We start from the raw sequence: 57,671 nt of genomic DNA, 5'->3' as shown, positions 1-57,671 counted from the left end.
CAGTCCCTTTTGGTAATCAATGCCTAATATCTATATTTATTCGTTCTACAATCGTTTTTTGAGTTGGAGTAGCAGGATCACAAAAATAAAGATTAGAATTAGTTATTTTTTCTATTTCTTTTCACTCACTAAATTCTTTACCTTGATCAGTTATAATACCTTTAATGCATTTTTTAAGTAATCGATTTTTAAATATTGATTTTAAAGTATCTATAACTTCTGTTGCTGTTTGCTCTTTTAATTTTTTACAAATCGTAAATTTAGTAGCTTCTTCTGTTAATGTTAAACAAGCTGATTTATGATCTGCTCCCACAATACAATCCATTTGAAATCAACCAAAAATATTTTTTTGATGTTTAGATTCTGCAATAGTTTTATAATTACTAATCTTACCACGATTATCTAATGACTTTTTTATTTTTCTTCTTTTACCATGAAAATATAGATTTTTTTATTAAGATTAAATAATCCTAAATAAATATAGTTATATAATGTTTTAAAGCACATTGGGAATTTATTGTAAAATTCAATTTTATATAGTTTACAAATTATTTCGGGTGTATAATGTAAATGGTTAAAATTTTGATTTAATCATTTAATTTGATCAACAGTAAGAACTATATGTTTTTTACAATTTCTACGATTTATTAGGTATCGCTCATAGGCTTTTTTAGGGTGATATCTTTTTATATGTTTATAAAATTTAAGTTCATAGCTAATAGTATTTTTACTACGATCCATAAATATAGCAATTTTTGATAAATTAATTGATCCATTATTTTTTCTTAAATTTTGGTGATTCTAATAATTCTTTTAAAATTATTCTTTCATTAATACTTAAATGCTTAAACTTTTTCATGTCAATAATTCCTTTCGTATTTTTATTTATACAATAAAATTAAAAAAATAGAAATTATTGACATTTAATTTGATAATGTTAAAATGGTGGTGTAATTCTATGCAATTATGGATTTTCCAGACTCCCATACTTGTTTTAGAAATTTACGAAATAGAAGACTTGAAAAAGTATTTTTTTATTTTTGTAAAGATGATGGTATGATGGTGACGAAAAAAGGAGTATAAAAAATGAAAGAATTTAATCCAAAAAAGGCAAGTTTAAGTACAATTTATAAAAAAATTGATGAATTTTGAGAAAATAAGAACCAAATGAATTTATATACTTTGAATGATTTATTCAATAAATTAAACCCTTCAGCAAGATGAAGACATGATTCTTATAAGAATGAAAAGATAGTTCCATTAATTGAAAAGCAAGTTGATAAAATTGAGTCTGAATTAATTAAAGCTATGGTTAAAACACATGATGGAGTTAAAACTTATTGAAATAAAACTTTTAATGTTAAATATGCAAAACAAGAACAAGAGCAAAATATTAATAATCAAACAACCAATTATTATTAATTTACAAAATGATATTAAAGAGGAATTGTGTAAAATGAAATGCAACAAACCTTAGTTAGTCAAATAATACAATAAAAATCATAAAAAATAAATTATAAATTTTTAAAAATCAAAATATTTATAGTTTTTATTTTATTTTAAGGAAAATTAAGCACACTAAAAAATAATTTATTAAATTACTTCAAATAAACTTATCTAAAATTCTCTAAAAATACCTCTTTTGCTGTTCTTAATTGAAGAACAGGCCTTAATTTTTCATTTATAACATTAAATACTCAATTTATTTTTTGTTGACTAACATTATTAAAATCAGTTCCTTAGGATATCATTCTCTAAGTCAGAATTCATATATTCAATTAATGGTTTTTGTTTGTGGTTTACCAGGGTCACAATAATAAATATTAGAACCAGTAATCTTTTCCATTTCTTCAAACTTACTAAATTCTTTTCCTCTATCTGTTATTATTCCTTTAATTTTTCCAACTAAACCATTAATTCTAACTATATGTTCAAGTTTTTCTAAAACTTCACTTGAATTATTTTTTTCTAATTTCATTGCAAAATAATTTTTACTATTTTGTTCAACTAATACTAAAACAGCAGATTGATGGTCTTTTCCAACAACCGTATCCATTTCAAATCAATTAACATTAGATTCTTTATTTTTAATATCTCATATTGACTTAAATTTATCATCTAATTTACCACGATTATCAAATTTTCCTTTTGTTTTATATTTTTTACCACGATGACGTAAATTCTGTTTTAAAAAACCATAAAAACCCAAACGAATTCATTTATACAATGTTTTAACACAAACAGGAAATTTAATACCAAACTTTAGAAAATAACGATGAATAAGTTGTGATGGAGAATCACGATAAACATTAAATATTATATTAATAAAATTTAATTGTTCTTTTGTAAACTTATATCTTTTATTATTCTTTTTTCTTTTTTCATAATACATTTTATCTGACTTATAAGCACTATATTCATTGATGGTTTTAAAACGATTAATTTCTCGCAAAATAGTACTACAATGTCTGTTTAAACATTTAGCAATATGTGCAATATTTATTTCACCATTATTTTTTAAGAATAATTTTGATAATATTAATTTTTCCAATTTAACCTTATCAATAAAACTTAAATGACCATACATAACATTTATATACCTTTCATTAATTTATAAATTTAATATTAAAATTATTTAATACATGATTAATATATGATAAAATTAATTATATCATTCAAATAATTTTAATAAAGGAAGGAATAAGCTGAAATGAAAAAATGACTAAGTATATTAGGAGTAATCGGATTAAGTACAACAAGTTTAATAGCTTGTACTAATGATAATAAGTAAGATAATAGTAAACCAAAACCCAATAAACCTCAGCAACCACCAGAAAATAGCAAATGATCTAATATTCCTAGAACACAAGCACCTAATAAGAAATTTTTAACAGCAACTAATAAATGATATTTTTATATAAATAAATATGAAAATAATTATATAACAACAAAATTTTATTTTAATGATGATTTTATTAAAAATGAAAACACTTGATGACAACATTTAAAAAATGATTCAGATTTTATTTGAAATTATAATTTAGTATATCGTTGAGATGGAAATGGTGAACCTCAAATACCTGATGTTGATAAAAGTACTGGTAAAATTACAAATTGAAAAGAATAAAAGGGACTAACAAGTCCTTTTTTAAATTAATCGCACAAATTTCATAAAATAATTAATAAAAATATATTTGTTATTGTGCTATATAATGCTGGGCTAAATTTTCAAACTTCAAATGTCTGATCAAAAAAACTATATATTGTTTGAAAAATTTTACCAACTCCACTTGCTAATTCATTGACTTTTTTTACACCAGGTATATTATTCACAACTCAAATTGCCGCATTTCGTATATGACATGCTAAATTATATCAACTACAACTTTCATATTGTGCTTGTCATATTGCCCCATCAGGAAATAATCCACCGTTATTTATTTCTTGTCAATTATAAATACCAAAATTGAAATCATAATAACGATACATATCATTTTCTTTTTGGGCTTGTAATTCAAAACATTATAACCGATTTTTTGTTCTTCAATTTTTTTGTATTTTAAACCGTATTTATCTTTTAAAGCACCTTCAAAAACATAACCCTCATTTTGACTAATATTATAATCATTTGCAACTGAAAAATCATAATTAAATACATTACCATAATTGGTGTTATAAAACCGATTTTTAAATGCTGAATATAATTTAATATCTAACTGATTGTATTTATCAGAAAAATAAAAGTAACGGGGATAAATTTTAAAACCATTATTTGCTAATAAACCATATTTTTTATTATATCCTTGTACATAAGTATCATTTTATAAATCAAAAATAGTACGTAAATAATCTTTATGAAAGTTTTGGGAAACCGTAAACATACTATTTAATAGTTTTTCAAATTGATTTTCATTAGTTTTATTTTCATCAACTAAAACATCTCTAAAATTAGCTAATTTTAAACCAAAAAAATTAATTAAAACAGTATCATATTGTAAATTATCAATATAACCACTTTCAATAAAATTACTACGATTTTGGAATACTGGAACTAAAGCGTATGCAAAAAAAGCTTTTAAAAATTTATTAATATCAATTTGTCCTTTCATTTGTTCAAATATACTTTTACCAGTATTGGGAGTATTACCCGGGTAATAATTATATGTTTCGGCACTAAAATTAAATGTAGTTTCTTTTTCTTTCATAAAAGAAAATAAAAAAGCTAAATCATCAGTATACCGATAATTATTATAATTAGTACCATTTCAATATTGTTTGAGATGTGTTAACTCTAAACTACCTGCAACAATATTTTTCTTTTCATCAATTGTTAAAATCATTCGATAAATTGATTTTTTAGTTAAAATAGTACCAGTACTAGATTTATCTAAATTATTAATAATTTCAAAATCAAATATTATTCTTTGACTACCTAAATTTGGGTCATCATAATTTGGATTACCACCTTGCTGAACTCGAATATTTTATTGTACAATAATATCAATATATTTAAGCAAAAAAGAACGAACATTTTCTTAGTATTCTGAAAAATATTTTAATTTGCCATTATTATCAACATCAGGTATTTGAGGTTAACCATTTCCATCTCAACGATATACTAAATTATAATTTAAAATAAAATCTGAATCATTTTTTAAATGTTGTCATAATAAATTTTCATTTTTAATAAAATCATCATTAAAATAAAATTTTGTAAGTATATATTTATTATTTCTTTTTTCTCCATAAAAATATCATTTATTAGTTGCTGTTAAAAATTCCTTATTAGGTGCTTGTGTTCTAGGAATTTGTATTCAAAATTCATTAAACATTGTAATTAACTGTAAATTATTTATACTTTTTTCTAATTTATTGATAACTTCAACAATATTAAAATACTTTGCAAAAGAATAAGAAAAATTAGTTAATTCTTTTAAAAATTGTTTTTTATCTACATCATAAAATTTATCAATGTTATATTGTTTAGCATAAGTATCTCAATTTTTATATAAATCCATAAACTCATCACTAGGCTTATCAAATGAAATTCCCGTTGAATAACTATCCTTTAAAAAGTCTAAATATCATTTATCATTATAAGTTAATGTTTGTGATGTTTTTAGAGTTGGATTAATAAAGTAATTTTTTTCTGACCAATTTTCAAAGAAACTACTGCGTAAAAACATTGTATTAATAAAATCAGTTTCATTCATTCCTGTTGTTTTTTGATTAACAGTATAATTTTGCTGATGTAATGGTTTAAATGCTGTTAAAGTAATAAAAGGAATAATTAAACCTAAAATACCTAAAATAGATATGGCAAATAAAGTTAATGACTTACGCATTATGCTCTACCACCTTATCTTTTTTATTTTCTTTTATTAATTTGATAATTTGATTAAATAAATAACCATAAATTGTATTGTGTAAATTCAAGTAGCAAAGTCTGTTTCTTGTTAATCTTATAATAACATCATTTAAAATAAATGCAACTATTTTTTTAAAAAAATTAAATTATTTGTAAATTTAATCTATTTTAAGCATATTTAAACACACTGAAAAATAATTTATTAAATTTTTCAAATAAATTTATCTAAAATTCTCTAAAAATACTTCTTTAGCTGTTCTTCAATTCAAACAAGGTCTTAATTTTTCATTCATAACATTAACTACTCAATCTATTTCTTGTTGCGTAACATTATTAAAATCTGTTCCTTTAATATATCGTTTTCTAAATTCACGATTCATTCTTTCAATTAATGGTTTTTGTTTTGGTGAACCTGGATCACAAAAATAAATATTAGAACCAGTAATATTTTCCATTTCTTTAAATTTACTAAATTCTTTTCCTCTATCAGTTATTATTCCTTTAATTTTTCCAACTAAACCATTAATTCTAACTATATGTTCAAGTTTTTCTAAAACTTCATTAGCAGTATGTTCTTCTAATTTCATAGCAAAGTATTTTTTACTTGATTTTTCTGCCAAAACCAAACAACTAGATTGATGGTCTTTGCCAACTACCGCATCCATTTCAAATCAACCAACATTAGATTGTTTATTTTCAATATCTCAAATTGACCCAAATCTTTCATCTAATTTTCCACGATTATCAGATCTTTTCTTTGTTCTATTTCTTCTGCCACCATTTAATAAATTTTTCTTTAACAAACCCAAAAGACCTAAATAAATTCATTTATAAAATGTTTTAAGACAAGCAGGAAATTTGACACCAAACTTTATTAAAAATCGTTGAATAATTTCTGCTGGTGAATCGTAAAGAATATTAAATCGTAAATTTAAAAATTCTTGTTGTTCGTCTGTAAATGTGGGCAGTTTTTTAATACATTTTTTTCTTTTTTGTTTATAATTGTATATTGTAAACCAAATGCAACACCTTATTATTTAGATTAAAACTCCTTATTTTTAAACTTATTTTTATAATAAATCTTTAAAAATTTAAAAAGCTTGATTTTACACAGTTCATAAAATGTTGCATTTGCATTTACAATATACAATTATAAACAAAAAAGAAAATAATATTAAAAATAGAGAACAATTTAAAAAAGAAAATTATCTAAATACTAATTGACAACCTTTAAATAGTAGTTGACTTGATAGTGGTATGTTTAATATAACAAATAAATTAACTTTAACAGGTAATTTAACTATTTTAATATATACAAAAACAGCAAAACATCCTAAGTTTTATGGGCCTTATGTTTATCCTAGTGTTCCAGTTGAAGTTTGAAAATTATTAAGTAATGCAGTATCTAATGCTGGAACATTGTTTTGGCGTTATTGATTAAGAAAATGATTACCTAGTCATTTAAGAGATTATATTAAAAAAAGATTACCACAAGCATTAAAAGAAAAATATCCAAAAGGAAATATTAAATTAACATTACCAACAGTTCAAAAACTACAACAAATTAAAAATTTTATTAACAATTTAAAGATTGGACATTTTAATTTTAATTTTGCTGGTGAAATTAATAATAAAAAATGATATAAAGAGCGAATTGCTGATGTTAAAAATATTAAGAATTTATATAAAACACCAGTTAAAAATAAATTTTATCAGGTTAATAAATATATTAAAGCAATTAATAAAATCAAAAGAAAGGTTAATAGTTATAAACCAAATAATTTAAAAAATAAATATCGTAATCAATTAAGAGGTGTTTTATATGGAAAATAATTTAAGTAATTTGTTATTTATAACAGTTGAAGATGTTAAAGAAAGTAAACTTTGACAACCCATTAATGATCGTAAACAATCTGCTTATAATGATAATTTAATTTACAATGCTATTTTAAAAACTAGTTTATGAATGGATCGATTATCGGGTGGAACAATATCTGATAAAATTAATAAAAAAGATTTATTTCCCTGAGTAAAAAAAGATAATACTGGTTTAATTGAATATGATAAATGATTAAGTTATATTCAATCTGCTTGTTTATTAGCAGTTATGAATTGATATTTACCAAAAGGAGTTAATGATTTAACTGGTAGTGCTTCATTTTCACAAGGTGGAGTTGCTTATTCACAAACTAATGACCCTGAAGCAAATGAGAATATTACTCTTGATGTTAAAAATGCTTTAAAATTAGCAGGTGAAATAATTGATATTATATCTAGTAAAACAGTATCTAGACCTTATAATTATGGTTTAGATAATTATACTCATTCATGAGAAGAAGAATATAAACATATTAGTAAAAAAACTTTTTATCCAACATTATTATTTTGATTAAAAGAACGATTACAAACAGATAACTCTATAAATGTAAGTTATCCCACTATTAACGACTTTTCTAAAATTGATTATACTGAGTATATTAAAATTAATATAAATGATTGAGAAATTGTTGATACTAGTGATTTAGATAATACAAGGTTTGATTATGAAATACAAAATTGAGACAAAGAAAATTATAAATACAATATTTGAATTAAAACAAGTAATCAAAATCATTATTATTTATCAACATACAAAAATTTTAAGGGAAAAATAACTGTTGGGTCATTTGATTTAGAAAATGCTTTTTCTCATCGTGTAGAATTAGACGATGAAGGAATTATTGATATACGCACAGGCGGGACAGATGGAACAATTACTGGTTTACACATTGAAAGAAAAAAAGTAAGTTAGAAAGGAGTTTTAATTAATGAAACAAGATAAAACAACTTGATTTAAAGGTGCCTTACCTTGAAATTGATTTAAAAAAGATCCTATTCCAACTTATAATTGAACTCATAAAGATATTAGAGAATGAGAAAGAAAATATAAAATTCGTAGTTTGGTTGTTGGTTTTTATACATTAATATTTTTAGCATTAAATTCTTGATTAGAATATGGCATGATTGATGCAATTAAAGGTGATATTGATTGATATAATTATGGTCAATATTGAGGTAATGGCATTGCAATATTATTAACACCATTATTTACGCATGGAATTCAAGGCATATTTGTTGCTAGTAGTAAACCAAAAGTAGATATGAAAATTGATATTCCACGATTAAAAATTTCTAAAGTAGGATTAGTATTTACAATATTACCTTTAATTACTTTAATAATTTCTTTAATTATTATTTGAATTGATAAATCAAAATGAAAAAAAGACCATTTAAGACATTGTTTGGATTGTCGGATTAATCCGCGAGTTATTCAGCCAAGAATAGCAAAACAATGAAATAATTTAGATGGTATAACAGAAGAGATATTTAAAAATATGCAAGATGAATATACTAAAAAACAAGAAGAAAAATTAAAAAATATACAAAATGAAAATAACAAAGAATTAAATCTAAAATAGACTATATATAGGGGGGGTTGATATTTTTGGGTGGTTATATAGTTTAATTTAATAAATTATTTTGTTCTGAAAAAATGGATGGCCACTGTTTGAGTAAGAATAAGAAAGGAATTAAAACAATGTTTAATGATACATTAATGATTACTTTACTTGTGTTAGCGGGTGCAGGTGGAATGGGTAGTCTTGGTATTCTAGGATTATCTGCTAAAAAAATTAAAAAATATAAAGCAGAAATTAGAGAATTAAGAACTGCTGTTATTGCCCACGAAAAACATTTACGAGGGCCTGAATATGCAACAGAATTAGCATTAAAAACAGGTCAAATTAAAAATGTTAAAAAACAAGTTAAAGTAAATGACAAAAAACAAGCACAAAAAGATGCTATTCAAAAACTAACAAATAGTATTTAAAAAAATAACCTTAATTGGTTATTTTTTATTTTTCTTTATTGTGTGTTATATAAAAGTTGATAAGATGTTCTATTCGTTGTGAATAAGTATTAAATTTTAATTCATTTCAAGCTTGTTCTTCACTTTTATTTAAGTAAATATTAACATTTCGAATTTTTCAAGAATAATATTTTCCTGTTTTTTGATTATATGCTTCTTTCATAAATTAACTCTCATAATTAGCAATAATAATCGCATCTCGTAAATGATTACTTATTTTTTTGTTATTATATTTTCAACCTTTACCATATTGATAAGTTAAATTAATATCTTTATCAAATTTTCATACGCAACTATCATTATACTTGCTCAAATTTTCCATATTTTTAACAACTGATTTAGTATGTTTTGGTGATACTCAATTAATATTGTTTACTTTTTTTATATTGTATTTAACTGCTCCAATTACTTTTAATAAATCATCCCTATCCTTACTAGCGTTAGCAGATGTATATAAACAATCTTCAATGTTAATAATTGTATCTTGTTTTAACTCATATAAAATATTATCCGTTTGTTTAATTCAATCATAATGTTTATACTCCATTTTATCTATTAGTTTATTATTTGAATACAAAACAATAGCAGTAGTACCAGTTCCTGATGGATCAATCCCTATTCTTATCAAGCGGTTCATTCTTCATTATTATTAACTATTGATACTACATTTGATATGTCTTCTTCTTTTACTACATTATTATCTGTCACTTCTTCACTTGGTTCGGATAAATTATTATTTGATATATTTTCATTACTAATTTGGCCCTTATTTATGCTTATATTACTATCATTATCAATATAAATCTTTTCATCATTAGTTGTAATAACTGCTTGGTCTGATTTATAAGCTTGTTGTAATTCGACTGACATAATACCTCATTTTCGCAATAAACTAGTTAATACCGTTTTAAGAGCCATTTCATCAAAACTAGCAATATAAAATGATTTATTTTTAGCATAAGTTTTAGAATATTTCATAAAATGATTTTCCATTTGTTCTTTGGTCATATATAATGTTTTTTCAAAACCATTAACCATTTTAAAATAAGATACATAACCTATAATTGGTAATTTTTCTCTTTCATCTTCATCTTGTATTCAATTAAAAGTAGTACCTTTTAATCTATCATAATTTACTAATTAACCAGTTCTAACATCTGATACTGAAATATCTAAATATTGACAGCTTCTTTGTGCTAATTGAATATAACCTTTATAACCCATTTGAAATTGAGCTTGATTAATTCATTCTTGCACTTCACGACCATTAATAATTCTTGTTATTTTAGTATTATATGGAACGACATAAGCATAACCGAATTGTTTTTCCATTGGTAAATTTAATAAAACCCCTTGATAACAAGCGGTCATAATAGTTTTTGGGTCTGCTTTTTGTAATAATTCATTACTATTTGATATTGCAACTATATTACTTTTAAATCTTGCAATTTCATTTTCATTTGAAAATTTACTTTTTATTCATTCTGTTGCTTTATCTGTTCTTAAAAATTCAACAATATTTGCCATATTATTTTTCTCCTTTATTTATTTTAAAATTAATACCTTTAATACCAATTAAATTAATATCTTTATTACTATCTCATTGTTCTTTAATTTCATTTTTAACAATTTGTTCATCAACAATTAAATAGTTTTTAATAAGATTAATAAGCTCTAATTTATCAGCATTTTGTAAAAAATCATCATTAATACCAATAACTTCAATATTTTTAATTAATAATTTATCTTTACGAAAATTACTAGTAATAATTTTTAATTCTTGTTCTTGTTTTGCTACACTTTTAATTTCTAAAAATTGTTCTTTTTTATGAGTTTCAATAATTTCATTTTGTTTTTGAAATTGAATATTAATGACACTATTTTTTAAAGAATCATGATTATTCTTAATATTATTTTCTAAATTCAAAATATCTTTTCTAATAAAATTTAATTCATCTTTAAAATTTTTTATTAATTCTAATGGTTCTCTAAAAATATAATCAATTTTTTAAACTACTAGTTTTAAATCTTTTAGTGATTGTGATTTATATTCTCCATTTATTAATCAAGCTTGTTGTCGATATATAAATTCTGCTAATTCTTGCCCATTTTCATCAATTCATTTTTTAATTGTTAATGCTTTTAAACTTAATTCTTTAAAATCATTTCCTTTTAAATAAAAGGGATAAGTAATATTTTTAACTTCATTATTTAATTTTAAGTCTTTCATAATTAAATTTCCTCTAATTCCATTTCATTAATTAAATTATCAATATACTCATAAGCACTGTCTTCTCTGAGTGACGTTCTTCTAATGCAATATTAAATAAATCTTCTTCGGTATAAACTTTGCCATTTTCATCTTTTCACATATTATTCAACTCCTTTTCATTTAATATTTTCATTTTCTAAATTAATAATTGTAGTTTTACAATAATTTAAATTTTCAGAATAAATTCTTGCCTCATCAAATGTATAAAAATATGTAGTATTTAAACTATATTTATCTTTTGTTACTAATAAGTATCTTTTATTCATAATTTATCACCTCGTAATCCGCTTCTTCATCTTCTAAATAATCACTAATTAAACCTTTAACTTTATCAATTTCATATCATTTGCAATTTAAATTAAAATCTATTGGTAATTCAATATTACCTACGTGTCATTCTTCATTACCAAATTTAAGATATAAATTTAACTCTCAATTACCTAAATAATCACGATTAATTTGTGCATAAATAATATCTTTATTTGTAATTTTTAATGCTTTATTACATATCATTTTTAATTCCTCCTATTTTTAAACTCGTTGGTACTCACTCCCGAGTGAAAGTGCCAAGCGAGAATTAGTTATATATAAATTAAGTTATTTATTTACTACGCCACTCGCTTAACTGCGGGTGTGCGGTGGCGGTATATTGTTTGTTTAATAATCGACAGTTGTTTTTATGAGGTAATGCCAGAGAGTTTTCTCTCTCTTCATCCGCACCATTTCAGGTCAAAACGTTCAGTTTTTAAAATAAATTCACTCGCACCTTGAAGAGCCTAATGCTGACTTTGTGGTTTTTATTAAACCGCTGTCACTTCTAAGAAGTAATATCTATCGCAAATTTATTTATAAAGTGTTCATCTCAATTTTTATTGTCGTTTGATGTTGACCCTGCACTTATCACGACTATCGCTTAGTTATAAAACCAGCGCCGATTTACTTTTTTCCTCATACACTATTTCAGTACTTGCCTCGGCTGGCTGTGGGAATGAGTTAATACTCATGTTCTTATGGAAGCACTTAGTTATTTAAAATAACTGTCCCACTCTACATTAAGTTGTTTTATAAAATCAAAATTTTAAAGAACCAGTTTTATCATCAAAGATAATTTTTGAATTTTCTAAGCGTTTATAAAACCTCTTTTGTTTTTTATCTTTTATGCGATTTAATAAATCTTTATGATTTTCACAAGTTCATAAAACTTTATTTGATACAAATTCTTCGGTAATGAATGATATTGCTTTATAGCAGTTATCAATATCGCAAATTTGTTCTTGCTTATTATTTTTCATTACTCATTCCTTTCTTTGATATTATTTTTTTATTTATTAGCCAAATTAATTAATTAATTGAAACAGAGAAAGGGCAACACCTTAAATAAGGGGAGAAAAAACAGGTACACTTTGTAAAGATTTCTAAGATATTTAATAAATGTATAAAAAACTTAAAGAGAATATCAAAAAGTTGTAATAAAAAGTTTCTATTTTAAGAATTTAAGATGCTGTCCTTTCTCTGAATCAATTAATAATTATGGGTTTACAAATAAAAAAACAACCCTTTTTATTTAACAAGAGTTGTTTTTTGCCGCTTCATCGTACATTATACAAATTATTAAGATATACCATAATATATCAAATCATAAACCATAAATTATATAACCATTTATACCGGCATATTTCTCTTTTAATTCATCAATAGTTGAAACTGTATCTAATACACATATAAGGGTTAATGAAAAACTTATAACAAGATACAAAATTAAATCAACCCAAGAAATAAATAAACCATTTTCTTTTTGTTTCTTTTCATTTTTATTATCCATAAACTAAACTCCTAACTATACAATGTTTTTGAAACAATAAACCCAACAATATATAAACTTGATATTGTTAACATTAACGGATGACTAAATAAAATTACCATTTTACTAAATAAAGAAAGTAAAAAAGTATCTGAGTTATATAAATCCATAATAATATTTTTTGCTGATGTTAATTTATTAATAATTACATTAATAAAACCAGTACAAAAAATAGCGATTGCTGCAACTAATAAAACTAATCCAATCATTAATCTGTTTCCTTTTATTGACCATTTTTATTTGCATTATGAGCTTTTTTAACACCACGAGCTGTTGAAGAATATATTTTGCTGTACTATTTTTAACAGTTGAACCTAATTCATTATATTGCGTTCTTGTGCCATGAATAGCATAAATTGATAATTTAATAACCATAAAAAAGATTATAAAATAAGCAATCGTTGTATTTGTCATTGACAATTTAGTATTTCAAATCACATCAAAAATAAATAAAAATATATCAAAAATAAAACTAAAAATTTTGTCTCAATTACTATTATTTTCAGTTAATAAATTAATCATCTTTACCACTTCCTTTTTCTTTTTTAGGTTTTAAATTTTTCCATATTTTTGCATCATAACTAATAAATCTAAACGTTCTTTTATTGTTAAATATTTAAGTTGAGTCCAATAGTACTCTTTAGTAACTGGAACATCATCATTTTTTAAATCACGAACAAATGATAATCATTTACTTTCATACTTTTGAGCGATTTCTAATGGAATAATTATTTTAAAAAACTGGATTCCTAATCCAACATCAGATCTATGTTTTGCACATTTACCTTCCGCTGTACGTTTGACAGACTCGGTTTTTCAAATTTCATAATCAGTAATATCTTGGAAAATGCCAATTCTCATAATAAAGAAACGATTAAAAAAATTTAATCCTTTTTTAGCAGTAGGTTTTTTAAGGGAAATAGGAATAATAATAATACCACTTGCTAATTGGCGAATATTGTTTCAAAGCATACCTTCGCGTTGAGATGTAAATAAAGCACGATGTCCAAAATGTCTGGCCAAGACTATTCAAGGAATTTTTTCCCTATGAGTTATTTTTTCATCGTGAGGTCTAGTTCCGTCAATATATAAAAAATTTTCATCAAACAAAATTAAACTGTCATCAGGGGGAACTGGTTTTGTTCGATCAGTAAAATCTAAATTTTTAAATGTTAAAACTTTAACTTTATCATATTATAACGGATAATTACTATAAATTTTATTTGTTAATAATTTCATAGCTTGTGACAAATAAGTTAAAAGTAATGTTTTACCTGTTCCTAATTTACCAATAATAACTGATAACGGATTATCTCAAACAAAATTTACTAACTGAAAAGCATTTAACTGATAAAAAATATTTTTTCATAATCACCAAATAAAATAAACACACTGCAAAGCAAATAATAATCAAAAAACTAAGCCAGTATAATTTAAAGAAATAATTCAAAATAACAAATCAATTAAACTAAACAAAATCATTGAACCACTAATATAACAATAATTTTTTAAGAAAAATATAAACTTCTTCATTTTACCTCCAATAGTTATTTATAATTAAACTAGTATTATTATGGTTTTCTCTCCCCACAAATCAGAAAGGAGAGTGATAAAAATACTTAGTATTTTTTTATCAATACTACGGACATTCACACCAATAATGCTCTATATATTATTATTTTTAGGTTTTAATCCTTTTGGAAAAGAATTATTCATATTAGATAAAATAATATGATTATTCAATGCAATAGAAATTAATAACCTATCATTTATTTGATTTATCATTATTTCAGTTTTAATAGGAACAGGAATAATAATAATCAAAAGAATAATATCAATATTTATATAAAAATTTGTTGGGATAGAAAACCATAATAATAACAAAATGTAATTATTTAAAACAACTAACTATTTTAAAAACCATTCACAATAAAAACCATGTTAAAAATAAAATCACAATTCAAATACCAATCATGAGAGTTAAATATTCATTTTGAGTAAAATTCCAAGTTGTAATACTTTCAACGTTAGATTTGTCAATAAACAAAAATACATGAATAAAAAACTCTTTTAATTTTTCTCAATCTTTTGCCATAATTTAAAAGCTTCACATTTTTTGAATAATTTTAAAAAACATACCAAAAAATAAGACTATAAATAATACAAACTATATAACATATAAAAATTCGGGAGCATTTGAACCAACTATGTAACTGACAAATTGAACTCAATAATCATATAAACTCATTAATTTAAGTCCTTCAAGTCATTAATTAATTTATCTACTTTTTCATCACTTCAATTTGTTAAATTATTGTTAGTTGTTTTTACTTTTTGAGGTTCACCGGAAAATATTGCTTTTTTCATTTGTGTAAAATAATTTTGTTTATATTGATTATACAAATTAATTAGTTCTGTTCCAGTCAAATACTTTCACACATAACGTTTTAAATTTTCATCATATTTTACAATAGGATAAGAATTATCATAAATCAAACCAATAGCTACTTGATCAGAATGTTTTTCACTAAAGTAAATAAACTTATTGCTTAATCAAAAACCAATATGGCGATTATGATTAGGTAAATTTATAAAACTTGCTTTATCAGTTTGAAAAACTATAAATTCTCTTCGAATAAAATAATTTTCTACATTAATATTTTTCTTATAAAAACTCATAAAAACACCCCACTTTCACACATATAACTCATTTTTTCTAGTATCAATACCGGCAAAGAATTCACTTTCAATTATTTTTCGAAAAGATTGAAAACCTTTATAACCAATAAATCATTCTATATCAATAACTTTTATAATATTATATTTACACAATGCCGGATTAGGGCCACTTTTATAACTTGGTTTCTGATACATTACTCAAATCAACTCGCTTTCTATTACACTTCATTGAACAAACATTTAATTTAAAATACAAAGTACCAATAAATTTTTTATTTAAAATAGAATGACAAATTTGACATTTACGTTTAATAAAAAATATTCAAATTCCTAACATTATTTTCCCTCCTTAACTAATTCTAAAAAAATATATTTTAGTACGTTAGGAACTATTGAGTTACCTAATTGTTTTTTAATTTGAAATTTACTATTAACACTCAACATTTTTTCTAAATCTTTTAATGTATAACCCATTAATAAAGTCATTTCATCAGTTGTTAAATACCTGTATTTATCATTTAATAAAACCTTAGTTATATCAGCTTTTGTAGTTAAAGTAGGGTATAACTTTTCATCAGCCTTAGGACAATAATTTCAACTATTGTTTGTGCCTTTTAATCGAATAAAACCATTATGGAAAGTTGTTCGTTTTGGAATTTCTTTATTGCCCGGAATATTTCAATTTACAATATATTTAAATTGATATTCTAATGGTTTTTGAGTTGGTTATGGAAATTTTCACATTCAATTTTCATTTAACTTGCTTATAATAAATACTCTTTTGCGTTTTTGTGGTATTCCATAATCTTTTGCATTTAAAACATTTCCTACATTTTCATTAATAATTCATTTTGGTTTATAAAATTCAATAATTTTTAAACTATATCATAATAAACTTGACCTAGTACCACTATCTTTATCTATTCCTTTTCTTTTTCCAACTAGCGAAATGTCTTGGCAAGGTCAACCGCCAATAATTAAATCAATTTCTTCTTTTTGTAAATTATTAACATCTATTTTAGTAATATCACCTAAATTAGGGGTTTCATAATCATTGTAAATTTCTCTATAACTTTTTTCAGCATATTTATCAAGTTCACAAAATCAAACTACTTTATGATCTATATTTGCTAATTGTAATACCCATCTTGGTGCACCTATTCCTGCAAATAATTCAATTATTTTAAGCGTAATTAATCACACTCCTTAAAAATTTCATAAACTATTTAGTAAGTTTGCTTTCTAATTCTTCTGCAATATGCTGATAAAAACTCATTTCTTTTCGAATAATGTTTAATAGATTCATGATGAATTTCATATTCATTCAATTGAATTAAAGTATCTTGCATAGTTCTAATTTTCATTTTAATTTCATCTAATAAGTCTTGCATAAATTATTGTTTCCTTACTGTAATAAACATTGTTATACTAATGTAACTTAATTCTTGTTAAATAAACATTGGTAATAACAATGTTAAATATATAAAATCAAAAATTAAGGCACACTGAAAATAACTACTTAGTTTCAACTAATAGCTATTAAAATATAAAATTAGTAAATCAAATAACAAAGCTAGTGTGCCACAGCTAAAATATATGATCGATTGTAATAAATATTAAATCCTTTAACCATAACACGGAAAAAGTTTAATATCTTAAGAATAACAAAAATACCAAATGGAATTAAAATAATTCACGCATCACCTAAAAAAGTCATTAATTGTGGTAATACAGCATAAATTGCTTCTTTAACTTTCATCATTGCTTGTCCCAATCCACTTCAAATAGAACCCATTCCATCTGAAATAGTAGGAGTATTACTATCTGCTAAAAAATTAATTGCTGTTGTTAAATACATCCCTAGCATTATTTTTTATCCTCCTTACTTTCAATTTCTTTTTTATCTTTTTTCTTTCCTCGAATTTGACGAATTTTTTGATAAATCAATAAACCAATTCAAGCAAAAATACCCAATATAATAACAACACTAAATATTGTCGTTAATCAACCCGGCATAATATAACTCCTTTCAATAAATTAAAAAATTGAAATTTGCAAACTCGCTACGCTCGTTGTCGCTTTGCTCCATTAAAAACATTATTGAATAAATTATCCGCTAATAAATTACGCGGAATAATTTATTCTTTTACTTTTTAATTTCAATATCTTTTGCAATCTTATTGACAGTATTAATAACATTATCTTTACCATACTTTTTCACTAACGACCGCAAAATAAAATATTGCTTTGTTTGCATAATTTCAACCTCCTATAATTAACTTAAAAAAGTTAACTATTAATTTAGTTAACTTTTTATCGTTTAGCATTTACAATTTACAATTAAATTTTTTAATAACTGTTACGACTTTACAACAATAACTAATAATTTAATGCAAGTTTACTAAAAACACGATATAATATATATAATTTAAGGTAGATGAAAAGATGAAGCGAAGAAAGTATCGACAGAACCCAAAAATTAAACGAATGTTTCGTATTAAGGGGGAGTACGAAGCAACAAAATTGGCACAAAATTTTGTTCGTTATATGACTAACCCCTTTCAAGATAAACGAATCCGAAATGAATTAATTGATACTGAAAACGAAATATATATGACTGATATTAGCAACGATGTTAACAAAACTTATACAATTGCTATTAGTACCCAACTAGATTATCAAGAAGACGCTGAACGTGTTAAAGAGTTAGTAAAAGACTATGTTGACAATGATTTATATTTTTTATGATATACCATTGGTGAAAAAATTGATGAAAAAGAACAAGCTTTTTTTGAATCACTAGGTTTTGTTCAAAATGAAATTTTAGTTGGAATGGTTCTTGATTTAACAAAATGAAAAAAACATAAAATAAAAGTTGATAAAAGTATTAAGTTTCGCCGAGTTAATGATAACAAACGTTTAACTGATTTTAGTAAAATTTTAGAAAGTGCTATGGGACCAAAAAGTTGGGATTATGCCTTTTATAAAACATTATTGAGACTAAATAAGGATAAAGATATTTCTGAAATTGATTTATTATATAAAAACGATCTTCCCGCAGCAACAGGAAACATTTATTTTGAAAAAGACATTGCCATTATTGATGATATTTCAACACACCAAAATTTTCGCCGCCAAGGACTAGCAAAATTAATGATGAATCATTTAATTAACCGTGTTTATAATCAAGATTATTATTTAGTTGGTTTAATTGCTACCCCAGAAGGATATAATGTTTATCGCAAATTAGGTTTCCGCCCAATTAATTTATATTTAAGTGAATATGTCACAAAAACAAAGGGAAACGATTTAAGTCAAATTGCAACTAAAATTAGTAAAGGTAAAATTAAAAATATTCAAATCATTCAACAAACGACAATTAATTATATGGTTAATAATTTAACTTGTAAAAAATGTAATAGTGAAATCCTTGATCAAAAATATCTGATGGCTATTACCCCTTTAAATGATTTTGTTATTAATAATTATCATCAAAATTGTTATAGTTTTTCAACAAAGGATAAATGAGTAATACTTGTTGACAGAAATAACAACGAAATAACATAAATAAGAATTAGGAAATTACCTAATTCTTATTTTTCTTACGGCTTAATTTTAATCCTTTTTTTAATTGTAAATCTTCTTGGTATTCATTGAAATATGGATCTGGTTCATCAATTAATTTCGTACGATATTTTTTTCAAAAATAAACTAAAATTGGAATAATAATTGCTGCTGCAATTAAATCATTTAAACCAATAAAAACATAATAGAAAATTGGATTACCAGTTGCTTGGCTAACCCCATATCCAATACCAATAAAAGGTAATATGACAACAATTAAACGTAAACTACTTGTAAAAGTTGCTAAAATTGAACGATTAATTCCTTGGAACAATGTTAAAGCAATATAAGTCAACGAACAAAATGGATATGTCATAAAGTTTATAACAATTCATCAACGATATTGAGTCGCATACTCTGGTGGAAAAGCAAACATAATCATCATATCTTTTCCAAACAAAATGAAAACAACTAACATTAGACTAAACCAAATAATAATCAATAAACTAACTCGCTTTAAAACTTCTCAAATCCGATCATTTTTCTTCGCCCCATAATTATAAGCAATAATACTCCACGCCCCTTGGGTGACTTCAATCCCGGCGGATAAAACTAATGTCATTCATGGCACAATTGAAGAATAAAGTTCTTGCAAAACCGGGACACAATTATGAATGACTTGATTTGGTAATTGCCCAACAAGTGATGTTGCAACATATGATGTAATAACTAAAGCAGCATTATTAATAAAATTTGGTAACCCCGCCTTTGCAAAATCAGCAACATTTCTACCTTCAATGTGGAGTAAATCACTTCAATAAAATTTTGAATAACTATTTTTTGTTTTAAAAACAATAATTAATCCCCATATTACTTGCACTATTCAAGAAAAAACTGTCCCCAACATTGCACCAGCCATTCCTAAATGACAAACTTTCATAAAGAAAATTGCAGCAACAGAATTAATAACAATTGAACTTAAAATCATTATTGTTACTCATTTCATTCGCCTTTCACTACGAATTAATGACGTAAAATAATAACTTAAGAACATAATTGGGGCTGCTGCTAACATTGTATATGAATATTCCCAACATAGTCGTTCTGTAATTGGATTATAATTTTCCCCCATTTTAGAAGTAATGAAAACAGCATTTCATCCGGGGTACACAATACAAAAAATTGCAAATGCTATTATTATCGAAAAAAGCACCGTTGTTGAAAACCCATTTCCAACAATCCGACGCATTTTGGGAATGTCACGTTGACCATAGGCAATTGAAAAATTCATTGCACAACCCATTCCAATTATAATACTAAATGATCATTGTAAATTATACGTTTGTGAAGCATATTGTGTTGCTACATTAATAAATTAACGCATATCAGCTAATGGAACAACAGAAACAGCACTTCCTGTTATTTGATTATAAGCATCAATATAAAATTGATCATAAATTGCATCAGATGCAACAAATGCTAAAGATAATTTTTTATCAATAATATTATATAATCCTTGGACAACCATTAAAAAAACTGTTGGAATACAAAAGTATGCAATTGTTTTTCATGGTTGTTCAAACCGTAATTTTTTCTCACGAACAGTTAAAACTTCTTACAACTTAATCCCCCTCTACTACAAAAAAACAAAAAACCTTACTAAGTAAAGTAATTTATGAAACTATATTTATAATCCATTTTATATTATAGCTCAAAAAAATAATTTATTAAGGTTTTTTAAGAAAAGATATCTTTAATTAATTAGTTAATGCACTTGCATGCCCAAAATTTTTATTAACTGAAAAAACAACACGATCATAAATTTCAGTAATATTTGTTACAAATGGTTTAATTGTAATTAAAATTACTTTTTTCTCAAAAGCATGATGGGAAATTTGTTTAATTTGCTCACTTTCTTTTTCTAAATGCAAAATTAATGAATCTTCTAATTTTTCAATAATCGGAATATTTAATTTTTTAATTACTGCTTCAAAATCGTTTAACATTGGTTGTTCCATTACTGTAAACTGATAATAATTTTGACTAGCATTAATAACCGTTCCTGAAAAAACAACTTTCCCATAATTTAAAATTGTAATTTCATCTGCAATATCTTGTAATTCTGTTAAAATATGCGAACATATCAAAATTGTTTTGCCATGGTTTTTAATTCGAATCAAATCATTAAATAATTCTTGGCGTGCAGTTGGATCTAAATTAGCGGCAGGTTCATCTAAAATTAACACTTTTGGATCAGCAATTAAAGCCTGAGCTAATAAAACTTTTTTCTTCATTCCTGATGAAAAAGTATTAGGATTTTTACTGCGAAATTTTCATAAATTTAAATTCTCTAAAATTTTCTTTGCCTTTACTTTAGCATCTTTAAAAGGAATATCACGTAAATAACTCATTTCAACTAAGTATTGATAAACATTTAAATGCTTTGGAAAACGAGCATTTTCAGGAATATATCCAATAATTTTTTTAGCTGCTGGAGAATTAGCTTTCAAACCATCAATATTAAAATTACCAATGGTAGGAATAATTGTTCCAACCAACGATTTAATTGTTGTTGTTTTCCCACTACCATTTGGCCCAATAAAACCATGAATTTTCCCCTTTGAAACTTTCATATCAATATTATCAACGGCAACAAATTTTTTAAATCTTTTTGTAAATCCATGAATTTCAATTGCTAAATTAGGATCTGGTGTAAAATCATTTTTCTTTGTTTTCATAACTATACAAAATCCTTTCTTGTAATTCATCATAATGTTATTGCTGCTAATCCACCAGTTACTAATAAATAACCAGCATACATTCCTGTTAGACTAGTTAAAGTTACCGGTTTATTAAAATCAGCCATTAAGAAATATCCTTTTTGTGTGGCATTACTATTAACTTTGTATTCAACATTATTAACTTTTGCTTCTAAATAATTATTTAATGGTAATAACATTGATGACACAATATTATCTTGTCCTGTCAAAATTGCGCGGGCATCACCAGTTCACATAATAACTCATTGTTGCCAAATATTTAAATAAGCCATTAATTTATATTCTGTTTGAGCATTTGTAATACTTTGCAATTCTGATGTTGCTTTAGTATTATCATCAAAAATAGAACTATCTGAAGATCTTAAATATGCTCATTGATTCAACCAATAATACATTTGTGAAACAAATTGATAATAGATTGACATTACAGGATCATCAAGATAGACATTTTGCAAATACAAATTATTTGTTAAAAAGTTTATTAAATTATCTCTAAAATAATTAAAATGTTTATGACTATCAGCTGATAAGTTTTCATTAATAGAACCTGTAATTACATTTGGTGAAAGTAAACCACCATATCGTCCAGAACTGTATTTATTATCATAACCAATAATTGTTGGTGAAAATACTCCTTTATCATACATTGTTTTCATAATTTTATAAATTTGTTTTGAAGTATTGGTTGTTAATTTACTTTCATCTAATTCATTTAAATTAATTTTTACTGATGATGGTTTTGTTGATGAAACAATAAGGGGATTCCCACTTGCTAACTCTTGATAAAATTGCCCTAAAATATTAATTCCTTTATCAGTATTATTGAAAAATTGAACTTTATCAATTCCACTTTCAGTTTCAGTAAATGGCTTTGGATTATAACCATCAAATTCTAAAACATAATTGTTAATTAATTTTGCTAAATTTGGATAATTAGTTGGATTTTTCTTAACTTCTGCTACAAACTGTTCTCAATTAATTGTTGGTGTTCCTGCAGTTGCTATGGCGCTTTGAATTGCCGCATTAATATTATTAGCTAAACTAGTAACATTAAATGAACCAACTGTTTGGCTATCTAAATTAGAATTAATGTTAAGTTGAAGTTTGTTATTGTAATAATTTCAAGTTGGTCATCCAACAGTATCGAGCATATTATGATATGTTTTAATAAGTTCAGAATCATTAAATTTTACGGGGCTTTTTGCTAAGTCCGTTGTTTTCATTAAATATGCTGAAGACTTATCAGAAAGTTTCGTTGAATTATAAATAAACGGAATCATTTCACCAATTACAGTTAAAAAACCAATTGTAAATAAAATTCCAATAACTCCTTTTGCATTTAATCCTAATGAAATTAAAATTCCAATTGTTGTTAAAAATAATTGTAAAATAAAACTTGTTAAAATCATAAAATTAACTTTGCTTAAGATTGCTTTTCCTAGGGCAAGTCCTTTTGGTCCCATTCCTAATGAAATTAAAGGTGGCACTAACAAAATTATTACTGAATATATTAAACATAAAAATTGTAATGCTAATCATTTTTCAATAATCATTCTTGTTCGTGAAATTGGAATTGATGAAAAAATTAGTAATGTTCCATCATCAATTTCATCGCGAACTAGTTGGACGGCTTTAAATCCAATAAACATTGATGTTAAGCCAAAGTATAGCATATATCAAATTCATGCATAAATGTTAAATGTTGATTTTGCAATCTCACTATATTCGCCACTAAGATTATCCATCATTGATGTTGACATCGAAATAGTAATAATTAAATTAATCCTACTGCAAATGTTAAAACAAACATTACATATGTTGATGGTGATTTTAACATTTTAATTAAAGTATAACGAAACATTTTTATTGAAAAAAACGAACTAATTTTTTTCTTTAGATCTGATTTTTTCTTAATACTTGTTGTCTTTGTCGCCTCATTATGAGTCATATTTTTCCTCCTATTTATTTAATCAATAATTTATAATTTTAGAAATTATGAAATAATTATACAAAAAAAGGTTTTTGCTGTTTTTTTTAAATTAAATTTTTAAACCTTACCTTATTATTCTTTATCAAATAATTTAATCCTCCGTTCTTTTGCTTTTTCTTTTTTAATTTTCTTAATTGATGCTTTTATATGATCACGACGAATTTGTTTCTTTAACGCCGCAATTTCTTCTTTTCGTTTCTTTTTATAACCAGGTTTAATTTTTTTATTATTATCTTTTGTTTTATAACGATGAATAATTTTATTAATTTCATTATTAACTTGTTCTGAATTTTGTTTTTTTGGTTTATTAATCACTAAATCAATATCAACTAATTCATTCACCTGATTTCATTTTTGATACTTAAAAGCAATTCCCTTTGCAATTAATTGTTCAACCAGCGTTAAATTTTTTGTATCATACAAAGCATAACTATAACCAGTATAATTTGCCCGTCCAGTTCGCCCACTACGATGAATATAATATTCTAAGTCATTTGGTAAATCAATTGAAATAATATGACTTACTCCAACAAAATCAATTCCTCGCGCCGCAATATCACTAGCAATAACATACTTATATTCTAAATTACGAATTCGTTTTACAACTTGAGTTCGTAACCGTGGTTCTAAACCAGCATGCAATTGGGTTACTGAATAATTATGTTCTAATAATAAATCATAATATTTATTAATTTCTTCTTTCTTATTAACAAAAATCAAACACAAATAAGGATCAAATGTTTTTAAAAGTTTCAATAAAATAGTACTTCGTTCTTGATGCTTGGTTGGAATTAAAATATGCGTAATATTTTGGTTAGTTATTTGATTAGCATTTAAATCCAAATAATGCGGATTTTTTAAATATTTTATTAAAAATGGTTTTAACACTTCTGGAATTGTTGCTGAAAATACAGAAACTTGAACGTTAGGATTAACTTTACTTAAAAGATAATCAACATTTTCAATAAAACCTAAATCAAAAATCATATCACATTCATCAATAATAAATGTTGTTAACTTTCCTAATTTTAAACTTTGTTGATCAAACAAATCCTTTAACCGTGTTGGTGTTACAACCATGATATGCGGTTGACTTCGTTCTAACTGTTCTATTTGCCGTTTAATGTCTTCTCCCCCAACAAAGCAATTAACTTGTAATGCTGGTTGAAATGTTTTAAAAAAACGAATATTATCATAAATTTGTTTTGCTAACTCACGGGTTGGTGTCACAATAATTGACTGAATGCTTGATTGATCATAATCTAAATTATTTAAAATCGGTAAACAAAATGCAAAAGTTTTGCCAGTTCCAGTATGAGCTTTGCAAATAACATTTTGATGTTTTAATAACAATGGAATAACTTTTTCTTGTACCATTGTTGGTTCTGTAAAATTTAATTGTTCCAAACCTAAATTTAGAAATAGTTTTAAACCTAACTTATAAAAATTATTCATTATTAGCACCCTCTCAATATCAAAATTATAACATAAATAAAAATGAAATTATTGCTAATTTCACTATTTAAACTACTATTTTCCAGCAATAACATTTAGCTTTCTGATCGTAGTTTTTTTATTATATTTAATTTTAAAAAGATCTTTTTCTTTGTTAAAAGCAGCTTGTGCTTGGTCCAATAAATTAGTTCAATATTATTTTTCTTTTGCAAAATTGGTTGGTTGCTCTTGACCCTTTTTAACGGCTTTTGTCATTTTTGCCAATGCTTTTTAGCATGCGTTTTTGTTTTTTTAAGATTTTTTTTAGCATCTAAATATTCGATTGAATATGGGCGCGTCATTGCTTTAACAATTTTTGCAGTTATATAAAAACCAACAAGACTTAAAACTGGGATGGCAACTAACAAGGCAACAACAACGCTTCCAGTCACTGTTGCAAAATTTGTTCCAATTTCAGGTTCATAGTCTGATGGTCATTGAATGACACCATTTATAACACTTCCTGGTTGTTTTAATCATTCCATCAAATCAATTGCTGAACCATTAACAGTAACATAATTGGAATATCCTCAAATAAAACTGCCGCTTGTTGCTAATCGCATTACTTTTCCAAGTCCTAATTCAGCAATTAATTGATAACCATTCCCATCGAATGTTTTAGTATCCTTAACATTAACAGGTAGTTCCTTACCTTCCCAATAATAACCATTATTATAATGAACAGCTAAAAAAGCTAACGCTAAGACTAAAATAAATAAAACAATAATTCAAATTAAAGCAATACTTCATTTTGCAAATGTTTTCATAATTTAATTCTTTCCCCCTCATTTAAGTTTATTATAGTCCTAATTATTTAAAATTCTTAATTTTATTTTTCTATTTTCAATAAAACAGGAAAAACATTAATAAAAACTTTAAATAAAACAATAACTAGTCAAACTAGTTATTGTTACTATCTCTATTTTTTCTCTTATTTTTTTAACGAAGATTTTTTCCCTGTCGTTTTTTTGCACCATTGCTTTTTGGGGTTGCTTTTTTGGCAGGGTTCCCATTTCCAAATGCTTCTAATTTTTCATTTGCTTCTTTACGGTTTTTTGCTTCAAGTGCTTTACGTTGTGCTGTTGATTTTCCTAATCTCTCTGCAATTAATCTTTGTGCAGTAATTGCGGTAGTAATTGCTGAACCATCTTTGGCGCGATAATCCGCAACAGTTTTAGTATAAACATCTCCAACCGAACGATCAATTGATCTTTTCATTGCTGGAGTTGAATCTACTACTGCTTGTTCCTTAATAAATAGTCATTTTTCTTCCACACCATTTTTTACTACTTGTTTTTTAGGCGCTGATGCCTTGCTAGTTTTCACAGTTTTTGAGCTTGCCATACTCAATCTCCTTTCATATAATGCTCTTAGCGCTATATATTTAATTAAATTATTTTTATCTTAAAGTATTACTAATTTAAGATAAATGTAATATTTTAAGGAAAATCATATTCTTTACCTTAAAATAGACTATATAATTGTATCAAATTTAACCAAATTAATAAATACCTTTAATAGATTATTTTAAAATGATAAAACTAACATTTTTTAGTTGTGTTATCATATAAATAGATAAAATGGACGGTGAAAAAATGAAAGTTGTCAAAGTAACACCACGCGGATATTGCCTTGGTGTTGTCAAATCAATTAAATGAGCAAAAGAAGCAGCAATAAAATATGCTGGTCGCGAAATTTATATGTTAGGTTATTTGGTTCATAATAGTCATGTCATTGAAGAAATTGTTAACTTAGGTGTAATTCCTGTCAATGATTTTAAACTTGATCGGTTAGAGTTAATTAAGACATTACCAGATAATGCTGTTGTCATATTAAGCGCCCACGGCAGCAATGATCGAATTAAAACTGTTGCTGATGAGAAAAATATTACGCTTGTTGATACCGAGTGTGAATGAGTAACAGTAACTAAGGACCTAATTAAAGAATACTTATTAAAAGACGACTATCAAATTATTTTTATTGGAAAGCACTTTCATCCAGAGACAAATGCGATGTTAGCAATTAGTTCAACCATCAAACTTGTTACAAACGAAGAAGAAGTTGATGCAATTCTTCCCAGTCTTGATCCGAATAAAAAAATCTTAATTACTAATCAAACAACTTTATCAAAGATTGATATTGAAGCAATTGTTGAAAAAATTAAAAGATTAATTCCTAATGAAATTACTTTTAAAAACGACTTATGTAACGCAACATTAGAACGACAAAATGCAGTTTTGAATTTAGACCCAACCAGTATTGATCTTTTATTAGTCGTTGGTGATGAACGCAGTAGCAACACTTTAAAATTAGTAGAAATGGGAGAACAAATTGGCATTAAATCATATCGTATTAATGATAAAAATGATATTGACCTGGCATGACTGACAAACAAAAGTTGTGTTGCTGTTACTGCCGGTGCTTCAACGCCAAGTATTATTCAATTAAAAGTAATTCGCTTTTTAGAAACCATCTAAAAAATAAATAGTAATCTTTTTATAACAAAAAGATTACTATTTATTTTTATTATCTTAAAATTATACCTTAGATTTTTCAAACCGAAGTTCAAAATACCATGACGTCCAAGCAGTATAAAAAATCGCATTATTTGTTCCAAAATAAAAATCAAAGTTTCAAATTAAACGCCGCCCTAAAATAAAACTAGTTTTATTGGCATTTAATTTAAGATTATGATTTCTACTTAAATTTCCTAAACTAAAGATATTTAAACCCTGTAAATCTTTTGCTTCCTCAGAGGCCTTAAAATCATTAAGTAAAATACGTAAAACCTTTCTATAATCATATTGTGACAAAGCTAAAACTTTATCAAACGTTGCTTGGTTTAAGATAAAACACTCCCGAGTTTTTATTTGATTCAATTTGAAAATGTTTAAAAAAAGCAGTTATTAAATTTCCAAATTGCATTAATTTATTTGTTAAACCTTCCTCTGTAATTTCAACTTGGACTTTTAACGGATGTTCGTCGCTAACAACAGTGCCTGATAATGGCAAGCCAGCAACAATTATTTTTCCTAAATTAATATTAAAAGTTGCTAAATTTAAATTATTACCCCCGGTATTAAAAACATTAATAAACGAACGATAAAATTTAACAAAATGTTCTGGTGTAATTTGACTTACCTGATAATTTTCACCAGCCCAATTATATGAAGCTATTTCGGAACGGACAACAACTTGGCCATTTGTTTTATCATTAACCGCACTAGTTAACAAAGTTAATAATGGAATTGCTGAATTATATTTAATATTATCACTAAAAGTTTTTAAATTAACATCTTCTGTTAAAACCTTTTTTAATTTTGTAAAAATAATATTATCTAAATCGGTAAAATTACTTGTATAATTAACATTAAAATTATCATAAACTGATTTAAGATCATTATTCTTATCAATTTGGAATGTTCCTTCTTTATTAAAAAAAGCAACAACTACTTTTGAAATTTTACTAATGAACCCCCTAAAACTTTTTTCATTACTGTTGGATTATCGGTGATAACATATTGCATTGAATACTCCGAAAATGATGCTAACGTTTTAAAATGAACTTCAAATTTAAAATTAAAATCAACTCGAACAGCACGGACATTTTTAATCGTTGGATCAGAAATAACTGCCAATTGTTCAACGTCAATAAAATTTAGATGGTATGTTAAACTATTGGGCATTATGGCTAATGGTGTTGTATTAAAATAATAATTTGAATAATAATTAATAATTGCATTATTAATATTATTAAAACTTGCCATAAAACCAGTACTTAAAATTGATAAAGCTGGTTCAACTTTTGGGTCAGTTAGCATAATGGGCACATTTTGTTTATCTTTATCAACCATTGTATATAAATTATCAAATTGAGTTTGATATTCAGTACTATCAATAATGTTTTTAGTTCGAATATAATCTAAAAAACCATTAGAAGCACGTTGTGAAATTTTGTTTAAAATTTCAGCATCTTTATCGATCCCAATATTGGGGTCTTCTTCTAGTTGAGAATAATGATGACATCCAACAATTGTACTAACTCCTGTTGTTGTCAAAGCAGAAATTCCCAACAATGTTAATGGTTTTTTCATTTTTATATAAACATCTCCTTTTTTAATTGCCTTATTAATTATGACTTAAAAAAAGAATAATCAAATAAAAATATTTTTTAATTTTGCAAAATATTGCAATATTTTGCAAAATTAAAAAATATTACTAACGGTAGTTAATAATATTTTTAATATGATAACCCATAACTGATAAAGTTGGAAATTTACGTTTTAAATAACTAGAAAAAGCGTTACTAAAAAAATCTTCCATATAGTGGTTAAAACAGACAACTGAAAGTCGTTTCTCATTTGCTAGCACTCACTGGTCTCACTTTACTTCACCGGTAATAAAAAGGTTAACTTCATTATCAAGTTTAGCAATAACATCCCCGCCAGCACCAGCTGCTAAAGCAACCGTTGTTATTGGCTGCTGATAATTTGTTAAATTATGTTGCACTGTTACAATGTTAAAAATTGTTTTTAACTTGGTAATAATTTCATCAACCGTTAATGTAACATAACCAATTTTAGTAAAAGGATCACCTAAAAACGAAGTAATTTTTTGAGCATTTATTTCTTGTAAAATTAGTTCATTCATTAAACCATCATAATTAGTATGGAGAGCATAAACTGAAATTTGGTGTTCTTTCAAACGTTTTAAAATTTCTTGTTTATAGCCAATTTGATATAATGTTTTTTTCTTCCCATAACAAAACGGATGATGTGTAATAATCACATTCGCTTTTTGAGTAATGGCTTCATCAATCACTTCTGTAGTTAAATCCAAACTAACAAAAATTTTTGTTACTTCATTATTTTTAACTCCCCATTGATAACCACTGTAATCTCATTTCACTACTGTTTTTAATGGAAAGTCAATTTCAATTTCTTGATATAATTTTTTAATTAGCATTAAATCACCTTATTTATCATTTTCAATTTTGTTTTAATTTCTTGATAGCGTTTTGTTTTTACTGGAATTTTATTTAATAATGTTTGAAAATAATCATTTTTTAATAATCATTTTTCTTGAAAAAGTTTAGTTTGTTCTTTTTGTAATAATGGTCCAAAAAGAATATCTTTCTTATTTCTAACTTTTTGTCCAACAACTTTATTAATAACAATAATTTCATAAATAATTTCATTTTCTTTAATCAAAAGTTCTTTTTCAATAAAATACTTTTTTTCCTTAACTCATTGACGCAAAATAATTGGATCATCATTTGAACACAAAATATAGCGGTCAATTAAATCTGAATCTTGCTGTAAAATTTCAAGGATGCTAGCACTACCTAACCCCGAAATAATACCCGAATCAATTTTAATATTTGCAAGTCCTTGCAATCCATCGGCTAAAATCGGAGTAATAATTTCCCCAACCTGATATTTAGCAATATTCTTTTTTGCTTGCTCCAATGGTTTTTCTGCAATATCACAAGCATACGCTTTGGTAATTAAATTTCCTTTTGCCAAATAAATTGGAATCATTGCATGATCAGTTCCAATATCACAAATAACGTCTTTATCATTAACTTGTTTTGAAATTAATAATAAACGTTCTGATAATCTATCCATGGTTTAAAACACCTATCCTTTAAAAAAGTCTTTTAATACTTTTGCTTTTGAATTAGCTTGGTTTGGTTTAAATTTTCGAATTGTCTTTGCCTCAATTTGGCGAATTCGTTCACGAGTAACTTTAAATTCTTTTCCTACTTCTTCTAATGTTTTTGGTGAATCATATTTTGACAAATGTTTATCAATTAGTTTATTTTTTCGACTTTGAACTTTTTCAATTGGGGTATCATAGTGAGTATCTAATGCTTTCACTGTTTGCACCAATTCCAGGAAAGTTTCATCTTCACATTCTTTTGCTAATCTTAAAACTGTTCTTAATTTTGTTGGTAAAATTCCAAACCGCATTCTAATTACTTTTTCCTCACGTGCTGATAAAATTTCATGAAAAACTTCATCAATTACTTCCCGTAATGACTCTTTTTCAGCATATTCATCCGGTGTAAAAATGTCTTTATCATCAACAAAGTCACCAAAATGAGTATCATCTTCATCTCCAATTGGTTTTTCCAATGAAACTGGTTCAATTGATAATCGTTTAATTTCACGTACTTTTTCACCAGTCATTCCTTGCCCCATTCGTTCAGCAATTTCATTAAAACTTGGTTCACGACCCAACTCTTGTGTTAACTGACGTTCAATCCTTGTTAATTTATTAATTGTTTCAACCATGTGGACTGGAATTCGAATTGTTCGAGCTTGATCAGCAATTGCTCGTGTAATAGATTGACGAATCCATCATGTTGCATACGTTGAAAACTTAAAACCACGGGTATAATCAAACTTATCAACTGCTTTCATTAAGCCAATATTTCCTTCTTCAATTAAATCTGAAAAATCTAGTCCTCGGTTTAAATGCTTACGGGCAACCGATACGACTAACTTTAAGTTTGAAGTAATTAATTTTTCACGACCATATCGTTTTTCTTCAGGATCTGATGATTCCAACATTTTAGCATATTTAATTTCTTCTTCACGCGTTAGAATTTTACTTGTTCCTAAAACATTAAAATACGCTTTAATAATATCTTGAATTTTAGTTTCGTTTGAAATTCCCCCAACTTTATAACGCAACTTATCTTCACTTTGTTTTTTTCCTGGTTTAACTACTTCTTCAACCTCTTCAACTTCTTCCAAATTAACATCACTAAATTCGACTCCATTTGCAACAAGTTCTTCAAAATACTCGTCAACATCATTATCATCAATCTCAAAATGATCATTAATTAAAGTAATTAATTTTTCTTGTTCAATTTCATTGTTATTTTCTTCTAAAAATTTATTAATATAATCTTTAAATTCATCAAAAGTTTTCATTTCTCTAATGTCTTTTTTTGATAATCCCATTTTCTCTACCCCTTTTTAAATTTTAACCGTTGGTTCATCTTATCAATTTCCATCGAAATGGTTTGTTGTTCAATCAGATTATTTGCTTTTTCTAGTTTATTTCATAGCATTGCAATCTCTTTTTCATTGGCAAAATCATCAATTAGCAGCGCATAGTCTTCTAATTCTTTCTTATTATATTTAGTTTTAATCGTTGATTTATCAATAATGTCCATTAACATTTTTTTTAAATCCGGATCATTTATTTCATCACACAACATACTAATATTAACATTTTCTGCCCCTAAATGTCTATTATAATATATAATTATATCATTTGCTAGTAATCGGTAACCATTAAAATTTAAGTTTGCTATTTTTTTTTGATAAAAATCAGCTGCTTTTCTAGAAGCAAGCAATTGTAACAACATTTTTTGTTCCGCTAATATATAACGTTTTAAACTTTTAATCTTATATTTTGTTTTTGTAAAAGCATTAGAATCTTTAATGATTACTGTTGCTGATTTTTCCCTCTTTTTTGCTAATTCAGAAGAATCAATCGAGATCATTGGCTCTGAAACTGGCGCATTTGCTAAGGGTTTATGATACACTTTAATTTGATTAATTTTAGTTTGAATTGTTTCGCTTGAAATACCAGTAATTTTTACCAAATTATTAATTGCTAATTCTTGTTCTAATGGATCGGGACTTGCTTTAATTAAGGTTCCAACAACATTAATGAATTCTTCCAACTCATTTGCTGCTTCTAAATTAAATTTATTTTTAAAATAATCAACTGCAAAATTAATTGGATGCATAGCGTGCGTTAACATTGTATGAATTAATTCCCCTTGGCCACTATTAAATAATTCATCGGGATCTTGTCGTGTTTCATTTAACACAATTTTAGCTTTCAAATTATTAACTAATAACTTTGCAGCAACTTTTAAACTAGCATTAATTCCTGCTTGATCACCATCTAAAAAGACTAAACATTCACCTGTTAACTTTTTAATTTCCTTAATGTGATAATCACTTAAATTAGTCCCCATTAAAGCAACCGTATTTTTAATATCCAATTTATCTAAACCAATAACATCCATATATCCTTCTAACAAAATCAAGTTATTTTGTTGGCGAATGAATGGTTTTGCTCGTTGAATATTATACATTAATTGTTCTTTTTTAAAGACTTTTGTTTCTGGACTATTTAAGTATTTGGCAACTTTATCATCTTGGCCAATCACCCGACCAGAAAATCCAATAATATAACTATCCTCATTTTTAATTGGAAACATAACACGATTATTAAAATAATCATAAACATTCCCATTTTTAATAGTAATTAATCCAGTTTGTTGAATGTCATTAATAGAATATCCTTTTTTTATTAAAAAATAATATAAATGATCAAAACCACTTTCAGCATAACCAATATTAAACAACTCAATCTCTTGTTGTGTAATATTTCTTGTTGCTAAATATTTTTTTGCATTATAGGCTTTTTTTGTTGCCAAACTATTACTAAAATAAGCTTGTGCTAAAGCATTAATTTCAAAAATTAATTTATCAATTTCATCATATTTTGCTTTTTCTTGATAAGTTGTTAATTCATCTAAGGAGATATTAGCCATTACAGCAACTTTTTTCAACGCTTCAATAAAACTAATATTTTCATATTCTTGTAAAAAAGTAAAAACATTCCCACCAGCTGAACAAGCAAAACAACGATAGATTTGCTTTTCTGGTGAAATGCTCATTGAAGGATGTGAATCTTGATGGAAAGGACAAACAGCTCAGTAATTCCTCCCCCGCTTTTCCAGTGATAAATACTCTGACATTACTGTAACAATATTTACTTTTGACCGAATTAAATCAATCTTTTCATTACTAATTAATGCCATACCTTCCTCCTCCTTTTAATTATTTTAATAATGCTCTAAAATAATCTTCTAAATTTGCAATATCAATTCGTTCTTGAACCATTGTATCTCGATTCCGAACAGTAACTTTTTGGTCTTCTAATGATTCAAAGTCAAAAGTGACACAAAATGGAGTTCCAATTGCATCTTGCCGACGATAACGTTTCCCAATGTTTCCTGTTTCATCATAAGTACATTGAAACTGATTTAATAATTTTTCATATAATTGATAAGCTGCTTCATTTAATTGTTTACTTAATGGAATAACAGCAAGTTGATATGGTGCTAACAATGGACTTAATTTCAAAACAATTCGTGAATCATTATCACCAATTTTTTCAACATGATAAGCATCATATAATATTGCTAACATTAAACGCCCAACCCCAACTGACGGTTCAATAACATGTGGCAAAATTTTTTCGTTTGTTTCTTGGTTTAAATAACTTAAATCTTGTTTACTCATTCTGCTGTGTTGACGTAAATCAAAATCACCACGATCAGCAACTCCTCATAATTCACCCGTTCCAAACGGAAACTTATATTCAACATCAATTGTGCGTTTAGCATAATGTGCTAATTCACTTGCTTCATGGTTACGAAAAAGATAATTCTTAGGATTTAGATTAATTAAATTTAAAAACTTAGTAACTTCTTTAACTCAATATTCAAACCAATCTGTTTGGTCATCCGGATGATAGAAAAATTCTAGTTCCATTTGTTCAAATTCGCGTGTCCGAAAAATAAAATTTCCCGGCGTAATTTCATTTCGAAATGACTTTCCAATTTGACCAATTCCAAAAGGCAATTTTTTTCGTAATGAACGTTGAACATTTTTAAAATTAACAAAAATTCCTTGTGCTGTTTCTGGTCGTAAATAAACAATCGATTTTTCATCTTCCAGTACCCCTTGGTTCGTCTTAAACATTAATTCAAACTGACGAATATCAGTAAAATCATGTGCACCACAATTTGGACATAGCAAATTTTTTTCGTCAATAAAAATTTTTAATTGTTCATTACTTCATCCCCCACAATTAAGATCAGGATAATTATCTTCAATTAACTTATCTGCTCGCATACGAGTTTTACATTTTCTACAATCTAATAATGGATCAGCAAAATTTCCTAAATGGCCTGAGGCTTTTCACACATTATTATTCATTAAAATTGTACTATCCAGACCAACATTATATTTTGATTTTATAATAAAATGTTGTCATCATAAATTTTTTAAATTTCGTTCTAACTCAACACCTAATGGACCAAAATCTCAACTATTTGCTAAACCGCCATAAATTTCACTCCCTTGAAAAACAAAGCCTTGTGATTTTAAATGATTAACAACTTCTTCTAATGTATATCGCATTAAATATAACTCCTTTTTATTTCTCTACCCTCAATTATACTATGTTATTATTTAAAATAAATTGATTTTTTCTGCATTTCATAAATACTATAAGAAAAAAAGCCAACTTTCGTTAAATAATACTCACATAGCATTTTAAATAAAACAATCATTTCTTTGACATTAATTTTATTTGATGTAAATTGTAAATGCTAACCGATAAAAAGTTAACTAAATTAATAGTTAACTTTTTTAAGTTAACTATAGGAGGTTGAAATTATGCAAACAAAGCAATATTTTATTTTGCGGTCGTTAGGTCGTTAGTGAAAAAGTATGGTAAAGATAATGTTATTAATACTGTCAATAAGATTGCAAAAGATATTGAAATTAAAAAGTAAAAGAATAAATTATTCCGCGTAATTTATTAGCGGATAATTTATTCAATAATGTTTTTAATGGAGCAAAGCGACAACGAGTGGAGCGATTTTTCAAATTTCAATTTTTTAATTTATTGAAAGGAGTTATTATTATTCCAGGTTTGATTAACAACACTAAATATTGTCGTTAATCAACCTAGCATAAAACTTAATTCCTCCTAAAATTTAATTTCGCGGCACGCTCCGCGTGTTCGCTACGCTCAAAATAAACTATATTGAATAAATTAACGCTAATAAATTACGCGGATAATTTATTCATCTTCTTTTACATTATTAATTACAATATTATTTACCGTATTAATAACATTATCTTTTCCATACTTAATTACTAAGGACCGTAAAATAAAATAATGCTTCTTTTCAATAAAAAATCAACTCCTTTCTGAGTTGATTTGTTGCACTTCACTTACACGATGCCAAGTAATTTTCCGAACACCAGGAGCAAAAAAGCTAATTTTCCTAACTCTTTGGTAAAAACCGTTATAATTTCACTATCATCATAACTTTGCTTATTAATAACGATCCCAGTAACTTTTGTTGTCATTATTACTTAGTAACTTTCTTTGTTATATCCTAAACGAGCAATCATTGATGGTTTATCACGTCATTTTTCAACCACTTTGACAAATAACTCTAAAAATATTTTTGTTCCTAAAATTTGTTCTAATTCTAAACGAGCTTGAGTTCCAATTTCCTTAATTAGTCGTCCATTTTTGCCAATCACAATCCCCTTTTGAGAATCACGTTCAACACAAATTGAGGCCATAATTTTTAACAATGTTCGTTGTTCGTCAACCTTATCAATTAAAATTGCTACACTATGCGGAATTTCATCTTCAGTTAAAAATAAAATTTTTTCTCGAATAATTTCACGAATTAAAAACTTTTCAGGCTGGTCAGTTAACATGTCATCAGGATAATATTGTGGTCCCTCTGTTAAATGATCTTTTAATAATGTTAGCAACTTAGGAACATTTTCATGTTTTAACGCTGAGATTGGAATTACAGCAGTAAAATTATGAACCTTTTCTCATTCCGCAATTTTAACCATTAAATCCCCTTTTGATACTAAATCAATTTTAGTAACAACTAAAATAATGGGAACCCCTCGTTCTTCTAGTGCTTTAATAATATAGCGATCATTATCGCCAATATACTCATTGACGGGTGCTAAAAATAAAATAACATCCGCTGCTTTTGTTGTGGATAAAGCAACTTTATTCATAAATTTCCCCATTTCATGATGTGCTTTATGAATTCCTGGTGTATCCATAAAAACAATTTGTGCTTCATTGTCATTATAAATCCCTTGAATTCGATTGCGTGTTGTTTGAGCTTTCGCAGTAACAATTGCCACTTTATTATTTAAAATTGTATTTAATAATGTTGACTTTCCAACATTCGGGCGGCCAACAATTGCCACAAATCCCGATTTAATTGTCATTTTTATCACCTCGTAATTAATTTAATTATAAAGAAAAATAAGATAAAAGATTATTATTTTAAAATTCAAATGCAATTTGATCATCTAATGATAAATCTTTTAAAATTCCAAGTTCTTCAAAAGATTCTAAATGCGCTTTTGTGATATTTGTTCGTTTTTGCAAATCAGTAATTGATAAGAAAGGTTTTTCTTTCCGAGCATTAATGATACTATATCCAACAGCACCCCCTAAACCATCAATCGCTGAAAATGGTGGTAAAATAATTTTTTCATTATTATCATTTTCAACAACGGTAAAGTTTTTATTCATACTTGTTTTTAAATCAATATTACTCATTTTAATACCCCGAGCGTACATTTCTAACGCAATTTCATAAACGGGAATCAAATCCTTTTCTTTTTGCGATGGTTTATTTGGTGCATTAAAATCTTTATTATCCAAACGAACTTGAATATCACGTAAAACTTGTTTAATTGTTTCTGCTCCTTTTAAAATTGTTTTAATATCAAAAACATCAGTTCTGGTTGAAAAGAATGTTGCATAATATTCAACAGGATAATTTATTTTAAACCACGCCACTCGTCATGCCATTAAAACATAAGCTGTTGCATGTGCTTTAGGAAACATATATTTAATCTTATTACATGAATCAATATATAATTGTTCAACATTATTTTCTCGCATTAATTGCTCTTGTTCTGGAGTTAACCCTTTTCCCTTCCGAACATCTTCCATAATTTTAAAAGCACTTTGCGCTGGTAATCCTTTATAAATTAAGTTAACCATAATATCATCACGACAACCAATAACATCAGAAATTCGAATATTTTGATTTCGAATTAGATCTTGTGCATTACCAACTCAAACATCTGTTCCATGTGATAATCCTGAAATTTGAACTAAATCAGCAAAAGACGTTGGTTTAGTATCTAATAACATTTTCCGAACAAAAAAAGTCCCAAACTCCGGAATTCCAATTGCTCCTGTTTTTTCACCATTAATATCTTCTGGTTTAATTTTTAAAACATCTAGACTACGAAAAAGACTTAACACTGCCTCGTCATTGGTTGGAATTGTTTTTGGATTAATTCCTGTTAAATCTTCTAACATTCGTAATGCTGTTGGATCAACATGCCCTAAAATATCTAATTTTAAAACATTATCGTGAATAGCGTGGAAATCAAAGTGTGTTGTCAATCAATTTGATTTGATATCATCAGCGGGAAAATTAACAGGCGTAAATTCTTCAACTTGATATTCTTTTGGAATAACAACAATTCCCCCTGGATGTTGCCCTGTTGTTCGTTTAACTCCTTCACACCCCTTGGCAATTCGTTTTAATTCAGCCCGGCGTTTTAAATGCAAGGTATTCTTATTTTCAAAATAACCTTTAACATATCCATAAGCAGTTTTTTCTGCCACAGTTGAAATTGTACCAGCACGATAAACATTCCGCTCTCCAAACATTTCTTTCGTAAAATCATGGGCAATTGGTTGATATTCACCAGAAAAGTTTAAATCAATATCAGGAACTTTATCTGCTTCAAATCCTAAAAATGTTTCAAAAGGAATATCATGGCCATCTCCTTTTAATGGTTGTTGACACTTTGGACAATTACGTGATGGTAAATCATAACCACATTTTACTGACCCATCAACAATAAACTCACTATAACTACAATTTGAACATAAATAATGTGGCTGCAAGGGATTCACTTCCGTAATATTACTCATTGTTGCAACAAAACTACTCCCAACACTTCCTCGCGATCCAACTAAATAACCATCTTGTAATGATTTATCAACTAATTTATGAGCAATTCAATAAATAACGGCAAAGCCATGTTTAATAATTGCACTTAATTCTCGTTCTAACCGTTTTGCAACAATTTCTGGCAATGGATTTCCATAAATCTTATAAGCATTTTTATAACATAATTCTCTTAAAAGTTCATCACTGCCATCAATTTTGGGGGTGTATAATTTATCCTTAATAATTTCAACTTTTTCAATTTGGTTTGCAATAAGATTTGGATTTGTAACAACAATTTCGTAAATTAATGCATCATCATTTAAAAATTTAAACTCATACAACATTTCCGTTGTTGTTCGTAAAAATTGATCGGGGTAATCAGTCACCCGTTGTTTATAATCATACAATTGATGCGGTCTTCCTCCAATTCCTTTCGCATTAATATAAACCTCACGAAAAATTTTATCTTCTGGATTAAGATAATGAACATCACCAGTTGCAACAACTAATTTATTTAATTTTTTTGCAGCATAAATAATATCTTTAATAACTGTTAACAACCGGTCCTCTGATAAATCACCCATTTGAACCAAGTGTTTATAAACACTTGGGGGTTGAATTTCAATATAATCATAAAAACTAATAACTTCTGTTAACTCACTAAGATCTTTATTCCTTGCTACTTCAAAAACATCACCATTAACACACGATGAACCAATTAACAAATTAGCACGATGTTCATTAATTACACTGCGTAATAATTTTGGTGACGAATAAAAATAGGTTGTATGTGCCGCTGTAATTAATTTAAATAATTCCAATAATCCTTGTTGATTTTTGGCAAGAATCGTCATATGTTTTGGTCGTAACTTTTTATAAACAGCAGAATTATGAATTTGATCAATATCATCATCAAATTCAACCCCATAAACATTAATCATTTTGCGTAACTGGTGTTCATAAACATCAGTTAAAACAATCGCATCATAATCTCCACGGTGCGCTACTTCTCCATTATAAATAACATTATAACAACGAGCAATCGTTCCTAAACGGTAGTTCTTTAACGTTGGTTCTAAAATCCTTGATATTTGCAAGGTATCAATAACAGTATTATTAATTTTAGAACGGCCCGCTTTTTCTAACCATGATTGAATAAAACCTAAGTCAAATTCTGCATTATGGGCAATCAAAATTGCATCTTTAAAATATTCTAAAATTTGGTCAATTGATTCAATAAAAGTTGGTTTATCAGCTAATAATTCATCAGTAATTCCGGTTAATTCGGTTGTAAATGAAGATAATTTAATTGTTGGTTTAAATAAGTGATTAATAATTTTTCGTTCACCACTAATCCCATCCATAATAACTGCTCCAAACTCAATAATCTCATCATAACTACTACTCAAACCAGTTGTTTCCAAGTCAAAAATAACATATTTTGCTGTCCGTAAATCATGATGATGAGGATTTTTAACATACCAAACTTTATCATCCAGCATGTCAGCTTCCACCCCATAAATAACTTTAATATCAGGATATTTCATATTAATATTATAAATTTCGGGGTAAGCTTGGGCATTTAAGTGATCAGTAAAAGCAATTGCTGAATGCTTTCAATGTTGTAATGTTTTAAAAAGGGCAGGAATATTAACAACGCCATCCATTGCACTCATTTTAGTATGTAAATGTAATTCAACACGCTTTTCATCCGCATTATCTTCACGATATAAGTCCTCGCGATCTAATCGCGCAATTTTTTTAATAAAAAGCATTTGTTCATTAGCATAAGTATCATAACGAATATCACCAAAAATGCTAACTCATTCATCAATTTTTAGTTCTTCAAAAAAATCATCTGCCTGTTCAGTACGGGTAAAAAACTTTCCAGCAATAGTATCGCTATAATCAGTTATCGTAATTGTATAAATAAATTTTTTAGTGGAAATTAATTGTCGATCCTTATTAACAATTTTCCCATAAATTGTGACATTTGGCGCATCTTGGTCAATATCAGAAAGACGTTCATAACTTACTTGCCCCATTTTTCCTTTTACATAATTATTAGTTCCATTCCGTGCCTGCTTTGTTGTAATTGCTGGTTTTAACATTAAACTTTCATTTTTCTGCTGATCTTCTTGGTATTTTATTAATTCTTGTTCATTAATTTCTAAAATATTATTTTCTTGTAAATCGACTATTAAATCTAATCGTAAATTATGAAACCCATAACGACGTAATTTGTTTTCATAATAATGACAATGTTCACTAACAAGTTTTTTTTCACTATCTGAATGAACTGTAATTTTTAAAATATTATCTACTAACATAAAACGTGATAGGGGTAATTTACTAAAAAAACTATTTTTTAATTCTGATTTATTAAAACGAATATATTCTAAATAAGTAAAAATAGTTTCTAATTGATAATTTTTATTCCGTACTAGGAACGAAACTTTCGTTGGTAATGTTGGGTTTGCTAATAACGTTGTTTCTAATTTTAATAAAACATCAGTTGGCAAAAAATCATTAATTTCAATAATAACACGAAAAAACGATTCTCCTGTACTATACTCGCTTTTAATAATTTTTGCATCAGCAAAATAATTATCAGGAAATTCTAAGTTGTTAACTGTAAATAGTTTTACCAATTGTTGATCCATTTGTCATCCCTCATCTATCTATCTTCTTTAAAAAAAGACATCTTTAATTGTTATTCCAATAAATAATAAAATAAAGAGCACTGCCCCCGTGACATTAATAATAATTTTTACCTTGTGCGGAAGCTGCCAATTTTGTTCTTTTACCTGATATTCTTCTAATAATAATTTTTGCTGTGCTGGATTATGACGCTGTTTTCAAATTTGGAAACGTCCTTTGAGACGTTTCCCACCACCAACAATTCCTTCAATTAATGTTTCTAAGAATTTGTATCCATCCAATGGTGGAATCGGAATTAAATTTAAAACAAATAAGTTTGCTGATAACATTGCGACATACATAAAAAATAATGCTGGTCCTTCCGTTAAAATTGAAGAAACTGTTTTTGCAATTCCAACTGGTCCTGATAATTGTCCTCATTGACCAGTAAATAATAAACCAAATGATTTTAAAATTGTTACTGATTCAGTAAAGGTTTCACGTCAACCATAACCATAAGCCTGTGCTGTTGTAGCAAACTGGCGATCAGGTGCACGAATCCCAACGGTATAAGTACTGCCAGTTATTTTTAATTCAACTGGTTCATTTTGAAACAATCGATTAGTTGAATCGGTTGTTACCTCTTTTTTATTGTTCACCCGAACAAAATCTAATGTAATAAAATTAGCGCGCTGATGTTCATCGCTTTGATTATATTGTTTTTTTAAATTATTAATAAAATTATAAACTGTTGTTTGATAATTCGGAATATTATTAATAGTTCCAAGATGACTAACTAAAATCTTATTAGCTTCATTATATTTTTCATCATCCTTTTCATGATCACGATAATAATTTTGTGCCACTTTAAGATTGGCTTGGTTCGGACCTAATCAATAATTTAAAATAACAATATCCTGTCCAATTGGTTCTTTACTTGTTTTTATAGCATTATATGCTGCTCCTCCGACATCATATTTTGCTCCTCAATATGTCATATCTGATGGTTTGGCATTTAAAGCAGCAAAAGTTGTTGTAAAAATGAAAACAGCAATAAAAAAATTCATTAAAGCTCCCGCCACAATAAAAATTAATAGTTTTCATTTAGCAATGTTCTCCATTTTTCGTTCTTTTGGAATTTCCTCTTCTTCGCGCCCTTTTGGAGCATCAACTAATTCACTGGCAATATACACATAACCACCAAAAGGAAAAATTCGAATTGAATAACGCGTTTCTTTTTTACCTCAAGAAAAAATCTTTGGGCCAAACCCAATTGCAAACTCATAAACATATGCTCCCGATAATTTTGCAATAACAAAATGGGCAAATTCATGAACTGTAACTAGCATTAATAAAATTATAATACCAATTACAAATCCTAAAACTATCATTCCCGCTGACATTTATATACTAACTCCTAACTTACCTTTTCATAACATTATTTTTCCGAAAAATAATTAATAATTTCTCTTTTAATAGTATCATTAAATTGTTTTATTTGCTGATAATTATATAGTTTTTGTGGCTTAATTTTATCCATAAAAAACTCAATATAATCAACAATTTGATAAAATTTAATTTTTCCCGCTAAGAATAACGCTCGTAACTGTTCATTTGCTGTATGAAAAGCAACAGCCAAAGCGTTGTTTTCATTCAAACAACGATAAGCTAATTTTAGCGCCTTTCATCGTGATAAATCTGCTTTTTGAAATGTTAAAGTAATTAAATCACTAAAATCTAATGGTTTTAATAAAGGATTTTTTTTCCGCAGCGGATAATAGAAAAAATAATTTAAAACTTGAATCATTGATGGTGGTGATAACTGTGCTAAAATTGAGTAATCTTCATACTGCACCGCTGAATGCAAAATTGATTGGGGATGCAACACAACAGTAATATTTTTTGTTTTAAATAAATGATATGCTTCAATAACTTCAAAAGCTTTATTAACCATTGTTGAAGAATCAATGGTAATATTTTGTCCCATTTGTCAGTTTGGATGACACAAAGCTTGGCTTTCATTAATTGTTGTTAATTGAGCTAATGTTTTATCAGCAAACATTCCTCCTGAAGCAGTTAAAATAATCTCTTGCACCGGATTATCTTGCTCTAAACATTGAAAAATTGCACAATGCTCAGAATCAATTGGAAACAACTGATTTTGATGTTCTTCTAATAAGTTATTAATTAAATCACCCGCTAATACTAGTGATTCTTTATTTGCTAATAATAAGGTACGATGATATCCTTGCAATGTTTGCAAAGTTGGGTACAATCCTGCAAACCCCCCAATAGAATTAAGAACCATTACTGATGGGAATGTTGTTAAAATTTGATCAAAACCCGCTTCTTCAGTAACAAAAGTAATTGTTGGATACTTAACAGTAAATGCTGCTTGTTGTGTTGCATCAGCAACATGAACCATCTTAATTGTTGGTGATGTTGGTAATATTTCATCAAGAACGGTCACATTATGATAGACGCTAATCGCCCTAAGGATAAAATCATTTGGATTGGTTTTTATAATCTGTAAGGCTTGTTTACCAATGCTCCCTGAAGCCCCAAAAATAATAAGTTCTCGCATCATTAATTAGCGTTGCAATGCCACATTTGAAATAATAAACATTACAAAAAATATTAACGAAAATGAATCCAAACGATCTAGCACCCCCACCATGGCCAGGTAATAAATTACTAAAATCTTTAATATCATAACGACGTTTAATTCATGAAAAAGATAAATCACCTAATTGTGATAAAATACTTAACACAAAAGCTAATAAAACATAAATAACATAACGCATTACATGTTTATCATTATCATTTGAAAAGAAATTAAAAACTCAGTGTTTTTCATTTTTGTTTAAATTGAACATTAAAACAGCATAAGTAATAGCAATTCCAGCCGCCATTATTGTCCCTGTCGCAGCTCCTTCTCAAGTTTTGTTTGGTGAAACATTTGGTGCTAATTTGTGTTTTCCATAACTAACCCCTCCCACAAAAGCAAAAGTATCAGTTAAAATAATAATTAAAGCTAATCAAACAACACTGCTTCAACCATAATCAGGATTTAACATAAATTTATTCATTGCTTTAAAAGCAAAAATTAAATATAACGTAAAAATCAATACTAAAGTCATTTTACCAAAGGTAATTTCTTTTGAACTAAAAACTAGGCAATAATATACTAAAATCGCACATAAATAAATAACAAAAATAATTCATGGTTTCAACCAATTTCAATTTAATAAAGTATAAAACGGATAATTAATAGCGCCGATTCCACCATAACTTTCCGCAACAGATTCAACTGGAAATAAAAATAAAAACACCATTAATAAATAAGTAATAACTTGAGTATAAATTAGTCACTTTGTCCCCCCCCACTAACCGTAAAATCTCATAGTTAACTAACCCCAAAATTACGACATTAATGCCAATAAAAACATAATCAACAATATCAATATGAGCAACTTTACCTTGTCATTCTGTTGCAATTGCCCCAGTAAATAAATATAATCCCAAAAAAATTAATAAAACATAAAATGTAATATGTCGTGAAACATATTTTTTTTGAAACATTCCTTTTTTTTGTTCCACTTTCTTTGTTTCGGTAATATTATTGCCATTTGTATCTGATGGTGCATTTGTTTCATCAACAAGAACATTATCTTGCTTATTATTCATAACTTTTAACCCCTCCAAATCTTCTATTTCTATTATTATAATCTAATATTGCTGTTAACAAAGCATTTTCATCAAATTCTGGCCAAAATTTATCAGTAAAATATAACTCAGCATAACGATTTTGCAACAGTAAAAAATTACTTAAGCGTTGTTCACCACCACAACGAATCATTAAATCAACAGCTGGTAGATTTTTAGTATATAAATAATTAAACAAAGTTTTCTCATAAACTTCAGACAATTGCGCTGCTAACATTTCGTTAATAGCAGTGACAATTTCTTCAATTGCCCCATAATCAAAGGCAAAGGTTAATACTAAACCATTGTTATCCTTCGTTTGCTTAATAGCGTCATTAATAGCATCTAACGTTTTTGCTGGCATTTTTGTTTTACGACCAATATGGTTTAAAACAATATTTTCATTTTAAAATTACTTACTTCTTTATTATTTAATAATCGTTCTGGCATTTCCATCAAATAAGCAACTTCCTTTTTATTGCGCTTTCAATTCTCTGTTGAAAAACAATAAAGTGTTAAATATTTAACTCCTAATGCATTTGCTTTTAAAGCAACTTCTTTAATTCGTTTTGCTCCCTCTTCATGACCAGCTGTTCGCTTTAAACTTGTTTTGTTGCTCAACGACCATTGCCATCTAAAATAATTGCAATATGTTGTGGTACATTCATATTCCTTGTTCTCTCTTTCTTGTTTTATCTATTATTTATTATATCTGGCATAATAAAAAATGAAAGTTTATACTTATATTAGTTCTTTTTCCTTTAATGTCCCCTTTTCATCAAGCTGTTTAATAAAATTATCTGTTAATTTCTGAATTTCACCTTCATAGTATTTTTTATCATCATCGGTTAAATTGGGATCTTTTTTAATTTGTTCATTACTATCGCGGCGTTCATTACGAATTGCAATTTTAAAATGTTCAACTTCTTTTCACATATCTTTTACTAACATTTTACGACGTTCTTCTGTTAAAGGAGGAATATTTAAACGAATTAAATCTGCTTCTGAATTTGGTGATAATCCTAAATCTGACTTATTAATTGCCATAACAATTAAACTAATTGTTCCGCGATCATAAGGTTTAATTACTAATTGACGCGCCTCAGGAACCATAATATTTGCTAATTGATGAATTGGCGTTAGTGTTCCACAATAATCAATCATAATATGTGCTAACATATTTGGATTAGCACGACCAGTACGAATTTTTACTAATTCATTTTCAAATGTCCCTAATACTTTTGTCATTTTTTCTTTTGTTTGATTAATAATTTCTTGTGACATTTATTTTCTTCCTCCTGTAACAACTGTTGAACGAGCACTTCCGTGTGCTGCCTTATAAATATTATCTGGTTCATTAATGTCAAAAACAACAATTTTAACATTATCTTCCATTGCTAAACTTGATGCTGTTAAGTCCATCACTTTTAATTGTTTTTCTTGTAATTCATTTAAACTAATATTATCAAATCGAATTGCATCAGAATTTTCGCGCGGATCTTTGTCATAAATGCCATCAACACCGTTCTTTGCCATTAACATAACATCAGCATCAATTTCAATTGTCCGAATTGTTGCCGCAGTATCAGTTGTAAATTTTGGTTGGCCAGTTCCACCAGCCATAATAACAATTGCTCCTTTTTCCAAAGCAGCTTTTGCTTTTTTAAACAAATATGGCGATGCTACTTCTGGAACTTGAATTTTGAAGTTACAACAACATTTTCACTTCCTTCATTTTTTAAGACTGCTTCTAATGCTAGTGCATTCATTACGGTTGCTAACATTCCCATATAATCCGCACTAATCGGATTCATATTAATACTATCAGCACGATTACCACGCCAAATATTGCCACCACCAACAACAATCGCAATTTGAAGTCTTTCTCTTTGTAATTTAACAATTTGTCTAGCGATATCATGAATTCTCTTTGAATCATACAAATCATCAGGGTTTCCTAATGCTTCGCCAGACAATTTTAATAAAACACGCTTATATTGTAATGCCATCATAACATTCCTTTCTTTTTCTTGTTTATTCCTAATATATTATAAATTGTTTTAAAAAATAAGCAAAATAAAATTAGTAATTTATAGATTAATAAATAAAAAACTTCGGTTAATAAAAATTATCCACTTGTTTTTTTATAAATAATTGTTATAAATATAGTTAAGAAACAAAAGAGGAAAAACTGATGAGAAAAAAATTATTTACTGGGTATTTAACTTCATATTTTATTTTGGTAATTATTTATCTTACTTATAATATATCCATTAAAAATGTTGATTTAGAAATCAACGATAATTTATTTTATGCATCTGTTATTTTCCTTCTTTTTGCTTATTGTTTTAAAATTAAAATTGAATTTTTAAAATACCTTAAAAAAGCACAGAACAATTTAAAACTCTTTTTTACCAATATCTAATTTCTAAAAACAAATAACATTAATAATTATTTTAAATATTTTTCTTTCAAGAATTTTAACATTCCGTGAAGGTTTATTATTTACTAATTTTCGTAATTCTAAATCAATTAGTCAATTTAAAAAAGGACATGCGCCACCGTTAACTTAAAAAACAAAAAAGTTAAATATTAAAAAATACTAATTAAATTACTATTGCAATGCCAATAATTTTTTAATTTGAATTAATAACAAGGAGAAAAAAATGAAGAAATTATTAAGTATTTTAGGAACAATCACATTAGTTGGAACTGTTGCTCCCAATGTTGTTGCTTGTCATAACAAAAAACTAGTTACTAACGAAAGTATTACCGCAAAAGACCTGCAAGTCTTTAATGAAATTCAAGCAAAAGCAGGTGAAAAAATTAATCAAAAAATTAAAAATATTCCTTATATCGATAGTATAAAAAGCAACTTGTCAAAAATCTATTCTAAAGTAAATAAAGGAGATACTGATTCTTATCAATTAAAGTTAAGTAATCCAGAAGATAATAAAATTGTTACTTATTTTATCAATAGTTTTACAAAAATTTTTGATAATGTTAACCATGACTTACAAAATGAATATTCAAATTACTTTGTTGATGAAATGCCATTAACCCTAGATGATGAAAAAAATATTGTAAAAGTTACTTTTATTGATGTAGAAAATTTACGCAATAAATTTCCTAGTGATGTTAATCCAGAGCCCTTTTCAGCTGTTCTAGTTGATTACAAAGCAACACTTCAATTAAAATTTAAACAAATTTATGCTAGTTTTGGAATAACAAGTATTTACAATGTTACTGAAAATGTTACTGCCTTACATGCCCTTTCTGATAAAGCAGTAAGTTTTCTAATTGAAAACATTAAAGACTATTTTATTAAATTAGAAACTGTTAATTTTGGTGAAAATGAACTTTTTAAACCACTATATGATCAAATGATGTGAGATTTTGGAAAATATACTAAACCATTAGACGATATTTTCAAAACTGCTGTAAAAAATTATATTATAAGTCAAAAAGAATTTCAAAATATTAGTATTACTTATAATGATACACCCTTAATTGAAAAAGAACAAAATGGAGCATTAACATCAGAAAATAAGGGATATGATGGTTTAACAAACAATGCAAAAAAAAACAAGGTTTTATTGCAGGAATGAATTGGAGAAAAAATGAATAATGGTGTTGGTTGAGATAGCATTGATGATATCAAACCTACTGATTTTGTTGATTTTTATAAAAACAATGTTGGCCCCGTTTTCAATGTTGATGACAATGTTGGTTTAGACTTAGGCACATTAAAAATTAAACTAAATTATTTTAACATCTACGGATTAGGGTTATCTGGTAATGTAACAAATAAAAATAATGAAGATGCAACAATTACTTTGAACTTATCGCGAGCAGCAATTGACAAAAAATTAGTAAACTGAGGAAAAATTATTATTCAATTTATTAAATACGCCAAGGGTGGAACTTTTATTAGTAGTTTTGTTGAATTTAGATTTCCAAATAAAACATTTAAAAAGGTCCTAGAACAAAATAAAAAGGATGGTCTTCAAAGTGTTATTAACTTTTAGTAAAAGATTTTAAAAATTATGATGAAGCCAAAGATTTGGAAGACCTTGATTTATTTAATATTAAATTACATCCCCTATTGTCAAAACCTAAAGGAATAGAACAAAATTGAAGTTGATTAGAAATAGTTTGAGATTATCAAATAACAACTCCATGAGCAATGATGTTTACATTTGGTGAATCTTTTGATAGTGGCTTATACTATTCGTTTGTATCAAGTCCATGGTCTAATAGTGGCAAAATAGGAATGCAATTTTCTATAGCAGAAAGAACTAAAATAGAATAAGAAAAAAATTAAATAATAATAAAAACAAGTTTAAGTTACAACATTTAATTGTCCTTAAACTTTTTTTATTTGATTCACAATTTTTTATAATAAAACTTTGAAATATTGTCTTAATTAAAACCCATTCCGCTTAAACCACCCATTCCCGGAATGTTTGGCATACGACCAGATTTAATTTGGCGAGCAATCTCATCAACTTGTTTTTTTGTTTTTCAAATTGATTAATTAACTCATTATATTCTTTTTCTGTCCGCCCCGAACCTTTTAAAATCCGATTTTTTCGTGATAAGTGTTTTAACAACCGCGGTTCACGACGTTCTTTAACTGTCATTGAAGATAATAAGACTTCTGTTGCTTTTAATTTACGTTCTGCATCAGCAATTTTTTCATCACTCATTTTTGGCATTCAGGCAGTAATTTCATAATTCCACCCATTTTTCCCATTTTTGAGATTTGTCGCATTTGATTTAACAAATCTTGTAAATCAAATTGTCCCATCATCATTCGATTCATTGTTTTTTTAATATCACGTTCATCTAAAACATCTTTTGCCTTTTCAACTAGGGTTTGAACATCCCCTATTCCCAAAATTCGATCTGCCATTCGGTCGGGATAAAAAATTTGTAAACTACTCATTCCCTCTCCAGTCCCAATAAAAGTAATTGGCAATTTGGTTAAATGAGTAATTGATAATGCTGCTCCCCCACGAGCATCACCATCTAACTTAGTAACAACAACTCCGGTTAACTTTAACAATTGATTAAATTCTGTTGCAACATTAATAATATCTTGTCCTGTCATTCCATCAACAACAAGTAAGATTTCATCAGGAGTAATATTATTTTTAATTTCTTTTAATTCTTGCATTAATTCCGAATCAATATGCAAACGACCAGCAGTATCAATTAAAATAACATCATTTTTATTTTCTTTTGCATAAGTAACTGCTTTTTGCGCTGTTTGAACAGGATTTTGTGTTCCTCGTTCAAATACTTCAAGATTTAGATTCTTTCCAATTGTTTTTAACTGATCAATTGCTGCGGGACGATAAATATCACAAGCTACCAATAATGGTTTTTTTTGATATTTTTTTTCCACTAATTTGGCAATTTTACCAGTGGTTGTCGTTTTCCCACTCCCTTGTAATCCAACCATCATAACAATTGTTGGTTTTGAAGCAAAAGATAATTCCTTCGTTGTTTCCCAAAAATATTAACCAATTCTTCATGAACAATTTTAACCATCATCTGTGATGCATTCAAACCATAGGAAATATATTCTCCGCGGGCTTTTGTTTCTACTGCCTTAATAAAATCTTTCACCATTTCATTATTAACATCCGCTTCTAATAATGCCAATCTAATTTCACGCATTGTTTCACTAATAGCATCACTAGTTAAAGTTGATTTTTTCATATTTTTTTCAATTGATTTTTTCAATCGATTTGCTAAAAAGTCTCCAATCATCACTAATTCTCCTTTATTTTTTATAACAAAATCTTTCCTAATAGTTATAATACTAAAATTTCCATAAAAAAAGAATAAAAAATTAGACTGCACCCATTTTAGTAAGTACTAATAAAAAGTATTTACTATTTTTTTATTATATCTTTTTCTTTACGATTTGAATATCATGTATTTCATTTTATAACATCTTGTATATATTCTTCATGTGAATTATATATTTTATTATGGATTGTAGCTTTCTTAAGTAATGAATGAAAACTTTCTATAACAATATTATCTGCACAGTGGTAATTTTTCCCCATTGAAATTATAATACCGTTAGATACACATTTATCGAGATAAATAGCGGATGTGTATTGATATCCGTGGTCTGAATGAATTATTATTCCATTCAGATCTTTTTTTATTAATTTTATTTTATTAATTGCATCATTTAAATTATCTATTACTAATTTATTGTCATTATATTTAGATCACTTTACATCAACTATTTCTTTAGTATATCCATCAATAATTGTTGATTGATAATATTTTTCTCTTTTTCAAATTAAATATGTTACATCAGTATATAGCACTGAAAACCTTGTTTTTATATCATTGAATTTACGATTAATTAAATCAGGATATTGCAATAAACTTTTTTCTTTATTCTGTTTATATTTCATTTTTCTTCTCATTTTTCTTACATATTCAGGTTGTATTTGATTATAACGCATAATCCTTAAAACTTTTTTTGAATTATATTTTATATCATAATCTTCTTTTAAATATTTAGTAATTCTTCGATATCCAAATTGTTTTAAATTTTCTTCATAGACTTTTACAATATCATTTATTGCTTCTTTATCTTTTTTGCTACTGTCATAATTTTTATATTTATCTCAATAACTACGTTTTAACCCCGTTACTTCTAATAATAATTTTATTGAATATTCATGACAATTTTGTTTAATAAAAGAGACGATTCTTAGTTTGCTTAATTGTAAAAGTCATGGAGCTTTTTTAATAATTCATACCTTGTTTTATAATATTCTAAATCTCTTTTACCAAAAGAGATTTTAGGTCCTTTATGATTGTTTAATTTTCCTTTTTTATGATTTGCTCATCAAGATTCTACTGTATTTGCATTTAGATTATATTGTTTTGCTACTACTCAACAACTTTTTTGTTTAATTTCCTCAATGATTTTTGTTCTAAATTCTGATGTATATTTGTTATATTTTTGACCTTTTCTTGCCATATAAAATGCACCTCCTTTAAAAGTTTAGCAAAGTCTTTTTTTACTTTACTTACTTTTTGGGGTGCACTCTAAATTATTCTTTTAAATAACAGTTTCTGTTATTCGTAACTCTCTAATTACTGTAATAACAATGTCCCCTGGAATTGCCTTTGTTTTTTTAATTTTTTCTTTAATATCAATTGCAATTTTGTGTGTACGGTCATCATCACTAATAACTGGATTAACAATAACACGAATTTGACGTCCTGCTTGTAAAGCATAAACCGATTGAACACCAACTACTGTTTGACAGATTTTTTCTAATTCAGACATACGGGAAATATAATTTTCAAGATTATTATTACGGCTCCCTGGTCGTGCTGCTGATAATGTATCAGCAGCAGAAACAAAAACTGAATATGGATTATTAGCAGAGACTTCACCATGATGTGAAGCAATCGCATTAATGATAATTGGATTCTCATAACATTTTGTTGCTAACTTAACTCCCAAGGTAACATGGCTTCCTTCGTTATCAAAATCAACTGCTTTTCCAATATCATGTAATAGACCCGCTCGCATTGCAATTGATGCGTCTAAACCTAATTCACTAGCCATCATTGCCGTTAATTTAGCAACTTCAATTGAATGCAATAAAACATTTTGCCCATAACTAGTTCGGTATTTTAAAATTCCTAGATGGCGAATTAATTCAATGTCTAAATTATCTAATTCTAATTCAGCAACAACTTCTTTTCCTGTTTCCAAAATTGTCATTTCAATTTCTTCTTGCTCTAACTTGATTGTTTCTTCAATCCGATTTGGTTGAATCCGTCCATCAATTAATAGCTTTTCTAATGTTTTTTGGGCAATTTCACGGCGAATGGGGTTAAAAGATGAAATTTGAACAACATTTGGAGTATCATCAATGATTAGATCCACTCCAGCGGCTACTTCAAAAGTTCGAATATTACGGCCGTCTTTCCCAATAATCCGTCCTTTCATATTATCATCTTCCAAATAAACAGAAGTAGTTGTTTTTTCTGCCACAATATTAACAGCATAACGTTCAATTGCGCTAGTAACAATATTAATAGCTGTTTCTTTGGCGTTAATTTTTGCTGTATTCTCAGCATTTTTTAAAAATTCACCAATTTCTTTTTGGTAACGGTCACTTATTTCTTTAAAAAGTACATCTTTCGCTTCTTCAAGAGAATAACCAGTAACTTTTTCAAGCTGTTGAAGATTATTTTCAACTAGTTCTTGATAATAGTTAATCTTTCCTTGTAATTCTTCTTTCTTCCGAAACGTTTCTTGCTCTTTACTATGTAATACTTCTTCGCGTTCAATAATTAAACGCTCCCTATTTGTTAAAAACTTTTCCGTTTCTAAAAATTCTTCTCGTTTCCGAGCTAATTCATTATTCATTTCTTGTCTAATTTGTGCTGCTTCAACTTTTCCATCTGCTTTTGCAGCATTAATAATTTTTTTTGCCTTTTCTTCAGCTTGTTTTATTTTTAACTTTGTTTTTTTAATTAATTTAAATCTTAGATATTTTTCACATAAAAATCCAAGAAAGTAAAAACCAATTGCAACAGCAATAATGATTATTACTCATATAGATATTTCCATAATTATGTCTCCTCTACTTAGAGTATTAAGCAAGAAGTATTAATTTAAGTGTATAAGTGGAATAATGGTAATAAATAATTACCACATATATTATACTATTTTTTAAAGGAAAAAATGGAAATATTAACTATTTTAGAACATAACTGTGCTTTGATGAAATATTAAACTTTTGATTTTGATAAGTAATTATAATTAAATTTTTGTTAAGTTTAAACTTTAATTCGTATTTTGATGGTAATGTTCCATAAAGATTTAATTCTAATGAAACAGTGTCTAATTGTTCAAAATGATAATTATCTTCTTTAATAGTTGGAATAATGGTGTTTCCTTTTACAAAAAGCAAAATTTCATCTGCCGAACAAGACAATAAATAATATTGCTTTCCAAGATATTTCTTTTCTTTTTGGCCAAACAAAAACCATTCTCCTGCAGGTAAATAAACTTCTCGTTTCATTGTTTGTGGTGTTAAAATCGGAGCTATTAATAAATTACTCCCTAAATAAAGTTGATTATCAATTATTTGTGCAATTGAATCATCCTCATTTTCTAAAACCAGTATTTCATGATAATTTCAATTGCCCCAAAAGCATGAATTCGCATTGGAACTAAATCAGCCATTCCAAAAGCTATTCCTGTCATTACCGCATGGGCCAAATATAATAATGGTGCTGTATACATAAAAATAAATTCAATCGGTTCAGTAACACCCGTTAATAAACAAGCTAAGCAACCCGAAATATAAATTGATTTATATTTAACACGATTAGTTTTACTAATCGCATACATAATTCCAATTCCAGCTCCAATTAATGATCCTGTTGAAGTAATCATTTGACCAACTTTGAAACGTACTGGCTCAAAAGCATTTATTACAATTTGATAAACAGCATTAGCCCCCGTTGGATTGGAAACAATATTATTTGCATATTTCGTTCAATTATTTTTAACTAAATTTAAAGCTGTAATTCAGGTATATCACATTTGTTCTTGACCTTCTGGAATTAAACTTTTCTTATCAACTAAATTATTATTAACAGCATAATTAAAAAAAGCGACTAGTTCTTCTTTTGTAAGTGCTTGATTTTCAAATAAAGTATCTGAAAAAGTATTAACACTCGTAAAGTCTAGCACACCCCCTAATTAAGTATAATTCATTGGAATTGTAATCATGTTATGTAAACCAAATGGTAGTAACAAACGTTCTAAAAAACCATATCCAAAAGGAATAATAAACGGAATTTTATTATTTAAAGCAATATTATTCCCAATAACATTTATTCCCGTTTGAATTAGTGGTCAAAGTAGGGACAAAGTAATTGCAATTGGTAAACAAGCCACAATTACCATTAATGGCACAAAGTGTGGTCCATTAAAAAAAGATAACGCATTAGGTAAACGATTAAAAGCAAAAAACTTATTATAAACTCCAGCCCCAATAAAACCAGTAATAATTCCCCCCAATGCATCAAAACGGAGTGAATAAACCCCTTCTTGATTACTAAAATAATCCTTTTGGTTGGTTCATCTTCCCCCTAAAATATAATTCATAAACTCAGTTCCATCAGTTCCTGTTCTAGTTACAAAAAATGTTGCTCCAACACCTAATAATGTTAAATAAGCAATTGCTCCAGCAAAACAACCACCATCCTTATTTTTAGCCATGACCCACCAATAACAATAGCAAATAACAATCCAATATGAAGGAATGGCATTCAACCAATTGTTTCAATAATTGTTCCAATATGGTTTGCTACTTTGGCAATACTTGTAATTTGACCAAAGCCTAACGGTCCAATAATTTTACCAACAACAATGAATAACCCAGCAACTGGTAAAATTGCAATCATTGTTAAAATTGCCTTAGCAAATTTATTAATCCCAATTTTAAAGCGTGAATTCTTTCCCCCTTCAAATGGCACCTTAATTTTATTCTTTAATTTCATAAAATAGTTTTCCTTTTGCCTTAAATTTTCTGACTTTGCCATTCTTTATTTCTCCTTTCTATTTTAATTTTATTTACCACAAAAAAAATAAGAACTTGTCGTAACAAGTTCTTATTAAAAATAATTTACTTTATAAAATTCAAATAATTCTGGTTGGTATGTTTCTTTACTACATTCAACAACTTCATGATATTCTGAAAAAGTAATTGAATACTTTTTAGGCAAATATGTTTTAAAACTTAACTGCAAAAACTTTTCATCATAAGCATTAGGCAATTCTAAGCGTAAACATTTAAGGTTATTGATTAGCGTAATATTCCTTGAATGGATATAATATAATAAACTATCTTCACAATCTTTAAAGTTAAGGTTTTTTAAAATTGTTTTATTAACTCAAATAATGGAATATTTCTTAATCCTATCATTTTGATAACGAACTTTAATTAAACTCATAAAATCATTTTCCAAACATTGATATGTATCAAGAAAATATTGATCAAGCGGAATATTAACAACATATAATTTATTAACTGCATTGTCATATTTTTTTGAAAATGATAATTCCGTACTTCAAAAAACTCGATTCAAAGTAAAATAACCTTTCCCCTGCAAACTATAAATCATATTTTTTCCAATTAACTTTTTAAATGTATCACGAACAGTTGTCCGACTAACTTGATATTGTTTCATCAGCATTTCTTCTGATGGTAATCTAAACCCCGGTTTGCCTTTACTTATCATTGTTTTTAAAATTGTCTATAATTCTTTACTTCACATAGTATTAATTTTAAATTGAAAATCAATAAAAAAATGCTTTTTCTTTTAAAATTTTTGATTTTAAAAGAAAAAGCATTATTATGCATGTGGACTAAATGGATCAATAACCGTTAAAGTATCTGGTTCCTCTTTTGCACCCATTTTATGATCAATATTATAGTAAGTATTGTTTGACATTTTAATTCAATCAACAATGTCTTTTATCTC

58 protein-coding genes and 11 pseudogenes (1 of these 69 cut by a window edge) are annotated in these 57,671 nt (G+C 26.8%); 10 read left to right on the top strand and 59 right to left on the bottom strand.

Going from position 1 to position 57,671, the window contains the following annotated elements; translation table 4 throughout:
• Positions 1 to 859 (bottom strand): annotated as a pseudogene (locus tag NL276_RS05310) (IS30 family transposase) (it extends 122 nt beyond the left edge of the window).
• 227 nt (positions 860 to 1,086) lie between these two features.
• Between NL276_RS05310 and NL276_RS01255 the strand changes: the two are divergent.
• Positions 1,087 to 1,422, top strand: a complete 336-nt coding sequence (locus tag NL276_RS01255; RefSeq protein WP_253301652.1) for a hypothetical protein — start codon at positions 1,087 to 1,089, stop codon at positions 1,420 to 1,422.
• Positions 1,423 to 1,613: 191 nt separating this feature from the next.
• On the opposite strand, the pseudogene NL276_RS01250 reads toward NL276_RS01255, so the two are convergent.
• From NL276_RS01250 to NL276_RS01240, 3 pseudogenes are all read right to left on the bottom strand, one after another.
• Positions 1,614 to 2,587: pseudogene (locus NL276_RS01250) on the bottom strand (IS30 family transposase).
• Between the two features lie 561 nt (positions 2,588 to 3,148).
• Positions 3,149 to 5,345: pseudogene (locus NL276_RS01245) on the bottom strand (spiroplasma phage ORF1-like family protein).
• 244 nt (positions 5,346 to 5,589) lie between these two features.
• Positions 5,590 to 6,369 (bottom strand): annotated as a pseudogene (locus tag NL276_RS01240) (IS30 family transposase); the annotation flags it as partial.
• Between the two features lie 121 nt (positions 6,370 to 6,490).
• On the opposite strand from NL276_RS01240, the gene NL276_RS01235 reads away from it, so the two are divergent.
• The 4 genes from NL276_RS01235 to NL276_RS01220 all read left to right on the top strand — a co-directional run bounded on the left by NL276_RS01235 (position 6,491) and on the right by NL276_RS01220 (position 9,236).
• Entirely contained in the window at positions 6,491 to 7,201 is a 711-nt protein-coding gene (locus NL276_RS01235; protein ID WP_253301651.1) for a hypothetical protein, read from the top strand.
• The gene (locus NL276_RS01230; RefSeq protein ID WP_253301650.1) at positions 7,191 to 8,159 is read left to right on the top strand and encodes a hypothetical protein; all 969 of its coding nucleotides are present in this window, start codon (positions 7,191 to 7,193) and stop codon (positions 8,157 to 8,159) included. The genes NL276_RS01235 and NL276_RS01230 overlap by 11 nt, the downstream gene beginning before the upstream one ends.
• A gap of 16 nt (positions 8,160 to 8,175) precedes the next feature.
• Positions 8,176 to 8,826 carry a hypothetical protein gene (locus NL276_RS01225; RefSeq protein WP_253301649.1) on the top strand — a complete coding sequence of 217 codons (651 nt, stop codon included), beginning with the start codon at positions 8,176 to 8,178 and terminating at the stop codon, positions 8,824 to 8,826.
• A 74-nt stretch (positions 8,827 to 8,900) separates the two neighbouring features.
• Complete coding sequence (locus NL276_RS01220) at positions 8,901 to 9,236, top strand: hypothetical protein (RefSeq protein ID WP_253301648.1); 336 nt, start codon at positions 8,901 to 8,903, stop codon at positions 9,234 to 9,236.
• A gap of 25 nt (positions 9,237 to 9,261) precedes the next feature.
• Here NL276_RS01220 and NL276_RS01215 read toward each other — a convergent pair whose 3' ends face one another.
• The 19 genes and pseudogenes from NL276_RS01215 to NL276_RS01120 all read right to left on the bottom strand — a co-directional run bounded on the left by NL276_RS01215 (position 9,262) and on the right by NL276_RS01120 (position 18,103).
• On the bottom strand, positions 9,262 to 9,438 hold the full coding sequence (locus tag NL276_RS01215; protein ID WP_253301647.1) for a hypothetical protein: 177 nt from the start codon (positions 9,436 to 9,438) through the stop codon (positions 9,262 to 9,264).
• Positions 9,439 to 9,441: 3 nt separating this feature from the next.
• On the bottom strand, positions 9,442 to 9,903 hold the full coding sequence (locus NL276_RS01210) for a hypothetical protein (protein ID WP_253301646.1): 462 nt from the start codon (positions 9,901 to 9,903) through the stop codon (positions 9,442 to 9,444).
• Positions 9,897 to 10,802: pseudogene (locus tag NL276_RS01205) on the bottom strand (recombinase RecT). The gene NL276_RS01210 and the pseudogene NL276_RS01205 overlap by 7 nt, the downstream one beginning before the upstream one ends.
• Position 10,803: 1 nt before the next feature.
• Entirely contained in the window at positions 10,804 to 11,202 is a 399-nt protein-coding gene (locus NL276_RS01200; protein ID WP_253301645.1) for a hypothetical protein, read from the bottom strand.
• Between the two features lie 81 nt (positions 11,203 to 11,283).
• The gene (locus NL276_RS01195) at positions 11,284 to 11,505 is read right to left on the bottom strand and encodes a hypothetical protein (protein ID WP_253301644.1); all 222 of its coding nucleotides are present in this window, start codon (positions 11,503 to 11,505) and stop codon (positions 11,284 to 11,286) included.
• A gap of 143 nt (positions 11,506 to 11,648) precedes the next feature.
• The gene (locus NL276_RS01190) at positions 11,649 to 11,813 is read right to left on the bottom strand and encodes a hypothetical protein (protein ID WP_253301643.1); all 165 of its coding nucleotides are present in this window, start codon (positions 11,811 to 11,813) and stop codon (positions 11,649 to 11,651) included.
• Complete coding sequence (locus tag NL276_RS01185; RefSeq protein WP_253301642.1) at positions 11,806 to 12,060, bottom strand: hypothetical protein; 255 nt, start codon at positions 12,058 to 12,060, stop codon at positions 11,806 to 11,808. Before NL276_RS01185 ends, NL276_RS01190 begins: the two co-directional genes overlap by 8 nt.
• A 539-nt stretch (positions 12,061 to 12,599) precedes the next feature.
• The gene (locus NL276_RS01180) at positions 12,600 to 12,839 is read right to left on the bottom strand and encodes a hypothetical protein (protein WP_253301641.1); all 240 of its coding nucleotides are present in this window, start codon (positions 12,837 to 12,839) and stop codon (positions 12,600 to 12,602) included.
• Between the two features lie 272 nt (positions 12,840 to 13,111).
• Positions 13,112 to 13,369: a hypothetical protein gene (locus NL276_RS01175; protein ID WP_253301640.1), complete on the bottom strand. Its 258-nt coding sequence runs from the start codon at positions 13,367 to 13,369 to the stop codon at positions 13,112 to 13,114.
• An 11-nt stretch (positions 13,370 to 13,380) separates the two neighbouring features.
• Positions 13,381 to 13,617, bottom strand: a complete 237-nt coding sequence (locus NL276_RS01170; RefSeq protein ID WP_253301639.1) for a hypothetical protein — start codon at positions 13,615 to 13,617, stop codon at positions 13,381 to 13,383.
• A 50-nt stretch (positions 13,618 to 13,667) separates the two neighbouring features.
• Positions 13,668 to 13,930: pseudogene (locus NL276_RS01165) on the bottom strand (hypothetical protein); the annotation flags it as partial.
• Positions 13,923 to 14,941 (bottom strand): annotated as a pseudogene (locus NL276_RS05065) (hypothetical protein). The pseudogenes NL276_RS01165 and NL276_RS05065, both read right to left, overlap by 8 nt.
• Positions 14,942 to 15,299: 358 nt before the next feature.
• Complete coding sequence (locus tag NL276_RS01150; protein WP_253301636.1) at positions 15,300 to 15,503, bottom strand: DUF2649 family protein; 204 nt, start codon at positions 15,501 to 15,503, stop codon at positions 15,300 to 15,302.
• A gap of 152 nt (positions 15,504 to 15,655) precedes the next feature.
• Positions 15,656 to 16,087 (bottom strand): DUF3627 domain-containing protein, encoded by a 432-nt coding sequence (locus NL276_RS01145; protein ID WP_253301851.1) that lies wholly within the window; start codon positions 16,085 to 16,087, stop codon positions 15,656 to 15,658.
• Positions 16,088 to 16,423: 336 nt separating this feature from the next.
• Positions 16,424 to 16,609, bottom strand: a complete 186-nt coding sequence (locus NL276_RS01140) for a DNA cytosine methyltransferase (RefSeq protein WP_256468783.1) — start codon at positions 16,607 to 16,609, stop codon at positions 16,424 to 16,426.
• Between the two features lie 204 nt (positions 16,610 to 16,813).
• Positions 16,814 to 17,290: a DNA cytosine methyltransferase gene (locus tag NL276_RS01135; RefSeq protein WP_253301634.1), complete on the bottom strand. Its 477-nt coding sequence runs from the start codon at positions 17,288 to 17,290 to the stop codon at positions 16,814 to 16,816.
• 23 nt (positions 17,291 to 17,313) lie between these two features.
• Positions 17,314 to 17,478, bottom strand: coding sequence for a hypothetical protein (locus NL276_RS01130; protein WP_253301633.1), 165 nt, complete (start codon positions 17,476 to 17,478; stop codon positions 17,314 to 17,316).
• A gap of 182 nt (positions 17,479 to 17,660) precedes the next feature.
• Positions 17,661 to 17,954 (bottom strand): hypothetical protein, encoded by a 294-nt coding sequence (locus NL276_RS01125; RefSeq protein ID WP_253301632.1) that lies wholly within the window; start codon positions 17,952 to 17,954, stop codon positions 17,661 to 17,663.
• Positions 17,954 to 18,103: a hypothetical protein gene (locus NL276_RS01120; protein WP_253301631.1), complete on the bottom strand. Its 150-nt coding sequence runs from the start codon at positions 18,101 to 18,103 to the stop codon at positions 17,954 to 17,956. Before NL276_RS01120 ends, NL276_RS01125 begins: the two co-directional genes overlap by 1 nt.
• Positions 18,104 to 18,532: 429 nt before the next feature.
• On the opposite strand from NL276_RS01120, the gene NL276_RS01115 reads away from it, so the two are divergent.
• Positions 18,533 to 19,654: a GNAT family N-acetyltransferase gene (locus tag NL276_RS01115; protein ID WP_253301630.1), complete on the top strand. Its 1,122-nt coding sequence runs from the start codon at positions 18,533 to 18,535 to the stop codon at positions 19,652 to 19,654.
• A gap of 19 nt (positions 19,655 to 19,673) precedes the next feature.
• Here the strand turns inward: NL276_RS01115 and NL276_RS01110 are convergent.
• From NL276_RS01110 to NL276_RS01075, 7 genes and pseudogenes are all read right to left on the bottom strand, one after another.
• Positions 19,674 to 21,260, bottom strand: a pseudogene (locus tag NL276_RS01110) (MATE family efflux transporter).
• A 148-nt stretch (positions 21,261 to 21,408) separates the two neighbouring features.
• Complete coding sequence (locus NL276_RS01100) at positions 21,409 to 22,389, bottom strand: ABC transporter ATP-binding protein (protein ID WP_253301627.1); 981 nt, start codon at positions 22,387 to 22,389, stop codon at positions 21,409 to 21,411.
• Between the two features lie 2 nt (positions 22,390 to 22,391).
• Positions 22,392 to 24,179, bottom strand: a complete 1,788-nt coding sequence (locus tag NL276_RS01095; RefSeq protein WP_253301626.1) for an ABC transporter permease — start codon at positions 24,177 to 24,179, stop codon at positions 22,392 to 22,394.
• A 26-nt stretch (positions 24,180 to 24,205) separates the two neighbouring features.
• Positions 24,206 to 24,379 carry a hypothetical protein gene (locus NL276_RS01090; protein ID WP_253301625.1) on the bottom strand — a complete coding sequence of 58 codons (174 nt, stop codon included), beginning with the start codon at positions 24,377 to 24,379 and terminating at the stop codon, positions 24,206 to 24,208.
• Positions 24,380 to 24,493: 114 nt separating this feature from the next.
• Entirely contained in the window at positions 24,494 to 25,876 is a 1,383-nt protein-coding gene (locus NL276_RS01085; protein ID WP_253301624.1) for a DEAD/DEAH box helicase, read from the bottom strand.
• 95 nt (positions 25,877 to 25,971) lie between these two features.
• Positions 25,972 to 26,682 carry a hypothetical protein gene (locus NL276_RS01080; RefSeq protein WP_253301623.1) on the bottom strand — a complete coding sequence of 237 codons (711 nt, stop codon included), beginning with the start codon at positions 26,680 to 26,682 and terminating at the stop codon, positions 25,972 to 25,974.
• A 172-nt stretch (positions 26,683 to 26,854) separates the two neighbouring features.
• Positions 26,855 to 27,259 carry a hypothetical protein gene (locus tag NL276_RS01075; protein WP_253301622.1) on the bottom strand — a complete coding sequence of 135 codons (405 nt, stop codon included), beginning with the start codon at positions 27,257 to 27,259 and terminating at the stop codon, positions 26,855 to 26,857.
• A gap of 251 nt (positions 27,260 to 27,510) precedes the next feature.
• Here NL276_RS01075 and ispH point away from each other — a divergent pair, with 251 nt between their 5' ends.
• Positions 27,511 to 28,392, top strand: a complete 882-nt coding sequence (ispH, locus tag NL276_RS01070; protein ID WP_253301621.1) for a 4-hydroxy-3-methylbut-2-enyl diphosphate reductase — start codon at positions 27,511 to 27,513, stop codon at positions 28,390 to 28,392.
• A 346-nt stretch (positions 28,393 to 28,738) separates the two neighbouring features.
• On the opposite strand, the gene NL276_RS01065 is transcribed toward ispH, so the two are convergent.
• The 19 genes and pseudogenes from NL276_RS01065 to pyrH form a co-directional block, all read right to left on the bottom strand.
• Positions 28,739 to 29,149, bottom strand: coding sequence for a hypothetical protein (locus NL276_RS01065; protein WP_253301620.1), 411 nt, complete (start codon positions 29,147 to 29,149; stop codon positions 28,739 to 28,741).
• 215 nt (positions 29,150 to 29,364) lie between these two features.
• On the bottom strand, positions 29,365 to 30,009 hold the full coding sequence (locus NL276_RS01060) for a hypothetical protein (RefSeq protein WP_253301619.1): 645 nt from the start codon (positions 30,007 to 30,009) through the stop codon (positions 29,365 to 29,367).
• A 124-nt stretch (positions 30,010 to 30,133) separates the two neighbouring features.
• Entirely contained in the window at positions 30,134 to 30,880 is a 747-nt protein-coding gene (locus tag NL276_RS01055; protein ID WP_253301618.1) for a Nif3-like dinuclear metal center hexameric protein, read from the bottom strand.
• Positions 30,880 to 31,542 (bottom strand): tRNA (adenine(22)-N(1))-methyltransferase, encoded by a 663-nt coding sequence (locus tag NL276_RS01050; protein ID WP_253301617.1) that lies wholly within the window; start codon positions 31,540 to 31,542, stop codon positions 30,880 to 30,882. The genes NL276_RS01055 and NL276_RS01050 overlap by 1 nt, the downstream gene beginning before the upstream one ends.
• A gap of 12 nt (positions 31,543 to 31,554) precedes the next feature.
• Positions 31,555 to 32,886 (bottom strand): sigma-70 family RNA polymerase sigma factor, encoded by a 1,332-nt coding sequence (locus tag NL276_RS01045; RefSeq protein WP_253301616.1) that lies wholly within the window; start codon positions 32,884 to 32,886, stop codon positions 31,555 to 31,557.
• Positions 32,887 to 32,891: 5 nt separating this feature from the next.
• Entirely contained in the window at positions 32,892 to 34,769 is a 1,878-nt protein-coding gene (gene dnaG / locus NL276_RS01040) for a DNA primase (RefSeq protein ID WP_253301615.1), read from the bottom strand.
• Positions 34,770 to 34,788: 19 nt separating this feature from the next.
• Entirely contained in the window at positions 34,789 to 36,156 is a 1,368-nt protein-coding gene (locus NL276_RS01035) for a glycine--tRNA ligase (RefSeq protein ID WP_253301614.1), read from the bottom strand.
• 667 nt (positions 36,157 to 36,823) lie between these two features.
• A complete protein-coding gene (locus tag NL276_RS01030) occupies positions 36,824 to 36,973 on the bottom strand; it encodes a hypothetical protein (RefSeq protein ID WP_253301872.1) in 150 nt (49 codons plus the stop codon).
• A gap of 5 nt (positions 36,974 to 36,978) precedes the next feature.
• Positions 36,979 to 37,116, bottom strand: coding sequence for a recombination protein O N-terminal domain-containing protein (locus tag NL276_RS01025; RefSeq protein WP_253301613.1), 138 nt, complete (start codon positions 37,114 to 37,116; stop codon positions 36,979 to 36,981).
• Positions 37,117 to 37,122: 6 nt separating this feature from the next.
• On the bottom strand, positions 37,123 to 38,016 hold the full coding sequence (gene era, locus NL276_RS01020; RefSeq protein WP_253301612.1) for a GTPase Era: 894 nt from the start codon (positions 38,014 to 38,016) through the stop codon (positions 37,123 to 37,125).
• Between the two features lie 58 nt (positions 38,017 to 38,074).
• Entirely contained in the window at positions 38,075 to 42,433 is a 4,359-nt protein-coding gene (locus NL276_RS01015; RefSeq protein WP_253301611.1) for a PolC-type DNA polymerase III, read from the bottom strand.
• Positions 42,434 to 42,460: 27 nt separating this feature from the next.
• Positions 42,461 to 43,813 carry a site-2 protease family protein gene (locus NL276_RS01010; RefSeq protein WP_253301610.1) on the bottom strand — a complete coding sequence of 451 codons (1,353 nt, stop codon included), beginning with the start codon at positions 43,811 to 43,813 and terminating at the stop codon, positions 42,461 to 42,463.
• A gap of 35 nt (positions 43,814 to 43,848) precedes the next feature.
• The gene (gene dxr, locus NL276_RS01005; protein ID WP_253301609.1) at positions 43,849 to 44,997 is read right to left on the bottom strand and encodes a 1-deoxy-D-xylulose-5-phosphate reductoisomerase; all 1,149 of its coding nucleotides are present in this window, start codon (positions 44,995 to 44,997) and stop codon (positions 43,849 to 43,851) included.
• Positions 44,951 to 45,745 (bottom strand): phosphatidate cytidylyltransferase, encoded by a 795-nt coding sequence (locus NL276_RS01000; protein WP_253301608.1) that lies wholly within the window; start codon positions 45,743 to 45,745, stop codon positions 44,951 to 44,953. Before NL276_RS01000 ends, dxr begins: the two co-directional genes overlap by 47 nt.
• Entirely contained in the window at positions 45,678 to 46,097 is a 420-nt protein-coding gene (locus tag NL276_RS00995; RefSeq protein ID WP_253301607.1) for a hypothetical protein, read from the bottom strand. The genes NL276_RS01000 and NL276_RS00995 overlap by 68 nt, the downstream gene beginning before the upstream one ends.
• A complete protein-coding gene (gene uppS / locus NL276_RS00990; RefSeq protein ID WP_253301606.1) occupies positions 46,090 to 46,479 on the bottom strand; it encodes a polyprenyl diphosphate synthase in 390 nt (129 codons plus the stop codon). Before uppS ends, NL276_RS00995 begins: the two co-directional genes overlap by 8 nt.
• Before the next feature lie 23 nt (positions 46,480 to 46,502).
• Entirely contained in the window at positions 46,503 to 46,736 is a 234-nt protein-coding gene (locus NL276_RS00985; RefSeq protein ID WP_253301605.1) for an undecaprenyl diphosphate synthase family protein, read from the bottom strand.
• 120 nt (positions 46,737 to 46,856) lie between these two features.
• Complete coding sequence (gene frr / locus NL276_RS00980; protein ID WP_253301604.1) at positions 46,857 to 47,399, bottom strand: ribosome recycling factor; 543 nt, start codon at positions 47,397 to 47,399, stop codon at positions 46,857 to 46,859.
• A pseudogene (gene pyrH / locus NL276_RS05060) lies at positions 47,400 to 48,124 on the bottom strand (UMP kinase).
• Between the two features lie 185 nt (positions 48,125 to 48,309).
• Here pyrH and NL276_RS00965 point away from each other — a divergent pair.
• From NL276_RS00965 to NL276_RS00955, 3 genes are all read left to right on the top strand, one after another.
• The gene (locus tag NL276_RS00965; protein WP_253301601.1) at positions 48,310 to 48,540 is read left to right on the top strand and encodes a hypothetical protein; all 231 of its coding nucleotides are present in this window, start codon (positions 48,310 to 48,312) and stop codon (positions 48,538 to 48,540) included.
• Positions 48,541 to 48,781: 241 nt separating this feature from the next.
• Positions 48,782 to 50,143 (top strand): lipoprotein, encoded by a 1,362-nt coding sequence (locus tag NL276_RS00960; protein ID WP_253301600.1) that lies wholly within the window; start codon positions 48,782 to 48,784, stop codon positions 50,141 to 50,143.
• A gap of 35 nt (positions 50,144 to 50,178) precedes the next feature.
• Positions 50,179 to 50,427 (top strand): hypothetical protein, encoded by a 249-nt coding sequence (locus NL276_RS00955; protein WP_253301599.1) that lies wholly within the window; start codon positions 50,179 to 50,181, stop codon positions 50,425 to 50,427.
• Between the two features lie 110 nt (positions 50,428 to 50,537).
• On the opposite strand, the pseudogene ffh reads toward NL276_RS00955, so the two are convergent.
• The 10 genes and pseudogenes from ffh to NL276_RS00900 all read right to left on the bottom strand — a co-directional run bounded on the left by ffh (position 50,538) and on the right by NL276_RS00900 (position 57,428).
• Positions 50,538 to 51,893, bottom strand: a pseudogene (ffh, locus tag NL276_RS05055) (signal recognition particle protein).
• A gap of 125 nt (positions 51,894 to 52,018) precedes the next feature.
• A complete protein-coding gene (locus tag NL276_RS00935; protein ID WP_253301039.1) occupies positions 52,019 to 52,570 on the bottom strand; it encodes a DDE-type integrase/transposase/recombinase in 552 nt (183 codons plus the stop codon).
• 12 nt (positions 52,571 to 52,582) lie between these two features.
• Positions 52,583 to 52,729: pseudogene (locus NL276_RS05050) on the bottom strand (helix-turn-helix domain-containing protein); the annotation flags it as partial.
• A gap of 140 nt (positions 52,730 to 52,869) precedes the next feature.
• Complete coding sequence (locus tag NL276_RS00930) at positions 52,870 to 53,133, bottom strand: transposase family protein (RefSeq protein WP_253301010.1); 264 nt, start codon at positions 53,131 to 53,133, stop codon at positions 52,870 to 52,872.
• Between the two features lie 81 nt (positions 53,134 to 53,214).
• Positions 53,215 to 54,744 (bottom strand): ribonuclease Y, encoded by a 1,530-nt coding sequence (gene rny / locus NL276_RS00925; protein ID WP_253301596.1) that lies wholly within the window; start codon positions 54,742 to 54,744, stop codon positions 53,215 to 53,217.
• Positions 54,745 to 54,871: 127 nt separating this feature from the next.
• A complete protein-coding gene (locus NL276_RS00920) occupies positions 54,872 to 55,243 on the bottom strand; it encodes a glycoside hydrolase family 31 family protein (RefSeq protein WP_253301849.1) in 372 nt (123 codons plus the stop codon).
• A gap of 47 nt (positions 55,244 to 55,290) precedes the next feature.
• A complete protein-coding gene (locus NL276_RS00915; RefSeq protein WP_253301595.1) occupies positions 55,291 to 55,875 on the bottom strand; it encodes a PTS transporter subunit EIIC in 585 nt (194 codons plus the stop codon).
• 9 nt (positions 55,876 to 55,884) lie between these two features.
• Positions 55,885 to 56,406 (bottom strand): PTS transporter subunit EIIC, encoded by a 522-nt coding sequence (locus tag NL276_RS00910; protein ID WP_253301594.1) that lies wholly within the window; start codon positions 56,404 to 56,406, stop codon positions 55,885 to 55,887.
• Positions 56,355 to 56,729 carry a hypothetical protein gene (locus tag NL276_RS00905; RefSeq protein ID WP_253301593.1) on the bottom strand — a complete coding sequence of 125 codons (375 nt, stop codon included), beginning with the start codon at positions 56,727 to 56,729 and terminating at the stop codon, positions 56,355 to 56,357. Before NL276_RS00905 ends, NL276_RS00910 begins: the two co-directional genes overlap by 52 nt.
• A 72-nt stretch (positions 56,730 to 56,801) precedes the next feature.
• Positions 56,802 to 57,428: a GntR family transcriptional regulator gene (locus tag NL276_RS00900; RefSeq protein ID WP_253301592.1), complete on the bottom strand. Its 627-nt coding sequence runs from the start codon at positions 57,426 to 57,428 to the stop codon at positions 56,802 to 56,804.
• Positions 57,429 to 57,671 lie beyond the last annotated feature (243 nt).

It is taken from the genome of Spiroplasma endosymbiont of Phyllotreta cruciferae, from assembly GCF_918697755.1.
Note: the sequence above shows the minus strand (reverse complement) of the source record. Positions and strands in the feature narration are given on the sequence as shown.